The following is a 57,671-nucleotide window of genomic DNA, read 5'->3' as shown; positions in this document are numbered from 1 at the left end:
CCGCGGTGCTGGGGGCGACCATGCTCCTGGCCCTGAGCTGGGCGCTCGGCGAGGCGACCGGGCTGCCCCACCCGAACCTGACCTGGATGGCCGCCACCCACGGCCTCGGCAACGCCCTCGGCTTCGCACTGTGCTCGGTGCTGGCCTGGCGGCGCCTTGGGCGCACCGCCGTACCCGGACCAATCGGAGGACCCCTCGCATGACCCGACCGACACGCGGTCCCGGCACCGCCGACAGCCCCTCCTTCAGCTATCCGGAGGTCGGCGCCACCCGTGCCCGACCGCTCCCCCGCGGCTACCACCACCTGCACCACGAGACCCGGATCGGCCAGGGCCGGGAGACCTTCGCCGCGGCCGGCGCGGCCGTCACCACCTGGCGCATGCACCGCGCGTCGGGCGCCAGGGTGCGCGCCGGGTCGGTACGCGCGGAGACCGGCGCCGGCGTCGAGATCGCCGTCGGCCTCGGCGCGCTGTGCCTCCGGGCGCCGTGCGAGGTGGTGTGGGCGGTGTACGAGGAGCGGCGCACCGGCTTCGCCTACGGCACCCGACTTGGGCACCCGGAGAGCGGTGAGGAGGCGTTCGTCGTGGACCGGCGGGAGGACGGTTCGGTGTGGTTCACGGTCACGGCCTTCAGCAGGCCCGCCCGCTGGTACACCCGGATCGCGGGGCCCGTCGTCCCCGTACTGCAGCGCTGGTACGCCCGGCGACTCGGCCGGACGCTGCGAAAGATCGCCGCGGGGTGATCCTCGGCCGATACTGGAACCGATGGAGTGGTTCTGGTTCTCCTCGTCCGACCACTGGCTGAGCCGACTGGTCTTCCAGCGGGCGCTCGCCGGGATCTACCTGGTCGCGTTCCTGACCGCCGCGCTCCAGTTCCGGGCGCTCATCGGCGAGCGCGGCATGCTGCCCGTCCCCGCCCACCTGCGGCGCGTGTCGCCGCGCGCGGCCCCGAGCCTGTTCCACTGGCACTACTCGGACCGGTTCTTCGCGCTGTGCGCCTGGACGGGTGCGGCCCTGGCCGTCGCGCTGATCGCGGGGGTGGGGGACGCGGTCCCGCTGGCCGTGTCCATGCTGATGTGGGCGGTCCTGTGGGCGCTGTATCTGTCGATCGTCAACGTCGGGCAGACCTGGTACGGGTTCGGCTGGGAATCGCTGCTCCTGGAGACCGGGTTCCTCGCCGTCTTCCTCGGCAACGAGCGGACCGCGCCGCCCGTCCTGATCCTCTTCCTGCTGCGCTGGCTGCTGTTCCGCGTGGAGTTCGGCGCGGGGCTGATCAAGCTGCGGGGTGACGCGTGCTGGCGCGATCTGACCTGCCTGTACTACCACCATGAGACGCAGCCGATGCCGAACCCGCTGAGCTGGTTCTTCCACCATCTGCCCCGACCGCTGCACCGGGTGGAGGCCGCGGCGAACCATGTGACGCAACTGGTCATCCCGGTCCTCCTCTTCACCCCCCAGCCGGTGGCGAGCGTCGCGGCCTGCCTCATCGTCCTGACGCAGCTGTGGCTGGTGCTGTCCGGCAACTTCGCCTGGCTGAACTGGATCACGATCGTGCTGGCCCTGTCGGCCGTGGACGGCTCACTCGTCGCCGACGCCCCCGACCTGCCCCCGCCTCCGCTCTGGTACGGGGTCCTCGTCATCGCCGTCACCGTGCTGGTCCTGGTACTGAGCCGGCGCCCCGCTCTCAACCTGCTCTCGCGCCACCAGGCGATGAACCGGTCCTTCGACCCGCTCCACCTGGTCAACACCTACGGGGCCTTCGGGACGGTCGGCAGGATCCGGCACGAGATCGTCATCGAGGGCACGGACGAGGTGGTACTCCACCCGGGCACGGTGTGGCGGGAGTACGAGTTCAAGGGGAAACCGGGTGACGTGCGGCGGCTGCCGCGCCAGTTCGCCCCGTACCACCTGCGCCTGGACTGGATGATGTGGTTCGCCGCGCTCTCCCCCGCGTACGCCCACCCGTGGTTCGGGCCGCTGGTCGAACGGCTGCTCGACGGGGACCGGGACACGCTGCGGCTGCTGCGGCACAACCCGTTCCCGGACGCCCCGCCCCGGCGGATCCGCGCCCGCGTCTACCGCTACCGGTTCACCACCTGGCGCGAGCTGCGGGCCACGGGCGCCTGGTGGCACCGGACCTACGTCCGGGAGTTCCTGCCGCCGACCCGGCTCGACACCGTCGACTGACCCGTACGAGTCGACCGACCCGTGCGAGGAGGGACGCGGACACGCGCGCGCCCTCCGGCGGGTGGACGGAGGGCACGGGCGAAGCGAGTGAATCAGTCGGATCCGGCCTCGTGAGTCGGCGCGTGCCGGGGTCAGTCGATGCCGGGGAGGATGTGCGGCTCGGCGAGGTCGTCCTCGTATCCGGCGAGCCGGATCGGGGCCGAACGGGCCCACACTTCGAGGCTGCCGAGCCTGTCGGATGGTCCGGACCCTTCGCCATCATCAGCCGGACGCTGTTCCCGCTTCGTCAATTCTGGTGTCACCGCGCACTCCTTCGTGTCGCGAACCTATGAGGACATGAGCTGCCGTTCGGTCGCGGTGGCGCCGGTACTGGGGCGGGACCGCGGCCTTGGTACAGGCCTTGTCCCGGGTGGGCCTGAGGGGGTTTCGTGGATCCCTGTCGGCCGACCGTTCGCTCCAGGTTAACCAAATGAGCGCGTCCGCGCTCGATGGAACGCGTCACACTGGCAGTTTCCGGACACTCCGTGGGCATCCGGTCACCTCATGGTGCACCCTGCGGGGAGGCGGTGGGTAACCGTGCGATTACCCCCTGGTTACCACTTGGCGGGGGCGTAGTCCTTCAGGAAGCAGCCGTAGAGGTCCTCGCCCTGTTCGCCGCGGACGATCGGGTCGTAGACCCGGGCCGCGCCGTCGATCAGGTCGAGCGGGGCGTGGAAACCGGCCTCGGCGAGCCGCATCTTGTCGGGGTGCGGGCGCTCGTCGGTGATCCAGCCGGTGTCGACCGCGGTCATCAGGATGCGGTCGGACTCGAACATCTCCTGGGCGCTGGTGCGCGTGAGCATGTTGAGGGCGGCCTTGGCCATGTTGGTGTGCGGGTGCCCCGCGCCCTTGTAGCCCCGGCTGAACACGCCCTCCATCGCGGAGACGTTCACCACATAGGTGCGCCGGGCCGCGGAGGACGCCATCGACGACCGCAGCCGGCTGATCAGGATGAAGGGCGCGGTGGAGTTGCACAGCTGCACTTCGAGCAGCTCGACCGGGTCCACGTCGGACACGGTCTGGACCCAGCTGTTGGTGTCGTGCAGGTCGGGGACCAGGCCGCCGGCGTCGATCGCGGTGCCGGCGGCGATACGCTCCAGCGACGCCGAGCCGGTGACGAGCGCCAGGCCGGTGACCTCCTCGGCGGTCAGGCCGCCGTTGCGGGACGACGGCAGGGCGGCCATCGTCTCCACGGCGCCGCTGCCGAAGGTGCCGATGACCTCGGCGGTCGGCAGCTCGCCCGCGGGCAGCGGGGCGGACTCCGCGGCCACGAGTTCGCGGTACGCCCGCGGGGAGCGGCGCACGGTCTGCGCCGCGTTGTTGATCAGGATGTCCAGCGGGCCCTCGGCCGCGACGGAGTCGGCGAGCGCCACGACCTGCGCCGGGTCGCGCAGATCGATGCCGACGATCTTCAGCCGGTGGATCCACTCGTCGCTGTCCGGCATCGCCTTGAAGCGGCGGATCGCGTCCTTGGGGAAACGGGTGGTGACGGTGGTGTGGGCGCCGTCGCGCAGCAGCCGCAGCGCGATGTACATGCCGATCTTGGCCCGGCCGCCGGTGAGCAGCGCGCGCCGGCCGGTCAGGTCCGTGCGGGCGTCGCGCCGGGCGCGGTTCTCGGCGGCGCAGTCGCGGCACAGCTGGTGGTAGAAGGCGTCCACCTCGACGTACCGGGTCTTGCAGATGTAGCAGGACCGGGGGCGCTGCAGTACGCCCGCGATCTCACCGGCGGCGGAGGACGACGGCAGCAGGCCCTGCGTCTCGTCGTCGATGCGCTCGGCGGAGCCGGTCGCGGTGGCCTCGGTGACCGCCCTGTCGTGGGCGGTCTTGGCGGCCCTGCGCTCCTGACGGCGGCGCTGTTTCACGGTCCGGTAGAGGCCGGCCGTGGCGCGGCGGACGGTGATCGCGTCCGGGTGGTCGACGTCCAGCTTGTCGAGCTCCTCGAGGACGCTCAGGCAGACGGCCAGGCGCTCGGGGTCGATGCCCGGCCCGTACGCCTGGTTCTCTTCTGTCACCGTCATGGCCGCTGCCGTTCCTCGATCACTCGTTTGCCACGTTTCAAAAGCCGAACTTTACGTCAGAGCGGTGCCGTGCCGCCAAACGAGTCCGTCCCCAGGGTGGGGCCGCGGCCGTCCGCACCCGTCCCGGGACGTACGCCCGTACTCCATCGGCAGTACGAACGATCGCGTGCTCAGGGACGACGACGGGAACGATCACGGGCGGCATGGTGGGGACATGAGCTCCCTCGCCGTGTCCGTGCTGCTGTCCCTGGTCTCCGCGGTCGCCTACGCGGCCGGGGCGATCGCGCAGGAGCGCGTCGCCGCATCCGGCCCCGGGCGCCCGTACGCGCCGCCGCGCCGTGCCGCCTGGTGGCCGGCCGTGCTGCTGAACGGAGCGGGCGCGCTGCTGCACGTCGCGGCGCTGGCGTACGGCCCGCTGAGCCTGGTGCAACCGCTGGGTGCCCTGACGATCGTGTTTGCCCTGCCGCTGGCCGGGCTCTTCGCCGGGCGGCGGACGACGGAGGCCGCGTGGCGGGGCGCGATCATGGCGACGGCGGGGGTCGCGGGGCTGCTCGCGCTGACGGGGGAAGCGGGGTCGCGGTCGGTGGATGGCGGGGCGCGGCCCGCGCTGGCGGGGGTGAGCGCCGCGGTGGTGGTGGCGCTGTTCGTGGCGGCCCGGGGCGTGCGGCGGGCGGTGGCGCGCAGTGTGGTCCTGGCCGGTGGCGCGGGTGTGGCGTTCGGCATCGGGTCGGTGTTCACCAAGACGGTCGCCGTGGACTTCGTGGCGGGCGATCCGCTGGTCCAGTGGCCGGGCCTGCTGACGATCGCCGCCTTCGCGGCGGCGGGGCTGCTGTTGTCGCAGGCCTCGTACCGGGGCGCCGGTCTCGCTGCGCCCCTGGCGACGGTCACCGTGGTGAACCCGGTGGTGGCCGCCGCCGTGGGGCTGACCCTGTTCGGCGAGGAGTTCCGGTACGGCGTGCTGGGCACCGTGCTCGCGCTGGGGTGCGGGGTGGTGGCGGCGGGCGGCCTGATCCTGCTCACGGCGGTGCCGTCGGATGCGGCGCGCGCGCAGCCGGTGGATTCAGAGCCGTACGCCGCCCGACCGCAGATACGCGAGGGGGTCGATGTCGGAGCCGTACCCCGGCCCCGTGCGCACCTCGAAGTGGAGGTGCGGTCCCGTGCTGTTGCCGGTGGATCCTGAACGGGCGATCCGCTGGCCGCTGTTGACCCTCTGGCCCTCCTTCACGGTGAGCGCGGAGAGGTGGGCGTACTGGCTGTACCGGCCGTCGTCGTGCCGGATGACGATCTGGTAGCCGTACGCGCCGGCCCAGCCGGCGGAGACCACCCGCCCGTGTGCCACCGCCTTGACGGAGGTGCCGGTGGGGACCGGGAAGTCGACACCGGTGTGGTAGCCGCTGGACCAGGCGGAGCCGGCCCTGCCGTACGCGGTGCCGGTTCCGGCGTCGACGGGCGCACTGAAGCCCACGCGCTCCGGGGGCCGGACAGGGGCCGGCCTGGCGGCGGATCGTGCGGCGGGCTTGGGTGTGGTGACGGGCTTGGTGACGGGCTTGGGCTTGGTGGCGGCCGGTTCGGCCGCGGGCTTCGCGGCGGGTGCGGCAGGGGCCTTCGCGGCGGGTGCGGGGGGTCTGACGGACGGTCTGGCGGAGGGTCCAGCCGACGGCTTGGCCGCAGTCGTACGCAGCGTCAGCTTCTGCCCCGGCATGATGAGGTCGGGGTCGCCGCCGATGACCTCGCGGTTGGCGTCGTAGAGCCGCTGCCAACCGCCCCTGACCCTCTGCTCCTCGGCGATGCCGGAGAGGGAGTCGCCCCGCGACACCGTGTAACTCTCGCGCTGCGTGGGCACGGTGGTGGGCGTCGCCGGCGGTGTGGCCTTCCGGCTTCCGCCCGGTGCGATGGCGGGCGCGGCACCGCCCCGGGTGAGCCCGGCCTTCACCGAGCAGCTGGGCCAGGCGCGCGGGCCCTGCCCCTTGAGGACCTTCTCGGCGACGGCGATCTGTTCGTCCCTGGTGGCGAGGTCGGCGCGCGGCGCGTAGCGCGTGCCGCCGTACGCCTCCCAGGTGGACTGGGTGAACTGCAACCCGCCGAAAAAGCCGTTGCCGGTGTTGATCCGCCAGTTGTTGGTGGACTCGCAGGCCGCGACCTTCTCCCACACGTCCACGGACGCCGCGTGTGCCGCGCCGGCCCCGATGAGCGGGAGCGCCATCCCGGCACCGCCCGCCGTGACGGTGAGCGACGCCCGGTTGATGCGGCTCGGCTGATACCGGCGGTGTCGTCCGCGTACGGCCATGGGACCCATCCCCCCTTGCACAGTGCAACAGGCGCCCAAGCTAGAGGGAGCGACCGGCGGTGACAAGGGGGCACGCGTGGCACGACGGGGCGCTCAAAGACACATTCGGGCAAGGGGGTTGGACGAATCGGGGAATCTCCGGTGACCGGTGGGGCTTGATGATCGGTGAACGCCCCCCTCCTGTGGCGCGTATGCATACGGGTCGCGGGGCGGCACCTCGCTGTCGGCTACGGAACCCAGGAGTACAGGCATGAGTGGCACTGCGCAGATCGGCGTCACGGGGCTCGCGGTCATGGGCCGCAACCTCGCCCGCAATTTCGCCCGCAACGGCTTCACCGTGGCGGTGCACAACCGGACGTTCGCCCGGACCGAGGCGCTGGTCGAGGAGTTCGGCGGCGAGGGGACGTTCGTGGCGGCGAAGAGCGCCGAGGAGTTCGTCGCGGCGCTGGAGCGCCCGCGCCGACTGGTCATCATGGTCAAGGCCGGTGAGCCGACGGACGCGGTGATCGAGGAATTCGCTCCGCTGCTGGAACCGGGGGACGTCATCATCGACGGCGGCAACGCGCACGTCGCGGACACCCGGCGGCGCGAGAAGGAACTGCGGGAGCGCGGCCTGCACTTCGTGGGCGTCGGCATCTCGGGCGGCGAGGAGGGCGCCCTGCACGGGCCGAGCATCATGCCCGGCGGGTCGGCGGAGTCGTACGCGTCGCTCGGCCCGCTGCTGGAGAAGATCGCCGCGAAGGCGCCGGACGGCACGCCGTGCGTCACCCATGTAGGCCCCGACGGCGCGGGCCACTTCGTGAAGATGGTGCACAACGGCATCGAGTACGCCGACATGCAACTGATCGCCGAGGCGTACCACCTGCTGCGCGACGTCGCGGGCTACTCCCCCGCGAAGATCGCCGAGACGTTCCGTACCTGGAACGAGGGGCGCCTCGACTCGTATCTGATCGAGATCACGGCGGAGGTGCTCGCGCACACGGACGCCGCGACCGGACAGCCCTTCGTCGACGTCGTCGCCGACCGGGCCGAGCAGAAGGGCACCGGCCGCTGGACCGTACAGATCGCGCTTGATCTCGGAGTGCCGGTCTCGGGCATCGCCGAGGCGGTGTTCGCGCGTTCGCTCTCCGGGCACGCGGAGCTGCGCGAGGTGTCCCGCGGCCTGCCGGGACCGGCGGCGGCGCCCCTGGACGGAGCGGAGGCGGCGCGCTTCGCCGACCGGGTGGAGCAGGCGCTCTACGCGTCGAAGATCGTCTCGTACACGCAGGGGTTCCACCAGATCCGGGCGGGCAGCGAGGCGTACGGGTGGGACGTCGACCTGGGCGCGGTCGCCTCGCTGTGGCGGGCCGGTTGCATCATCCGGGCGGCGTTCCTGGACCGGATCCGCGAGGCGTACGACGCGCAGCCCGGGCTGGTGAGCCTGCTGGCGGACAAGGGGTTCGCGGAGGAGATCGGCGCGGCCCAGGACGACTGGCGGGCGGTCGTGGCGACCGCCGTGCGCCAGGGCGTGCCCACGCCGGGCTTCTCGGCGGCGCTCGCGCACTACGACGCGCTGCGTGCGCCCCGGCTGCCCGCCGCCCTCACGCAGGGGCAGCGGGACTTCTTCGGGGCGCACACCTACCGGCGGACGGACCGGGAGGGCTCGTTCCACACTCTCTGGGGCGGGGACCGCTCGGAGGTCGCCGGCTGAGCCGGCCGCCCGGCTCGGCTCAGCCCGGTGAGCGCGGTCGCTCGGGCCGGGGGCTCAGCTCACCGGGCGGGGTCAGCTCATCGGGCCGGGTTCCGGTTCCGGCCCGGGTACGGGGTCGGGGCCGGGGGGCTTGGGCACCGGGTCGGGGACGGGGCCCGGGGGCGGGCCGGGCGGCGGCGGCCCCGGATGCGGGGGCGCGGGCGGTACGGGGTCGGGGACGGGACCGGGCTCGGGGCCCGGAGGGCCGGGCTGCGGTACGGGCGTCGGCGGTACCGGGTCCGGGGGGCCCGGGGTCGGCGGGCCGGGCGGCGGGGTCGGCGCGGGCGGTACGGGGTCGGGGGTCGGCGGGCTCGTCATGGCACTCCCCTCGGTGGATCGGTGGGCCTCTCCAGGCTCTCGCGCTGCGCCTTCCCTCGCGCGGCGGGATCACTCATCGGGGTGTGGCGGCGCCGGAAGTCGCGGCGGCGACGGCCGCCGCGAGGCCGGGGCGGGGGCTGGAGAGCACCGGGATCGCGGTGCGCGCGCGGGCGGCGGCGTCCGCCATGGACGCCTGGGCCAGCACGATCACATCGGCGTCCCGCACGCCGTCGACGGCGGCGACCACGGCCGCGAGGTAGCCGTCCCGGTCGCCCGTCTCGAACAGCGCCCAGGCTCCGTCCACGAGCAGGCTGCGGATGTACGGCGCGCGGCCGTGCGCCGCACCGCGGATGAGGTCGACCGTGGGCTCCACGGTGCCTTCGAGCGCGGCGACCACGACGACGCGGCGCTCGCGGGCGGCAGCGGCGGCCATCGGCCGGTCCACGCGCAGCACGGGCACGCCGGCCGGTACCCGCTCGGCGACGGCGCCGATGGTGGAGCAGGTGCACAGCACGGCGCCCGCCCCGTCGGCGACGGCCCGGGCGACCGCCGTCCCGACCGCGTCGGCCACGGACTCGGGGCCCGCCGTCCTGGCGCGCTCCAGCAGGGACGCGTCGACGGTGTGGCGCAACTCGAACCCCGGGTGGTGCGCGTCGCGCAGCGCGTCGAACACCGGAACGTGGACGGGTGAGGTGTGGAGCAGCGCCAGCGCGGGTGTCACGCGCGCGCCGCGGGAACGGCGTGCGGGCTGCGCGCGGTGTCGCTGCCGGGCACCGGCGCGGACGCGTCGGATCCCAGCTCCACGACGCGGTTCGCGGCGTCGACGTGGACGACGCGCGGGACGAGGGAGCGCGCCTCGGCGTCGTCGACCTGGGCGTAGCTGATGAGAATGACCAGGTCACCGGGGTGCACGAGGTGAGCCGCCGCGCCGTTGATGCCGATGACGCCGGAGCCGCGCTCGCCCTCGATGACGTACGTCTCCAGCCGGGCGCCGTTGTCGATGTCGACGATGTGCACGAGCTCGCCGGGCAGCAGGTCGGCCGCCTCCATGAGGTCGGCGTCGACGGTGACCGATCCCACATAGTGCAGGTCGGCCTGCGTCACGGTGGCCCGGTGGATCTTGGACTTGAACATGGTACGCAGCATCGAGGCACTCCTGGACATAGGCTCCCTGCCTGCGTTTTTGCAGGTCAAGTGCTGTTTCCCTACCCTACAACGAGTCGCGTGTTCGGTCAGCTTTCACCAGGTTTTTGAGGACTGATGCTGACCAATTGCTGACTTTTCTGACGCATCGTCAGGTGATTACAGGGGGCTTCGTCCGCCCTGCCGAGCTCCACCATGACGACTGCACAAGCCTACGCAGCACCCTCCGAACGGCGTCCGTGATCACCGTCACTCTGGCGGTGTGGGCGGCGGTCAGGAGCGAGCGCGGCGACCAGAAGGCTGCGCACCGCCATGGGTCAGCTGGCCCATGGCCCCTCTATTCCGCCGCCTCAGAGGGAGTGGCCCGCAGTTCAACAAGGAATCTGAGGTGCCGAAGCGGCGCGGCAACATAGCAGCGGACCGCCGGTTACCCAAACCGGCGATTCCCATGACCATGGCGAGAGCTCGTCCGGTGACTCTTGGCGGTGGCACAGGACGGGCGTCAAGGACGTTTGGAATTCGGCCAGAGCAGAGCACGAGCCGATGCCGCGATCATGCTCAGGCCAGCCTTAAGGAGCCATTTTGCCCGTGGAACCGCAGCCGCACCCAGACGAGACCCGCCCCGATAACAACTCGTCGAGCAGGCGCCGGAGCATCGAGCCCGTCCTTATGGACACCACTTCCGAGGTCGCCGCGATGCTCAACATGTCTACGAGCTGGGTCTATAGGGAGGCATCAAAACTGGGCTTGAAGGGCTACAAGCTCGGCCGGGGCAGGAACGCCAAGGTCCTGTACAAAAGGGCTGAGATCTTCAAATGGCTAGAGCAGCAGAAGATCCACTAAAGGCCGAGCCCGGCCCCCGTCTGAGAGCCCTGCATCACCATCGCGAGCGGCGCGGGAGCTTAAGTTGGCGGTTAACCCCGACTCATCTCGCGCTGGGGTTAAACGTCAAGGTCACAGTAGGTACGAGAAGCGCAGTGCCCCGCCCTCCTCGCGGTAGCGGCCCCGGCCGCGCTTGCCGTAGGGGTTGGGGAGCATGTGGATGGCCACCTTGTGAGGGGTGAGGGCGTGGGTGACCACTAGGAGGCGCCAGCGGTCGTTGCCCGAGTGCTGGCGGGCCGCGCGGACCTCGCTCTCCCCCAGCTCGAAGCGGCCGCCTTCGCCCCCGGTCGCCTTCACCTCATACAGGTAGGGCCGGCTGCCGGAGCCGACCCGGAAGTCGAAGCCGAGGCCGTCGTCGCCGGACGTGCCGGGGAAGGCTTTGCGGCGGTTGCTCGACACCCAGCCGCTCTCGTCCATGCGGTCCGGGTAGCGCGCACACAGGAACTGGTACGCGTACCACTCGCCCACGTACCCGATGGCCTCTCGCTGGGCCGTGGTCAGCCCGCTGTCCGTGCCGCCCCCGTACCGCCACCCGCGAGTGCGACCGGTGGCCTGGGTGCGCCCGGTCTGGGGACGGGGGTCCGTGAAGCGGAGCGCCCCGGCGGCGGTGATGCCCGGCGCCGAACCGCTCTGCAGGACCCGGTCGAGTTCGCGGGTGAGGGCGGTGTAGTCGCCCGAGTACACGTCGAAGTCGCGGCCGCCGACGGAGATCGACCGCCGTTTGCGCTCCCGTTCGCGGCGCTCGTGTTCTGCCGCGTTGCGCACCCGGTCCAGGTCGGCCTCGGACAGCCCGTGCCGGCCGGGATCCGTCGCCACCGCCATCCCGTCGGGCCACTGGCCGAGGGCCGCCAGCCAGCCGACGATATCGGTGGGCGACAAGGGTCGGAAGTCCAGCGCGCCCGCGGCCTCCAGCCGCGCGGTGACCTCCTCGGCGGGCTCGGCTCCGGTCAGGGCCGCGGGCAACGGGTGTCCGGCCGCCCTGACCAGGACCGCGAGGTCGGCGGCCAGGCCGGTGATCGTACGGAGGTTCGCGCCGCGTACCTGGTCGGGGGCGGGCAGGCGTTCGCCCGACCCGGGCAACGGCACCGGGCGGCCCAGGCGCAGCGCCAGCTGCTCCTCCACGTGCGTCTCCAGGCTCCCCGCGTCGGCCGTGTCCACGGTGTACGCCCATCCCTCCGGCGCGGTGATCCAGTCCAGGGCCCGGACCGAGGGCCAGTCGGGCATCGGACGGCGCGCGTCGAAGTCCTCCAGCACCGCCCAGCGCAGCCGGTTCAACAGGTCCTTCTTGCGCAGGTCCAGGTAGGTGCGGAGCGCCTCCTCGTGCTCGTCGGCGTGGCTGACCGGTTCCAGGGGCGGGCCCATCGCGCGCAGGGTGTCGTTCAGCTCGGCGAATCCGATGCCCAGGTCGCGCCGCAGTTCGTCCGTACCGCGGGCCGCGCGGGCCCTGGCGATGAACTCCGACACGGGGACCGGGAACTCGGCGGCGTGCTCCTCGAGGTGGGCCTGGAATTCCCGGGTGTCGCCCGGCGGCGGCAGCAACAGCGAGTTCGCCGCCTCCGAGCCGAGCAGGTGGAAGAGGAAGGGCCGGCAGCGCTCCAGGACGACGCCGATGGCCCCGTCGATCCGGCGGCTCGTCTCCTCGACCTGGTGGACCGTGACTTCCAGGGCGTCGGCGAGTTCTTCATGGCCCGGGTCGCGCAGGTCGGCGTGGCGGGAGGCGAGCTGGTGGGCGGCGAGGCGCAGTCGGCCACCGAACTCCCGCCGCCCCAGCAGCTCGGCGACGGCCACCACGATGCGAGTGGTCTCGGTCCAGCCCGGCTCGCCTATCGGGGCGAGGACGAGCGGATATTTCGGATCGGGCAGCGGCAGCACTCCGGCGAGGCGGCCCGGCAATGTCACGGGCCGACCGTCGAGCTCGATGTCCCAGGAGCGGTAGCGGTACAGACGTACGCTCCGGACCAGGGACGTCAGCTCGCTCAGCTCCGCCTCGCTCGCCCTGGGGCCGCGCGCCAGGTGGTCGGAGAGGACGCCCACGGCCAGCGTGAGCCAGGGCAGCTGCTGGACCAGTGGCTCTCCCATGGCCGCGGGGTCCACCCGTGCCCCGTCCACGGTCACTGTGAACATCAGGTCGTCGGTGTGCCGGACGGTGGCGGTGTGGTCGTCCGCCAGCAGCTCGGCGGCCGCCGCCGAGACACCCGGAAGGGTCAGCAGGGGGCGCCCCGTCTCCCGTACCAGCAGGGCTGTCAGACCGTCGCGTTCACCACTGACGTAGAGCACGGTCTCGGCATCGCTATCGCCATCGCTCTCCCCGCCGTCCAGGTCGGACAGCGGCACGCCGATCAGCCGGTCCCCGGACTCGGCGAGCAGACTGGCGCCCTCGGGCAGCGAGGGATGAGGCTGCCGCACGAGGTGCCTCCAGGCGCGTTCGTTGGCGCGCTGCGCGGCGGGCCGGTCCTCGGCCCCCAACGCGCCCTCCGCCGCGAGCCGTCCCAGCGCGGCGATGGCGCGGTCGCTGTCCCGGGGGTCGTCCCAGGTCGGCAGCCCCATCTCCCGCAGGCGGTCGCCCGCCTTCCCGCGTTCCAGGAGGTGGCGCAGCCGATGGTCGACGGTCGGTGCGTACGAGGGCTCCTCCTCGAGCCCGGGCGGGCAGTGCCAGGCGTCGGCCGGCCGGACGAACCGGACGGCCCGGTCGCGGCCCCGCACCGGGAGCCACGGCTGCTCCCGGACGAAGGCGTCGAGCGGGGTCGGCACCCGTTCCGTGTCCGGGGAACTCTGGCTGCCGGCACTGGTCCAGACGCTGGTGAACCTCGTGTCGTTCCAGTCGGCTAGGCCGTGCAGGACGAGTCGTGCATACGCCAGCCGGGCCTCTTGGCCGAGGCGTCCGACGATGTCCTGGCCGGGGAGCCGCCAGGCGGGGGTTCCCCGGTACGGCGTCCGAGGGTAGTAGGCACGGGACCAGTTGCGGATGTACGGCTCCCACTGCTCCTGCACCTCGGCCGGCACCTTCGCCATGCGGACCAGGTGCCGAGCGGTGAGCTCCCGGCCCTGGTCCACCCAGCTCACGGCGTCGGGGGACCTGACCGGGACCAGCCCGTCGGCCACCCCGGCCTCCCTCAGGAACGCCCGCCACTCCTCAGCCGTGGTCGCGCCCCCCTTGGCGAACTCCTCGGGCGCGGCGATGAGGCGTCCGGCGATCGCCTTGAGGCTCTTCGACACGTCCTGCCCGGCGGCGACCACCGCCACCAGGTCCTCACCGACGGATCCGCGGCCCCAGCCCCGGCCGAAGACGGCGCTGCTCGCCCTGATCATCCGCCCGTCCGCCGACGGTACGTACAGTCCGAGCGAGGAGACCTCCGTGCCGTCCAGCGAACGCCGAGGCTGCCACAGTCGGAAGACGAACCGCAGGGTCCGGAGCCGCAGTCGGAGATCGGTGCTCGTGCTGAGTTGCTGCCGTGCGTGCTCCAGCAGGCCCTTCGTGTCGTACGGCCGGACGAGCCCTTCCTCTTCAAGGAAGACACGGGCGGACCGCCCGCGCGTACGCTCGCCGCGGTCCTGCCAGACCAGCCCCGGGTGCAGGCAGAACAACCGCCTGCCGAGCAGGGAGGGGACGGTCGGGCCCTCGGCGCGGTTCGCCTCCGTGCGCACCGGCTGGAAGAACGCCTCCCGACGGGCACCCTGACCGGTCGGCTTGCCCTGTGCACGTGTACGCGTGGCCGCACCCACCCTGTCGGGGGGACGGTTGGTGTGCCGCAGTGTGCAGTCCTCCGCGAGCAGCAGCTGCCTGCCCTGCAGGACGTGCCCGTCGTCCTCGAAGAGGGCGGCCAGGTCCTCGTACAGCGCGCTCCACTGCTCGGGGAACTCACCGGACCGGAGGGGTGGAAGGGACCCGACGATCCGCTCCACGTGGTCGGCGAGGAGCTCAGGGGTCGGCTCCCACGGGCACGCGAGGGCGCGGCACAGGGTGGCCAGCCGTTTCAGTCGGTCGCCGCCGATCCCGGGGTCCGCCACCACGATCCCGGCCTCGTGCGCGCGGTGTGCCGTGAGGACCGTCAGGTCGAGGTCAGGCCACAGGGCCGCGCCCTGGGGCGGCGCCCAGCCCGCCTCTGGCGGGGCGCCGTCCGCGGCAAGGACGGGCACGAGCGGTACGTCGGCCAGTTCGTTCCCATGCACGCGCAGTGCCGCCGCGCGGAACCGCCCCACCGAGTCCCTCTTGTTCTCCCAGCTCACCAGGTCCACGGCCAGCTGCCGCATCGACGGTTCGGGCGACGCACGCAATGCCGCGGCGGCCGCCAGACAGGTCTCGGCGACCGCGTCGAGCAGCAGCACGTTGAGGGGGTTGTCGGAGGGGATCCCGGTGCGGTCGAACTTGGTGAAGAACGGGGCGTTCGCGTGCCCAGGGAAGGGCGCGGCCTGGTCCTCGCCCATCGGCAGGAAGGTGTAGATCTGCCCGTGCAGCGGTCGGCGCGGGGCGGGCAGCGGGAGCGCGACCTCGACGACGGCGGACCGCTTCCACTCCTGCCACGTGTCGTCGAGGAGCCCGGAACCCACGGCCTCGGCGAGCGTGCTGTTCAGCCGTTCCTTCTCGACGGTGCTTCGGGCCACGAGGAAGGTGCCGGACGGCCCCAGGTCCACGGTCGCGCAGGAGACGGGGAGCCCGTGCCCGGCGTCGTCCTGCGCCACAGCGAAGCGCTCCTCGGAGCGGGTCAGCTCGTGCCGCTCGTGCGTCTCTCGGAGGTCGTCAGACTCCTTCGCTTCGCCTGTCTCGCCACCGGCGGCCCGCCGTTCCAGCGTCAGGTCGGCAAGCCGGTCGAGGAACAGCATGACGGGTACTTTCGCCCCCGCGAGTTCGCGCATCCGCAACCGGACCTCGGCCCGGGCGGCCTCGCTCAGCAAGGGCAGCCGGACGACGGTGACGTACCCCTGGGCGGCGAGCTGCCGACAGGTCGCGGGCACGTCGTCCAGCGGCAGGGGTGCCTGCAGCGGCGGATACATGGCGGCCACCTCGTGGGCGTTGTCCTCGCCGGCGAGGAACTCCTCGACGTCGGCCCTCTGCGCGAAGCGGAAGCAGTACCCGTCCAGTTCCGCGCCGGGCGGCCTGTCGGGGTCCGCGCTGTAGATCTCCGGCGCGTCGCTGATCAACAGGATGCTGCGGAACCCGACGCCCTTGTTCCCGATGCCCTCGCCGACCTCCTTCGAGCTCTGCGCGAGCTCGCAGATCTGCTTGACGTTGTGCCAGGTGAAGGGCGTGCCGCCGTTGGCGACGTACAACGTCCCCCACTCGCCCTCCGCCTCGTCCAGAAGGACGTGGACCCGTCCGTCGCCGCGGTCCCTCGGATGCGCGTCGTAGCCGTTCTGCAGCAACTCGAAGAGCGAGCGGCCGGCGTACTCCCGCGCGCTCGTGTACGACACGGCGTTCACCTGCCGTGCCATGCGCAGGACTTGCTCCGACCGGGCCCCCTCCAGCACCGACTGGCCGTACTCCCGCAGCTGCTCGGCCCGGGCGTTCCTCGCCATGGTTCTCCCCTCACCTCAGCGTGATGAGGACGGTATCCCGCCGCACTGACATCGGGGGCGCGAGGACCACCGTGTGGAGGGCGGCTCGGAGCTGAGCTTGACGTGTTGGTCCGCCGTCGAACGGGGCTCTAACTTGTTCAGGGTTTCCCCTGTCCACGGTGTGTCCGTGAGGCCGGGGCCTGATCCTGAGAGGAGATCGGCGCGGCGCGTGGAGGCCGGATCATGGAACGGGTCGAGCACGGGATTCAACGAGACGTGTTCGTGTTCCGCCACACCTTCGGCCAGCGCCTGGGCAAACATCAGAGGCCCGCCGCCCGGTATGACGTCGGACGAGTCCGATAACCGACCCGCACACCACAAGGTCGTCACCAAGCCCTGGCGCACTGGATAAACGTCAAGCTGCAACGTTGTCCCGTAACTGCTGGTCGTCACTGGGGCGCGTCGCGCCGGTCCCGGATGTACCAGTCGAGCCGTGTGCCGTCGTTGCTGTGCGGCTGTTTGCCGGGTTGAATCCTGCCCGCTGCGCGACTGCACCGGATGCAGGGTTCTCCCGATCGACCCGGATCACCGCCTCCTCCCTGTCCTCAGTGGTCGCGTATGGGACGCCAGGAGGACCGCGCGACTTACCAGGCCGTGCGAATCGCGGGTAAATCGTTCCCCGCGAGCGCCCTGTCGGCACACACATGGATACCGAAGGCGCTGAGTGCACCGGCAGTACCCCCACTGTTCCTCAGACCACCAAGTCGCCATCGCCCGCCGCCTCGTCCTAGGCCCCAAGGCCATAGCGGCTGAACGGCGCAGTCAGCTGACCAAGCGCGCGCCCATCTATTGCTGATCCGCGGTGAGCAAACGGCTTCACCAGGTGCAGCCGCGCCGCCCCTCGCAGCCGGAGGCACCGAGTGATGAGTGCCTCCCGGTACGACCTTGCGCGACAGCAGCCCTTTGCGCCCGCTCAGGCGGCCACGTCACGTCGGGCTACCAGTCTCGATTCCGGAGGATGCCCCGAGTCAGCGTTCGGCGGCGTCCCTCCAGTAGTCCTTCAGCATCTCGCTGGGCCACGAGGGCTGGGAGACCGTGCCGCGCGGCAGGAACTCTTCGAAGACCGCCACCAGGTCCACCACCAGGGTGCCATCGTCGGCATCGAGGTCGGTGACGTGCAGGTCCCGTCCGTCGACGCGGAGCAGTCTGGGGAACGAGGTCGCGAGCCGGGCCGGACGTCGGTGGTTGTGGTGCACGAAGGTTCCCGTGGCCGGCCACTCCGGGTTGTCCCGCGGGCTGCGCGCGTGGAGAGCGACGTCCTCGGGGGAACCGAAGTTGAAGAACCAGGTGACCTGGAGATGGGAGAACTCCTCGATCCCCTGCAGCGTCTCCTCCGGGTACCCCGGGCGCAGCCGAATGATCGACTCCACACCGCCCTTGAAGTCGTCGAGCCGCCCCTTGTGGCCTCCGACCACCTCGGCGATCACCGGCACCTCGATGGACTTCGTGGACACGGGTTCCCCCTTCTCCGCTCGCGGCACGGCAAGGCGGTCAACCACAGCATGCCCGCCTTCACCACCATGGCACCGTCAGGCTACTCGTTCGAGTACGGCCTTGGCGCGCTCGTCGATCTCCGCCGCCACGCTGATTCCCCGATTGCGGAAGGGGGACAGCACTCGGCGCATGTTCACGGCTGCCTCGCGTGTTCTGCCCGACTGCACGCCTTCCATCGCGTCCAGGGCCTGTGCCCACGTGTGGCACGCGGCCTCCACGTTCCCCTGACGTGCCTGCACAGGCCCATGTAGCCCAACGTCACCGCGTGGGTCCGGCTGAAGGTGTCGGCCTTCCTGGTCAACACGCTGTTGTTGAACTCTCTAAGCGCTCCGTCGAGATCGCCAAGCGTCCACAGGGTGCGGGCGGTCTCATGGGCCAGGGAAGCCCGTTGGAAGAACCACACCCGACTCGGATCCTCGTCGCCGACGTCCGCCGCAGCAAGGTCGTCCTCGGCCCGGAGAAGCGCTGCAATCGCGGCCCGCTTTTGCCCGTCGGCGGCCAGGCTGCGTGCCTGCACCACTCCGAGCAGCGCCCTCTCGCGGGGGGTCGCCAGGGTGTACCGCTTGCGTGCCACGGAGGCCGTGGCGAGTTCGACGGCAAACCGTGGGTGGCCGAGGTCCGTTGCCTGGTGAGCCATCGCCCGCAGGATGTGGCCGGCAAGCGGAGCGTCGTCCGCTTCCGCCGCGAGCTTCAGGGCCAGCGTGAAGTAGCGCCGCGCGGACTCGTGGTGGGAGGCGTCGAAGCTCATCCAGCCGGCGACGTACACCGCCTCGGCGGCAGCGGCGAGAAGGGCACGACGAGTGTCGTCACTGGTGAACACTCCACCGATGTACCTGGCGACGTCATCGACGAGGTACTGGTACAGGGCCGTACGGCCGTCCATGCCGCCGTGGCGCTGGTCTCTTCGAGAGAAGAACTCCGTCATCTCACGGACGGCACTGACTTCTGCGACCCCGATTCTGCGGCTCGTCGCCGGGGGGCGGGACTTCGCCCGCTGAGGTGCCTCGTCCCACCACTGCTGTCCGGGCAGGGTCAAGCCGCCCACCGAGTAGGCGGCGCCGGCCAACAGTCGGCGGCGTTCGAGGTCCACGTCGCTTCTCCCAAGGTCTACCAGCGCAGTCAGCGTATCGACGTTCCACTCCGAAGCCGTCACTTCACCCGTGTCCGGCACGGAGAGCCCGATCTCAGCAGGAGTGATGGGGCGTTGGAGCCGCCGGGACAACGTCTCGCACAAGATAAGGGGCGCTCTGCCCGAGGGCTGTGTTCCCGCCACCCACATGGCGATGTGCGAGCGGCTGGTGCCCAGCAGTTCTTGCGCTCCTACCTCGGCCGCGACCCTCACGAAGGCAGCCGCCACCTTTGGCTGCGACCAGCCTGTTTCCGCGATCGCGTCGGCCAGCTTCACGTTCCGCTCGCGCGCCATCGTCTACCTCGGTTCACCAAAACGATCTTTGACGGGTTTGACGGCCCCGGCAGCCCTCCGGAGATACCGCCGCGATGTGATCCGCGGTTCGCTCGTGGTCAACGAAACCACCAACTGCCCTTGTCCGGGAGGAAACCGGTGAAGAACAGCCACACGACTGGCGCCGATGCCCGGACCGCTTGGGGCGACGGGCGCGCACCCGCCCCGACGTCCGAATGACGGCACTTCGACCATCCCCCGCCGATGGCCCTGCTCGTGCACGACCTCCGCCGCTTCGACCGCTCCGACAAATCCGCCGATCGAGTCCTCCGCGGGCTCAAGCACCAGTTGTGAGAAGGCGAACATGGACCGAATCGAAAGCCTGGGCAACGTAATCAGCGCTCCTGAACACCAGAAGAGCCTGACGCTCGCCGCCGATGACAGGGCTCCGGGCAGGGCACGATCCTTCACCCGCCAGGCGCTGACGGCGTGGGGGGTGGAAGACGTTCTGGACCAGGCCGAGCTGATCGTCAGCGAGCTCACCACCAACGCCGAGCGGCATGGCTGAACTCCCGACGCCGACCGAGTCCTTCTGCCCAGAACGGACGGCGAACCCGTCGATGAGATCACGCTGACGCTCGCCCTTCAGGTCGGCGTTGTGGGGATCGAGGTCGAAGACAACTCCCCGGAGCCCCCGGTGCCTCAGATTGCCTCGCTCTACGCCACCAGCGGGCGGGGCCTGCACCTCGTGTCTGCGACGGCTGACGCCTGGACTGCCTGCCCCACGGAAGACGGACGCGGCAAGAGGGTGATCGCCCTCGTGAGGCGCCCCGAGTCGCCCATCACCTCCTGATCAATTCCCCTTGGAGACCCGTGATGCCATCCCGGTTTACGCCCTCGCCCATGCCGCTCTCCGGCGGAACGAGGCTGGGCTTCGACACCGAAGCCGTACGTGTGCTGCTGCTCGACCTGGACGGCGTGCTCATCGACACCCGCCCAGTCATGGAAAGCGCGTGGCGCCAGGTCCGTGAAGACCACTGCCTGGACGTGCCATTCGAGGAGTACAAGCGCCACCTGGGTCGGCCCTTCGCCGACATCATGGAGCAGCTCGGGCTCGCTGACGCCGAGCCGATCCACCAGACCTACTCGAAGGCATCGACGGACGCCTCTCACCTCGCCCGACAGTTCGACGGCGTCGCGGAGGTCCTGCACGCCTTCGCCGCTGCCGATTGGCGGATGGGGATCGTCACGTCCAAGCCGTTGGACCGAGCCACTCCTCTGCTGGCCCAGCTCGGCGTCCCGTTCGCCACGGTGCGCACTCCGAACGGGGTGGGGCGGGGCAAACCCGCACCGGACCCGATCATGCTCGCCCTGATCGACCTCGGCGCCGACCCGGCCGACGCGCTGTACGTCGGGGACATGGCAGTCGACCAGGAGGCGGCCCGCCGCGCCGGCGTCTCGTACGTGCACGCGGGCTGGGGCTACGGCACCCCGAGCTCCCCGGCCCCCTTCGTCGCCGAATCGCCGAAGGACCTGCTGCGGCTCGTGGACACCGGCCCGCTCCCCGAAGGGAGCCTGGTATGACGCCGCCAGCACGGAGCCTGGACGGCGGAGTCGGTCGCATGGCCTGCGCTGCACAGCCGCGACATCGTCGTTATGGGTGAACGGGATCTCCCTCTCGCGAAGGCGTGGGTGCGCCACCCTGCCGCCGAGGTCCACGTTCTGGGCCAGCCCCGCTTCGACGCGCTCGCCGCCCTCAGCCACGGCCGCTTCCAGCCCGGCCTGCACGACATGCCCGCACCCGATCGCCAGGCCATCGCCAGGACCTGGCTCGACTCCTCCAACAGGTGATCCCATGCCCCCGTCCCTCGACCACATCCGCGCCACCGCAGAGGCGTACCTCGACCGCTACCCGGACGAGCGGACGTCCTGACCGCGCTCTTGGCCGCTTTCGACGGCGAGGACGATCCGACCAGCCGCAAGACGTTCCCCACGCACGTCACGTGCAGCGCCATCGTCATCGACGCCGGCGACCGGGTGCTGCACATCCACCACAACGTGACGGGCAAGGCCCTCGCGCCCGGCGGCCACAACGAGCCGGGCGACCAGGACCTGCCCGGTGCCGCTCTACGTGAACTATTCGAGGAGACCGGTATCCCTCGTGACGCCGTCGTCCCCCTCCCGGGCTTGAGACCGTGCCGTTGGACATCGACGTGCACGACATCGCCGCGAACGCCGCGAAGGGCGAGCCGGCCCACCAGCACGTGGACTTCCGCTGGGCCTTCGTCCTCCGGACCCAACACACCGTGACACTCCAGGCCGAAGAGGTCGGCGGTTACGAGTGGCGCTCCTTCGAGGATGCCGCATCGCCGACCGTCCGCGCCAAGCTGGCCCTCCTCCCCCGCCCCACCCGTTCCTGACACCCACCAACGGGAGTACGCCGTGGCTGCCACCACCGCCGCACCGCCGAGCACCGCGCCCCGACGCCACATAGCCGTCATCCCGTGTCGCTGGGGAGCCTCCCGCTTTCCGGGGAAGCCCCTGGCACAGCTCGGGGACAAGCCGCTGCTGTGGCACGTCCACCAGCGCTGCCTGGAAGCGAAGCGCCTCGATGGCGTGGTAGTCGCCACCGACGACGAACGCATCGAGGCGGCGTGCCAGGAACTGGGCATCGAGTGGGTGCGCACCGGGGACACCTCACCGGCACCGATCGCGTCGCAGAGTGCGCGGAGCGCCTGCCCGCCGGTGCGTACATCAACGTCCAAGGCGACGAGCCGTTCATCTCGCCCGTCGCGATCGAGGCCGTTTCGGAAGCCCTGGAACACCTGGTGCCGGGAACGCTCGCGGTGAACGCGTATACGGAGCTGGACGACGTCGGTGCCGTCCTGAACCACAACGTCGTCAAGGTCGTCGTGGACGCCGAGAGCAATGCCCTGTTGTTCTCCCGGCAGCCGATCCCCTACCCGCGCGGGGACCGCCCGAAGTACCTGCGGCAGCTCGGACTCTACGGCTTCACCGGAACGGCCCTCAGCCTGTTCCGGCACCTCCCGCAGGGGCCGCTGGAGCGCACCGAAGGCGTGGAGATGCTGCGCTTCGTCGAACACGGCCACGGTGTACGGATGCTCCGCGTCATAGACGACGGTCTCGCGGTCGACACACCGGAGGACCTCGCGAGGGCCAGCATGCTCCTACACTCCCAGCCGGTCCGATGACTGGCCAGTCGCCGCTGCTCCTTGTGCCCGCAGGAAGACGTTGCCGGTCCGTCACGGCAGCCCTGGGCGCGGGGCCCCGAAAACCCAAGCGTCACGCGCGTACCCAACATCGGCGTGTCGGCCACCGGTCGATCGGTGGGCCTCCGGGCCGAACAAGGATCCGTGGGCCCTACATGCGACGTCGAGCGCTCCATCTCGGGGTTCCGGCAACGGCTCAAACACGCGTGTTCGATATCGGGGTCCACCTCGTTGACCTCGATGTCGTCGTACAAGGCCCACAGATCAGGGATGGAGGACCGCAGTTGAGCACAGCAGGCACACGCGAGTTCAACCAGGACGGCAAAGCTTCTCCTCCGCTGCCAGCGAGGATCCAGTGCACGCGGCAGTACTCCGCTAACTCCCTCGCTCCGGCCTCCCTCCGCAAGCGCTGCGCCCAGGTGCCGAAGGTGCCGCACCGCATCATCGGGATGTCCTGGCGTATCGACAGCCCGGATACGAGGTGGGTGGCATGAGCGAGCCGACCGATGCGGCATCCAACAACGTTCCCGGACCGCGGTCCGCCCCGCTACCCCTGCCGCCGACGGCTGTGTCCGCCGGCCCGGAGGACGGCGACATGACCGATGCGATGGAAGAGGCGTACTGGTCCGTCCACGACGGCGCCGCCGCCAGCGCCACGGTGCGCCAGGTTCTGGCACGCCTGCCCAGGATCACCACCCTCATCGGGCGGCTCGCCTGGCAGGCGGACCGCGCGTCCACCGTCACGGCCGTCGTCTGCCAGCTGGCCTCGGCCGCGATGGCCGCCTTCGGGCTGATCGCCTCGGTCGGAGTCCTCCAGCACCTGTTCGCCCAGGGCCCCACGCCCGATCGCGTACGCGCGGCCATCCCGCAGATCCTCCTCGTCGCGGGTTTCCTCGCCGCCCGTGCCCTGCTGGAGGCCGCCGTCTCGCTGGCCCAGGCACGCGTCACGCCCAGGATCCGCACCGCGCTGGAGTGCGAGTTCCTGAGCCTCACCGCGCACGTACGGCTCGAGGCCGTCGAGGACGCCGACTGGCACGACGAGGTGCACCGCGCCAACGACCGCGGCCTCTTCTACGCCCGGATGATCGTCGGGCAGGTCGTCTCCCTGGCCTCCGCGGCCCTCGGCCTCATCGGCACCGCCGGCGTCCTGAGCATCCTCCACCCGGCCCTGCTCCCGCTGTTGCTGCTGTCCGTCCTGCCGGTGGGGGCTGCCGCCGTGCACAGCGCGCGGGCCCGCTTCCACTCCTTCAAGCGCTGGAACGCGCTGCAACGCCGCGTCCGGGTCTTCTCCTGGCTGCTGCTCGACGTGGACGCGGCCGCGGAGCTGCGCTCCGACACCGCCCAGGACGCCCTGCTGGACGAGCACCGCCGCCTGACCGTCAAGATCGCCGAAGAGGACACCCGCCTGGGTGTGAACGCCGCCCTGATCAACCTCGCCGGCCGCGCGGTCGGCGGAGTCGGCACCGGCATCACCTACGCCGCGCTCGCCGCCATGCTGATCGCCGGGTGGCTCCCCCTCGCCGCAGGGGCCGGCGCCGTCCTGGCCATCCAGTCCGGACGGTCCTCCCTCACCCAGCTCATCGAGATCGCCCACCTCGTCTACGAGCACGCCCTGTGGGTCGACGACCTCCTCGCCGTCCAGGAGAGCAGCCGCCGCCTCCTGCCCCGCGCGGCCGGCGCACGGGCACCGGAGAAGGTGCGGGAAATCGCCGTCCAGGACGTCCACTTCACCTACCCCGGCAAGGACACCCCGGCGCTCGACGGCGTCTCCTTCACCCTCCGCGCCGGGGAGACGGTGGCGTTCGTCGGCCTCAACGGATCGGGGAAGTCGACCTGCGCCAAGGTGCTGGCCGGTCTGTACGAGCCGCAGAAGGGCAGCGTGAGCTGGGACGGCATCGATGTACGGGAGATGGACGCCAAGTCGGTGCACCGGCAGGTCGCCTGTGTGCTGCAGGACCCGGTGCGGTTCCCCTTCAGCGCGCTGTCGAACATCACCGCCGGAACCGGCACCCTCACCGAGGCCGAGCCCCAGCGGGCCATGGCCGCCGCGCGGGCCGCGGGGGCCGACGGGGTCATCGCCACGCTTCCCGCCCAGTGGAGGACGCTGCTGTCCAAGCGGTTCAAGGGCGGGCAACAGCTTTCCGGCGGTCAGTGGGCGAAGATCGCCGTCGCCCGGGGCCTGTACAAGGCGGCGCCGCTGCTGCTCCTGGACGAGCCGACGGCGAGCATGGACCCGCCGTCCGAGCACGCCGTGTACGAGGCCGTGCTGCGCGGCCGGCTGCGTACCGACCAGATCACGGTGCTGATCTCCCACCGGCTCGCCAGCGTCGTCGACTGCGACCGCATCCTCGTCTTCGACAGCGGCCGCATCGTCGAATCGGGGTCCCACGACGAGCTCATGAGGAGGGGCGGCGACTACGCCGCCATGTTCACCTTGCAGGCCAGCGGCTACCAGGCCGGCGCCGCCACGGCCGAGGAGGCGGGCCGGTGAACCCCTCCGCCACCACTTCCCCGCTCACCGGGCCCGGTGGCCCCTCGTCCACGTCGTTGTGGCGGCACCGCGACTTCCGGCGGTACCTGACCGGCCAGACCGCCGGCGTGGCGGGCAGCTCGATCAGCTCGATGGCGATCCCGGTGCTCGCCGTACTCGAGCTCGACGCGACTCCCGGCCAGGTGGCCTGGCTGGCGTTCTGGGGGCAACTGCCGCCCGCACTGCTCGCTCTGCACGCCGGTGCGCTCGCCGACCGGCACTCCAAGCGACGGCAGATGATCACCGGTGACCTGGTCAGCGCTACAGCGCTGGCGACGGTCCCGGCGGCCGCGGCCCTCGACGCACTGACCCTGGCGCAGCTCATGGTCGTCGCCGCGGTTCAGGGTGCCGCGGGCGTGGTGCACGACGCGGCGGCGATCAGCCTGCTGCCGACCCTGGTCGACCGGTCCCTGATCCAGCGGAGCAACAGCCGCATCGGGAGCCTGTTCGCGATCGCCGCGACCGGCGGCAGCAACCTCGGCGCCGCACTGACCGCGCTGCTCGGCCCGGCCCGCGCCCTGCTCGGAGACGTCGGCTCCTACCTCCTCAGCGCCTGGTGCACCGCCCGCATCCAGGCCCGCGAGACCACCCCGACGCGGACCGGGCGGCGCCGACTGCGGACGGAGATCGCCGAGGGCCTGCGATACGTGCGCGACGACCACCGGCTGAGGGTGCTCACCTGGGTCAACGCCACCACCTCGCTGGCACTGGCCGCGCTCAACACCCTGTGGGCGCTGTACCTGCTGCGGGTCCTGGGGATGAGCGCGACCGCCTTCGGCGTGGTCCTGGGGATCGGCGCCCTCGGCGCGGCCGCCGGGGCGCTGTCCGCGCCCGCCGTCGCGCGGCGGTTCGGACCCGGTCCGATGATGCTCGGCGCGCTCGCGCTCACCCCGCTCACCCAAGTCCCGCTGCTGCTGGCCTCCCCACGGCTCGGCTGGGAGATCGTGATCGGCGGCGCGCTGTTCCTCCAACTGGCCTGCGCGGGGGCGGCGGGCACCACCCAGCGGTCGATTCGCCAGATCATCACCGAGGAGAGCATGCAGGCCCGGATGCAGGCCGTGAGCACCTGGCTGACCTCCGGCGCCCGGCCGTTGGGCGCGCTGCTCGCCGGCGGGCTCGGCACGTGGGCCGGAGTACGCCCCGCGCTGGTCGCCGGAGCCTGCCTGCTCGTCGTACCGCTTGTGGTCCTGGCCCGTTCGCCGCTGCGCGCCCTGCGACAGATGCCTGCCCCTCCGCCGGCACCGGAGGGCACGGGCCACACCACGGGTCAACCTCCTGCCGCAGCCGGGCCGACTGTGCCCGCGCCGGGGTCCGCCCCCGCCTCGGCGGGCTCGATGGACGGAGGTATGCCGTGACGCAGTCCATCACCGGCGGTACGGAAGCGGGGCCGACCGCCACCGCGCTCCCCGAACCGTGCACAGCAACACCTTCCCCCGCCGCGCCGGATCCACAGGTCCCGGCCGCACGGGCGGAGATGGTCGCCCGCCTGGAAGAGGCCGGTGACCTTCACCCCGGACCCGTGCGCGATGCGCTCCTTGCCATGCCGCGCGAGACGTTGATGCCGCAGGCGTACGTACGGCGCAGCGTCCCCGACGAGCCGCCGCGCTGGGAGCTGCTGGACTGGGCGCGGCCCGGCGACCGGGAGGAGTTGCTGGGTCTTCTCTACAGCGGGGACAGCGTGTCCATCCAGCACGATGGCGAGCCGATCCTCGGCCGGGCCGCTGACGCCCGGTCCGGGGGCGCCATGACGGCGATGTCGAGCACAATGGGCATGACCGCCGACCTGTTGCAGCGCCTGGGACTGCTGCGCGGGCAGCGGGTGCTGGACGTCGGCAGCGGCGCCGGCGTGACCGCCGCCGTGGCCTGTTTCGTTTGCGGCGACGACGGCGTCGTCACCCTCGATATCGACCGGCACGTGAGCGAGGCCGCCCGAGCGCGTCTGATGGCCTTGGGGTACCGGCCTGCTGTGGTGACCGGGGATGGTCTGGCCGGCTGGCCCGAGTTGGGCCCGTACGACCGGATCTTCGTGTCCTTCGCCATGCCCCGGATTCCGCCGGCCCTGGTTGCCCAACTCGCGCCAGGCGGGCGTGCGCTGCTGACGCTGGGCACCTCCTCGCCGTCCTGGCCGGGCCTGGTCGTGATCACCAGGACCCCGACCGGCGTTGTAGAGGCGGAACTGGTCGCGGTGGAGTTCGGGCACCGCGGCGGCGCCAGTTTCGACCGGCTGTTCCTGTCCGCCGCCTTCCGCAAGAAGATCGCCCTCTCCAAGGGCGGCCGGACCATGCGCAGCCGGCTGGAGCCCCCGGCGGACACCGACCGAGGCATGTGGCTGGCCCTCGACCACCTCCACCCCGGGCTCGTCCGCGACCGCAGCACGGAAGACCTGACGATCGGCGCACCCCGGTGCGGCTCCTGGATGCGTGCACGCCGCGTCGGTCATCGCCGTTGGGAAGTCACCACCGTCGGGTCGCGCGACGTCTGGGCGGAGTTTCATGACGTCGCCGACCGCTGGCGCGCGGCCGGCTCACCGCACACCTACCGCCTGCAGATCGACGCCGACGGCGCCCAGCGGGTGACCAGCCGCTGCGGCGACCTGTCCTGGACGCTGACCGACGTCTCGCACACCGATACGGGGACGGCAGGCGAGCCTGACCCGCACTCCGAGAAAGGCGACAGCCATGCGCGTTGATCCCGCAACGGCTACCAGCACCGCCATCATCCTCACCAACAGCCACGGGCAGTACCTGCTGCACCTGCGGGACGCGAACAAGCCGATCTGCGATCCGGGCACGTGGTCACTGATCGGAGGAGGGCCCGAAGGTCAGGAGACGCCGGACGAAGCGATCGTCCGCGAGCTGCGCGAGGAGGCCGACCTCGTCATCCCCGACCTGAAACTCTTCACCACGGTGAGCGCCGCGGGCCCCCACGTCACCGAGGGTCGGATCCAGGTCTACGAGGGCCGGTGGGACGGCGACGCCGACCGGCTGCCGGTCACCGAAGGCATCATGTTCCGCTGGTTCGACGTGGACACCATGGCCCACCTCTCCATGTGCCCCTGGGCGTACGAGGCGATCCTCGCCCACCACGCTGGGAACGCCTCCTGCGCGATCGCGCCGGTACCCGCACAGCGCCCCAGGGCATCACAAGGCGGTGCGGGTGCCGTAAAGAACGTGATCGGTGCCCACCTCTACCTGGAGCGCGACGGACGCACCCTGTTGGGGTTGCGCCATCCCGACGCCGCGTTCGCCGCCGAGCACTGGCACGCGCTCGCCGGACACGTCGAGCGGGAATCGGTGCGGTCCTGCCTGGTCAGGGAGGCAGTTGAGGAGGCCGGTCTCGTCATCAGACCGGAGGACTTGGACCTGGTGCACACCGTCCACCTTCTCGACCACGCCGATGCCGAGCCGCGCATCCAGCTCTTCTTCCGGGCGACGGCGTGGTGCGGAGAGCCGGAGGTACGCGAGCCGGACCGGTGCGTTCGCTGGGAATGGTGGCCGCTCGACGGCCTGCCGGAGCCGATGGTGCCCTACACCCGCGCGGCCATCGACGCTATCCGCTCCGGCTGCTCCTACTCCGAGATGGGATGGGCGTGAACAACGAACCACTGCCAGTGCCTGACCACCGCGACGAACCGTCCGCCGGCCCGGAGCCCTCGGGCGAGGCGCTGTTCGGGACGGCGGCGGGCGAGTACGCCCGCTACCGGCCGGGCGTGCCGGCCGGAGCCGTACGCCTCCTCGCCGCAACCTTGCACGGGGGGCCGGCGCCCGTCCTGCTGGACCTGGGGACCGGCACCGGCCAGGTCCCCCGCGCGCTGCTGCCTGTCGTCCCGCGCATGGCGCACGTCGACCTGGTCGACGTCAATCACCAGATGCTCGCGCAGGCGATGGCCGAGCTCGAACCGCTCCGCGGAGCGTGCACGGTCTCCGCGTACGCCGGCGAGGCGCACACCTTCGCCCCCCGAATTCTGGGCCAACGCCCTGATCTGGTCACCTGCTGCCGGGCGTTTCTCTACGTCGACGAACGCCGAACCATCAAAGACATCGCGGCTTTGGCCGCGTGCAGCTGGCGCGCCGCGCAAACTGCCCTCGCTCATGCCGAGATCCCCGCCCGGCGTATCGGAGCAGGCGCCCACTCCTTCCTGACACGCCAGTGGCTCGCCGAGCAGTACACCGGCCGCCAGCGCACCCTTGACGACATCGCCGAGGAAGCAGGCGTCAGCGCGACAACCGTACTTCGCCGAGCCACCGACTGGGGCATCCCCCGGCGACCGCGCGGTACCCTCGGACGACCGCATCCGTAGAAGGCACAGCACGGACGACGCTGCGCACCCCAGATCCCAGGCCGCCCCTCCAGCACCGAACCGCCGACACCCAGAACCCCGCTGCGTCGAGCTCGGTCGGGCCAGCAGAAAGCCGCTGACGTCTTCGAGTGGTGGCTCCTCCAGCGTGCTGGGGCGGCGACTGAGTTTGACCAACAGTCGGCTCACTCCAGACCGACGTAGGTCTGCCCCGTGAAAGGTTGATCAGCCCGATGTCGGGCTACATCTGGGCCAGCCTCCTGGGCAATCCCCAGTGCTGAGACTGCCCCGGGAGTGGCAGCGCACTTGTAGATGGCAAGCCCGCCACCGTTGTAATGCGGAATGATCGCTGGAACGTAGCAGGTTGCCCCGGGAAGCAGCAGCGTCCTTGCGTACACCAGCCTTGCGCTGCACGGCCGACAAAATTCTGATTGCGCAGGGTCGGAGCCGTACATCCTGGGGAAGGAACACCTACAGGCACCGACCGCAGGTCCACACCAGGACATCGCATGGAAGTTGCGCAGGTAGAAGTCGGCGGGGAAATTGCCCATGTCGAGGACCCTGGGCCGGTCCTGGAAGGCGGCGCTTCCGGTTGCGGGAGCGTTCGGTGACGATGACCGGCGCGGTGCCGACCTTGCGGCTCATCGGGATGTCGGTACCGACCTGGTCCTCGACCACAATCCCGCCGTACCTTACCCAGCCGATGCCTATCACCACCTTCCGGATCAGCGGGCTCCGAAGGGGTAAAAAGTCACATACGCATGGCCGCTACTGCTGGCCGTAATTTCGAGCCGCCAGGAATTTTTCACTGGATACGGGCTATAGGCGGCCGTTGAATTGGCCGAGTCGGTGATCAACGACCAGCCGCCAGATTCCGTGGGCCGGCGAAGAGTGAATTGAGTCCCTACAAGACGGACGATGAGCAGGCCGTCGCAGGGGAAGTCGTATCGCCATGGGTTGCCTGGGGAAATGTTCCCCGTGGCATCGGTAAGAGGGTCACCGAACAGTTTCAGCCCTCCCCGGGACAGGTCCGCGTGGCCGTTGGTGGTGAGGGTTCCGTTGAGGACGGTATTTCCGTTGACGGTGAGGTTGCCGATGTCGAGGTCGGGTTTGAGGACGGTGACCTGGGCGGAGAGGATGCGGACGACGGGGTTGGTGGGGTCGCCGGTGGTGGCGCGGAGGTAGAAGGTGGTGTCGGATTTGATGCCTTCGAGGGGGAGGCTGGTGCGGTTGGTGACGTCGCGGTTGACGTCACCGTAGAGGAGTTCGTAGGTGGCGTTGGCGGAGCGTTCCCAGGTGAGGTGGACGTCGCCGCCGTTGGGGATGATGGAGGGTTCGCACAGGAAGTTGCGGAGGTAGAAGTCGGCGGGGAACTTGCCGAGGTTGAAGATGGTGAGCCGGTTCTGGAACGCGCTGCTTCCGGTGCGGGAGCGTTCGGTGACGGTGACCGGGGCGGTGCCGACCTTGCGGCTCATCGGGATGTCGGACAGCTGGAGGGTGAACCCGGTGTCCGGGCCGATCGGCGTGTGGCTGGCGGCGGGCTCGAAGACGAACTCCTTGGCGGCGGCGTCCAGCCGGACGGTCCAGCCGGTGAGGCTGATGCGGGGGCTGATCTTCGCGAGGTCGACGGCGAGGTCGGGTGCCATCGTCCCGGCCGGGACCTTTACCTTGATCCACTCGACGTCAGCCGACGTGCCGCACTGCCGAGCCACCGAGATCACCACCTCCCCGACCTCCTCGGGGACCTGCGGATTCTCGGGTGAGGCCTTCAAGGGGCTCGGGGTGGTGGTGACGGTGTACGACAACAGCGGGTCATCCGCCGCGGCGGCGGTGTCCACGGTCTGGGTCTGCACGACCACACTCATTTAGTGCTCCTTCGGGATCCAGGCCGGCGCCGCCCCCTGGATGGGGCGACGCAGGGTGGCGGGGTGGCGTCAGTTGCCGGTGCGGCTGTGGGCGACGGCGTTGTCGAGGGAGAGGAAGCCGGAGCGGATCTCGGGTTCGGCCAGGGGGAGGTCGTACTGGTCCTGGCTGAGGATCGGCAGGTTCTCCCAGTCGCCGCCGCGGGCCTCGGTCCAGGTCCAGGTGCCAAGGACGCCGGCCGGGGTCGGCATGAGGACGGTTTCTTCCACCTGTCCGTCGCCGCTGAGGGGGGTGGTGGCGGCGAGAAGCGGGCCGGTGCGGAAGTTGACCGTCATCCGGGTGATCGCCTGGTCGGTGAACTCCTGGGGGATGAAGACTCGCTTGGTGGCGAGGATGTCGGTGGTGGCGTGCACGGCTGCGCGGGGGTCCAGGAGCACGGTGGCGACGGCGGTGTTGTGGGTGCCGAAGTCGAGTTCGAGGCTGGGGGTGTCGCCGATGGGCCGGAGGTAGTCTCCGGCGCCGGCTGCGGGGTTGATGACGGTCTCGAAGTGGTCGTAGTCGTCGTCCAGGACGTAACCGACGAGGCCGTCGTCGCTCTGTTGGGCTTCGCCGAGGCGGATCGCCCAGGGGTAGGCGGGAAGCTTGGAGGGGGACGGCTTGAACAGGTTCTGCCAGCTGACGTCGGTGCGCAGGGGTCCGCGCAGGTCGAGGGTGAGGCGGGTGCGGACCAGGGCGAGGGGGCGGCCGAGGAGGAAGCCGAGGCCGGGGTCGGCGGGCCCGTCGGGGTCGATGGTCTGCAGGGCGCGATCGACGGTGGCGCGGAAGGCGTCGAAGGTCTGCTCGCCGCGGGTCCGGACCGCGTTCAGGAGGCGGTAGGCGCGCGGGGCCAGTGCTTCCAGTTGTTCGAACCGCTCGATGTCGGAGCCGGGCAGGGCCGACCAGGTCACTTCCCGCCGTCCCTCCCGGTTGAGGGTGGTTCGGAGCTCGCCGAGCGCCGCGCCTTGGGGTGCGTGGACGACGAGGGACTTGTCGAGGCGGTTGTGCAGCAGCCAGGCGCAGACGGGGTTGGCGCCGGGGGTGAGGTCGGTGTCGTCGTCGGTGGTGGCGGCGAGGAAGTCGAAGCGCAGGCGGGCCGGCTGGAGGAGGCGGGGGCCGAGTTCGACCAGGCGGTCGCTGTCGTAGTCGCTGACGGGGTGCGCGGGGCGCATGGTGTCGGGCATTTCGGGGTGGAAGTGCAGCGGGTTGGTGATGAGGTTGACGGAGCGGCCGAAGCGGTCGACGACGGCGAGGTCGAGGAAGGCGAGCTGGCCGGCGCGCAGGTCCTGGAAGGTGGAGACGGGGTCGGGGTCCCAGTCTTCGGCCTTGAGGGGGCCGGGGTTGGGCGGGGGGTAGTCGCCGTTGCCGATGAGCTGGGTGAGGTCGCCGGTGGGCTGGAGGCCGGCGGAGGGTTGGCGCTGGGCGATGGCGGCGCCGAAGCCGTCGAGACTCTGGGAGAGGTAGTTCGCTTTACGGGCCTGGGAGCGGACCTGGCGCAGGGCGTCGGCGGGCAGTTGGTCGCGCACGCGGGCGTAGGTCTGCAGGGTGCCGTCGATGATGTGGCCGGCGGAGGGGGCGAGGGTCTGGCGGCCGGAGACGACCAGGGGGGTGCCGGGTTCTGCGGTGCCGTTGTACTGGTATCGGGAGCCGTCGATGAAGTCCCAGTGCGCGGTGTCGCCGTCGCGCAGCGGCAGGGGGAAGTACTCGGCCTTCCACAGCAGATACAGCGGCTGCCAGGGCATCACCCAAGGTGCGGTGCCGTACTCGGGCAGAGTTCCGGTGACGTCCCGGATCTGGCCGCTCTTCAGGGCCCGGTCGAGGATGAGGAACTCGGCGAGCAGGGCGGGGAAGCAGGCCGGCTGCTGACCGGTGAGGTTGATCTGGGCGGCGGTGGCTGCGACGTCGGCGGTGGTGATGCCGGAGGCGGATGTGACGGTGCGCTCCGGGGTGCGGCAGGGCAGGGCGGTGTCGCGGGTGAGGGGGGCGTGCAGGTTGGCGCCCTCCAGGGTGAGGACCGGGTCGGCGCTGTACTCGTAGTCCTGGGCGGGCACGCGGATGAGCCGACGGGCCGCGCAGGCACCGAAGGCGGGGCGCAGGGTGTCGATGCTCTCGGCGAGTTCGGCCTCGCTCTTGCCCCAGGGCAGCTCGGCGCGCTGCTCGGCCAGACGGCGGGCGAGGGTCATGACGTGTCCCGCTGCCCCGTCGGGGTTGGCGGGGTCGAGTTCGGTCTCGATGCGGGCGTTGAAGTCGTCGGACCGGCGCTCCAGGCGAGTGAGCCACCACAGGTGGTAGAGGCGTTCACGGGCCGCGTCGAGGTTGGCTTCGGTGGCGTCGTGCTCGGCCTGGCGCCGGTTGAGGTCGGCGACGGTCTCCGCCTCCGCCGCCCTGGTCGCGCGGGAAACGGTGCGGCCGGTCTCCTCGCCGCGTTCGCCGATGAACCACCGGTAGCCGCCGGCGACGGGGCCGAAGGCAGTGTCGTGGGCGCGGCGGTCGGTGAGGATGTCCGCCTCGGGCCGGTCGCGTTCCTCCAGGGCGTCGATGCCGCCGAGGAGGAAGGCCCGGAACAGGTCGACCTCCTCTGCCGAGAGGGCGCCCTGGCCGTCGGCCTGGCCGCCGAGTTCGGCGACGGCCTCGGCGATGCTGTTGGACACGATCGCGGTGACATCACCGGGCGTCGGGCAGGCGGAGTCGGGGACGGAGCCGTTGAGGTTCCAGTCCAGGCCCAGGACGGTTCCGGAGTAGACGGAGGTGCGGATGCCGCTGCCGGAGGCGACGGGCGGCCTCCACTGCAGGCGCTCCAGCAGGGCTGCGAGGTCGTCGGTGCCCGCGAGGATGTCACTGGCCGCATCCGCATACCAGCCGGCCACGAAGTAGCTGAGCCGCTCGTTCTCGGGCAGTTCCCCCCCAGGCACGTCGAGGAGGGTGTCGTGCATCGAGAAGACATTGGTGTTGTAGGGCTGAAAGACGGAGAACGTCAGCAGACCGGGGCCGATCGCGGTGAGGAACGGCGCACGGCCATTGGCCGGCTCGCGCCAGGGGCCGGTGAGCTCGTGGCACCTGCCCATCTTCGTGGCCGACGGCTCTTCGCTGTCGGGCTCCTGGAAGGAAACACTGCCGTTCATGGGGTCGAGGTAGTCGCTCTCGACGATCCACGCCTTGAGCGTGCGGGTGCTGTCGGTGTGGCGCACGACGAGCCACCGGTTCGGGACCAGGGGGAAGTCGCCGACCCCTTCCTCCTCGTCGTGGCGGCCCCGTGTAAGGGCGGCGGGCAGCTCCCACTGCAGGTACACCCCGAGACGTTCCTCGCGTCCGGTCCACTGCTCGGGGCTGGAGAACGGTGCCGGCTCCGGGGGAACGCCTTCGCCGATGTTCGTGAAGTTGGTGATCCACCGGTGGAAGACGTGCGGGGTGCCGGTGTCGCGGGTGGCCCGGTTGACGGCCAGGGCCGCGACCTCGACCGGCACAATGAGGGTGTTGTCCACGGACATGGCCCGGGATCCTTTCGTCAGCGCGAGTGCTTGGCGGGGCTCAGGGCCGGGAGAACGTCTGCGCCTGCGGTGCGTTGATCATCTGCAGGGCGAACTGGGCAGAGGAGACCCGCTGGCCTCCTCCAAGCCCGTGGGCACTGGACAGGGCGGGCAGCAGTGCGTCGCCGGGGCCGTCGAGGTTGAGGACGTCGCGCCCGCCGGGGCGCAGGAAGCGGGCGAAGCCGGCCGGCTGGGGAAACTCGCCCATGGGGTGGCCGATCCGGTCGCCGGTGATCTCGCGCAGCTCGATGGTGCCGACGTCGCCGATGCCGAAACACAGGCCGCGCGGCGGCTCGGCGAGCTCGAAGCGGTCGATCACCTCCGGAAAGAGGATGAGCCGGGTCTCGGTGCCGAACACCGCGTCGCGCACCGGTTCGACGACGTCCTGTCCGGTGTAGGCGGTGACGATGGTGTTCGGCCAGTTCGGGACCAGGCTGGAGTTGATCAGCACCGCGCACTTCGGCACCGGCCCACCGCCGATGGCAAGAGCGTTGAGGTCCGCGTCCAGGGCATGTCCGACGCCGACGCTCAGCGCGCCGTCCACCGCCGCGCGTACCCAGGCGGCATCGACGTAGGCGAAGCGAATGCTCTCGGCGGGCAGTGCGCGGCTGTCGGGGACCAGGTGGGACAGATCCAGCAGCTCCAGACGGCGCAGCGCGTTCAGCCAACCGGTGACCTTGTCGAACTCGACGGCGGCGGCCTGGGTGAGAAGACCTGCGACACCGGGCTGGGTAAGGACGGCACGGACGTCGCCGGGGCTGCGGCGGGTGCGGGCGGCTGTGCGGCGGCGGCCCGAGCGCAGCTGTGAGCCCGCCTGGTCGAGGGCCTGGACGAGGCGGGCGCTGCCGCCGCGTCCATACCCGTCATCGCTGTCGCCGGCGGTGAGGAGACGGTCGAACGCCTCGTAGGCCAGGGGCGCGGTGACCTGGCGGGCGGTGAGCGCGGTGGCCGCCCGGGAGGCCAGGTCGGGGTGGGAGGCGAGACGGCGGGCGGCTGTGCGGGCGGCGGAGCGGAACTCCAGCAGGGCGGTGCGGAACTCGGCGTCGGCCAGGGCCAGGGTGCGTCCGATGGTGAAGGCTGCGGCGTAGGCGGTGTCAAAAACGCCGTACTGCTGGAGGTAGATCAGTGCCTCGCCGGCCGAGTCCAGGCGGCCTTCGGGTCCGGCGGAGGGGTCGGGAAGCTCCTGTGCGGGTTGGGCGGTAAGGGGGCCTTGGTAGAAGGCAAGGGTGCGCTCGCCGCTCTCCAGGCGCTGGGGCAGGGCGACGGCGCCGCCCGCCATGCGGTCCAGGGCCTCCTTCTGCGGGCCCGCCGGATTGGCCGGCCCGGAGGCCGGTACGCGCAGGCGCAGTTCATCGGCAGGGCGCGGCGTTTTGCCGTCGGTGGTGGCCAGGTGCTGGGCGAGGTCGCCGAAGCCGATGCCGGAATCGGGTTCGGTGGTGAAGGACCACGAGGCCAGGGAGACCAGGCGCACCCCCTCGGCCGGTGCGGGAGCGGTCAGGTAGCGGTCGTGGCCTTCGAGGGAGACCAGGTGGGCGACGTGCCGCCCGCCGGTGGCGGCGGGGAAGCGGTTGGCGACCAGGACGGCGTTGAGTTCGCCCTCGTCGGGCTCCGGGTCGGCGCCGAAGACGGTGGCGTCGGGGCGGCCGCCTTCACGCAGGTGCGCGAGATAGCCCATCTCGACAGGCAGCGGCTTGACCGCGTCGAACAGCTCTGCGGGGACGCGGATGGTGGCGCACTGCTCGTCGTACTCGTCCGGGCGCATGCTCTGCGGGTCGATGCCAGGCACCACACCGTCGCCCAGGTCACCGTCCAGCAGCTCGCGAACAGTGCCGGCCTTGACCAGGCCCACCGCGTCCGGGTCCTCGTCGGGAAGTTCGCCCTCACGGAACAGCAGCAGCGCCATCCACGGGACGGCGCCCGGCTGGCCCTCTGCGAGCAGGCGAGCCCAGGGGAGGCCGGGGGCATCAAGGTTGATGTGGGCGAGGGTCTGGCTGTAGGTGCCAACCGCGTCGGGGACGGGGAAGCGGGCGTTGATGCCGGTCGGGTCGAAGCTGAAGCGCGGCTGCACGACGTCGAAAGGCTGGGGTGCGGCGTCGACGGTCCGGTCGGCTCCGTCGACGTCCTTGAGGATCTGCCGGTTGCCGATGATGTAGCGGCCGGCGTACAGGGAGGGGATGCGGTGGTCGAAGAACCGGGTGCGGTGCTCGGCCGCCGGTGCGCTGGTGCGCGGCTGGGGAGCGGGTTCGGAGGTGGTGGTCACGGGGCGTGCCTTTCGACAGGACGCGGCGGGCGGGAAGTCACGGGTGCCGCGAATGGGCGCGCGGCGGCGCGGGCCGCCCCGCTCGACGGGTATGGGCAGCCCTGGCAGGGGTCGGGTCAGCCGGCGGCCACCAGCATGGGCTCGGCGGTGAAGGCGGTGCTTGCGGCATGCGCGTAGCCGCTCAGGTCGCTGTCGAGGACGCCGAGGTCCGCACCAAGATCGGCCAGTGCCTGGGCCAGGGCGGTGCGGTTGGCGCGGGTGGCGGTGGTGTCGATGCCGTCCTGGATCGCGGCGATGACGCCGCCGGGCCGCGTCGGCACCGGCCCCGTGGCCTGTTCGCCGTCGGACAGCGGCTGGTTGCCGTCGGGGTTGATCGGGTCGAAGGAGATGGCCTTCTCGTCGAGGAACCCGGTGGAGGTGCCGTGGTCGACCGGTGGGGACGTCAGCCGCATCCCGAGGATCCGGTCGGGGATGATCCCGTCGTTCGGTGCGTCCGGCTGCTGGCCCCACAAGCCGTTGGGCACATTCCCGCGCAGCACCGCGCGGCCCCAGAGCGTCAGCTTGTATGTGCTGGCGCCGTTGTAAGTGACCCAAATGCGCAGCTCACTGCCCTTGCCGCGCACGTGCATGGGCAGGATGTCCACCGGAGCGTCACTGGCGACCTCGGTAGTGTCACCGCCCTGGTTCAACAAGACCTTGCTGACAGGGGCCTGGGTGTCGGCGGTGAAGGTGAAACCACCATTGCTGACCAGCCACGGTTTGACGTCGCCGCGGGTCGGCGGAGCGCCTTCGCCGGTGTACCCGGCGATCGGGGTGGTGCGGACCATGTTCTCGGGCGGCGGGAGCATGCCCTGAAAGCCGCCCCAGTCCAGTGCCGGGGGCTGATTGCGGCGGCCGGCGCCGAACGGAATGGTGAAGGAGATGAACCACAGGTGGACGGTGGCCTCGCCGCCGACCGCCGGTCCCCAGACGCGCACGCTGACGCCGACCTCGACCGAGATCCTGATCTTGACGAACCAGACCTTGATGGTCGCGGAGACCCCGACCCGCACCCCCATCCCGACGTCGAAGTAGAAGGGGTTCCACTCCAGCAGCGCGTCCACCCGGGCGGTGAGCCAGGCGCGCAGCATGCCGGACTGGAAGACGACGTCCAGGGAACCGCCGGCCATCAAGGACTTGGGCGTGAACGCGGCATAGGCGTTGCCGGTGATATTGACGGTCGACCCGACACCCCAGGTCAAACCAGCCGGCTGCTGCTTGGGGTAGCGGGCGGGCAGTTCCCGTCCCTTGGGGATCGCGCCGAGCATGAGCGCGAAGTCGCCCGCCTGGGCGTGGTTGCCGAACCAGAACTTCATGCCGACGCCGCCGCGCAGCTTGCAGTTCGGGTCGATGAGGAACGTCTTGTCGGTGAACGCCGCGCCGATGCTCAGCTCCCCGGCCGCCGGGCGCAGGGTCGCCTCGATGCCGATCTCCACCCGGGCGATCTTCTTGTCGCTCTTGGTGGGCAACTGCATCCCGGCCGCACCCAGCAGGCTGATCGTCAGATCCGAGCCGGTCTGCACCAGAGCCATGGCGCGGCCGCTGAAGGTCTCGAAGCAGTCGAAGGCCAGGCCCGCCGCGAACCACAGGTCGCCCTGCTGGGGGCGCACCCACGGATTTGCGCCGCCGATCAGCTCGCCGAGGACCTTGAGCGGGTCGACCTCCTCGTCGTCGGCGCCGATCTCGCCCGGGTTGTCGAGCGCGACCAGGAACGGGAAGTCGTCCAGCGCGTCGGCGGCCGGCACCCGCACGCGGCTGTTCCAGCCGAACCCGGCGGAGATGCCGCGTACCTGGAACAGCGGCGGCCCGAAGCCCACCTGGCTGCCCAGCGAGCCGTAGGCGAACAGCGACGGATCGGCGCCCGAGCCGTCGGGGATGACGTAGGCGCCCATAGCGGAGCCATTGAACGCACCGGTGTCCACCAGCAACACCCCGCCGACCACCGTCCTGTACGGCGGGGCGGCCGGCAGCGCGGTCAACGCGCCGGCGATGCGCAGCGGCGGGTTGTAGTAGTCGACGCTCAAGCCGTTCTCACCGCCCGGCGTGCCGATCGGCGACCATCCGCGCACCGCCGGGGAGTCCAGGACACGCACACCCTTGCGGCGGCCCGGCCCAGGACGGGGGACGACGATGCCATGCTCGGTGACCAGAGCCCGAGGGCTGCGATCGCGGGCGGCGCCGTCCCGCTGCTTCACGGCAGGCAGGGCACGGCCCAGGCCGTCCAGGCGCTCGGGATCGGTCGGCGGCGCAGGGCTGCGCCTGGTCAACCGCAGCGCCCGGCCGTCCGTCAGCGCCCAGGCGCCGGCGGGCAGAGACGTACCGCCCGGAGCTCCGTCGACCAGAACCAGACTGCGGCCCCCACCGAGATCGACCGCGGCCACCGTTCCAGTAACCCACTCGCCCTCGACGGTGAACGCGACATCCACCGGCGCCGAGGACGCGGTGATCGTGGCCTGCCCCCCGACCGACAGAGTCCGCGAACCGCACACCGCGCCGTCAATCCGCACGGTGCCGCCCGGAAAGACGAGCGCTGCGGCATCGGGGTCGGTAAACACGGACACCGGGATCTCGACCGCACCGCCCGCCGCCTGGTCGAGAAGCTTTCGTACGTCTTCGACGCGTGCTGTCACAGCGATCCAGCCCTCTACTCGCGGCACAAGGGGAAGGCGAAAGCACGCCCTGATCCCCGTGTCGGGTCAGGCGTGTCCGCTGCAAGGAGCCTAACCAGGCAAGGACTCAAAGCATTCGCGTAACTACATAAAGTGAAGAGGTTGACCTAAAGGCGATGCCCGCCTCACGGATGGAAGGCACAGCGTGGACAGCATCGCCCTGCATGCAGAAGCGTTCCATCCGGCTCCGCCAAGCCCTGCGTGAGCAGTCAACTTGGCCGCGAGCCGACCTACCGCCAGCCTCGCGGCACGCGACCCGAACCAGCCAGCATGAAGGACCACACACCGGGCTGCGGCCACAGCGATGGCTTAGCGGACGGGCCCGGGGGCGTTGGGTGGGGGTATGGCAGGGGCCCGGGACCAAGCAGCGCGGCGATGCCCAGCAACTCGGCTACCAGATTCGACCACTACCGACGGTGACTAGTGATCACAACCATGGGGCAGCTTTGCTCACGCCCGTCCGAGACGGTGCCCCTGGAGGAACAGGTTGGCTCCCTTGCGCGCCGGATCAGCTTGCCGAGGCCGTCGAGGTCCGCGCGCATCCGGCCGGACAGGCGCAGCAGGATGGCGGGCCTGCCGGCGACCCCGACGTAGAGCGGCGAGTCGTACCGGTCCCGGAGCAGCTCGACGTAGGAAAAGATCCGGGTGTCCGACCAGTGCTCGTCCGTGGGACGGCGCCGACGTGCGTCCTGCGCAATGTGCTCCGTCTTGCTCGGCTCGCTGACGACGGGCATCCGCGCCTGCGGCTCGGAGTTGGTGGCGCTCACGGACCGCTTCCTGCCGAACCATGCCGTGCCCCGCACGCTACCGCGCGGGTACCGGGCCCACCGGACTCGGTCGGCCGCCGGGCATGCGCGGTGCAACCGATCCGGGACGTCGGCCGGCGCGACGCGACATCTCTCGACGGCGGAACTCGTCGAGGCTGCAACGTCCTCAACTCCGCCTGCATCTCGGCGCCGTGGCGCGGCAGTGACCGCGTCCTTCCCGAGCGCGCCCGCTGCCGGCGCCCGGGCCGGGGCAGAGCACCCGGCCCGGGTGTTGACGGCCACCGACGCCGGTGGGCGTCACACGGTTCTCACGCGGTCCCGGGGGGCGTGGTGCCGGGGGTCTGGCCGCGTGCCTCACCGGCCACCTGCTGGCCGGAGTCGCGGGCCTGCTGGCCCACCTGCGTGGCCTGTTCGCGCGCTTGTTCCTGGGTCGTGCGCGCTGCCTCCGCGGCGGTTTCCTTGACCTGCCCGGCTGCCTGCTGCGCCGCCTGGGTGGCGTCCTCCTTCAGCCGCTGAGCGGATTCCGCGGCGGCCTGCTTGACCGGTTCGATCGCGTCCCCGGCCTGCTCGGCCAGTTGGGCGGCCGCCCGCTGCTCGGCCTGGGAGGTCGGCAGGAGTGAGGCGGCCAGCAGCCCGGCGCCGAAGGCGATCAGGCCGGCCGCGAGCGGGTTGCCCTGCGTCTGCCGTATGGCCTGCTCGGGCGCCTTCCTCACCGCCTCGCCCGCCTGTCCGGCCGCGTCGCGCACGGTGTCCGCCGCTTGGCCGGCGCCTTCCTGCACGGATTGGGCGGCCTGCTGCGTACGCCCCTGAGCCTTGCTCGTGGTGTGCGAGGCCGTGCCCATCACCCGCTCCCTGGCTCCGGACAGCGCACCGCGGACGCGTTGGGTGCGTCGGCGCGCCATCCGGCGAGGGCTGGTGCGGTCGGCCAGCCGGTCGACGTCATAGGAGAGGCGATCCCGTGTCGCTTCGATCTCGCTCCTCACCTGGTCGGGTGACGTGCCCATTGCGCATCCTCCTTCAGTGTCTCCACGGTCTGTTCCGGCTTGGGGGACACCTCCCGCATGCGGGAGCGCCCCTTCATGAAGAGGACGGCGCCGATCACGGCCCACAGGGCGGTGATGATCAGCGCTGCCCAGCCGGTGTCCATCACGTTGGCCAGGCCGAACATGGCCGCCAGCGAAGCGAAGAGGGCCACCATGTAGCCGGCGAACCCGGCGCCCCCGTACATCCCCGCTGCCTTGCCCGCCTTGGTGGCCTCCACGCGGACCTCGGCCTTGGCCAGCTCCACCTCCTGCCGGAACAACTGCTGCACATCCGAGGTCACCGCGGACAGCAGTTCGCCCACCGAGCGGTCCCCCGTGCCCGGCGTCGGCGACTGCGGCGAGATCGACGTCATCTCACACCTCCGGGTAGCCCTGCAGCTCCGGCCGCACCGGCCCCGGTGCCAGGAAGGGCTCATCGCGGACCGGTGCGGCGGGCCGGGCGGGCCGGGCCTCCTCGGTTGCCTGCTCGGGGGTGTTCCGCGCCTGCTTGCCGCCGGCCTTGGCCAGGCGGCCCACTACGAGTCCGGCCAGCACGGCTCCGCCCAGGAACGCTCCCGGCCGGCGGCGCGCGAAGTCCTGCACGTTCCCCACGAGGCCATCCACCCCGTGCTTCTCAAGGTAGTCGGCCGCGCGGTTGCCGCCGTCGGCCGCCTGGGTCGCGAGGCTGCGGACCGGGGAGTCACCCGGTGCGTTCTCGGCCATTCCGCCGAGATCATCCGCCCACTGCCGCAACGTGCCGGCCACGCGTTCGGCCTGTCCCCGGGCCTCGCCGCGCACACGCTCCCGCAGGTCGCGCACCACCGTGCCCGCCTGCTGTCGCGCCTGCCCGGCCACCTCCTTGGCCTGCTCGGCGGCGACTCCGGCCACCTCACCGGCGGCCTGACCGGCCTGACCGGCCGTGGCCGCCACTTCCTTCTTGGCAGCCTGTCCCGTCTGCTGCACACGTTCGGCATCGCTCATAAGCCATTCCTCCTGCGCTCTCGCGGCACCGCGCCCCGCCGGTCGATTCCCGGCCGATGAGGCGGGGTCAGCGCCTCCGCGGTCATGCTGGAGGGCGGGTACCAACCCACGTCCACGCGAAACAGGAACCGGCCGACGGGCTGGGCGGACGCCGTCGCCGTGCGGGGGCGACGGGTCAGCGACCGCGGGCCGGCAGGCCGGTGGGGCGGCTGATTCCCAGCCGTACGGGGCCGACGCCCGGGGAGTAGTGCATGACGGGGTCGCCCACGGGGGCCGTGAGGCCGGCATGGGTGGTCAGGGTCTCCCGGACATCGAGGATCGTGCCGTGTGCGAGGGGCCACGGCTCGTGTTCGACGGGTGTCTCCCAGATCGAGCCGGCTTGTCGGGTGAAGGATCTCCACCGCGAGGTCAGCCAGACGTCCGCCTCGGCCGCTTCGACGGGTGCGCCGATGCGCACGCTCAGGCGGTAGGACGGGCCGCCGCCGCGCCGGTCGCCCGCGTAGTGGATGAGGGGGCCGTCGCGGCTGATCCTCAGATCTCCCAGGTGGTACGGCGCGCCGATCGCGCGGGCGGCGAGCATGAGGGGGTCGGTGACGTCGATGGACAGGAACCAGATGCCGTCCCTGCCGTTCGGCAGACGCACGTAGGTGCGCAGATTCGTTTCGAGGAAGTTCTGACCCGGTACGGGAACCAGGCCGAACACCTTCGTGGACCCCATCCGGAACGGCGTGAAGCCCACCCAGGCGGCGCCCCGGAGCACATCCACCGTGAGGCCGTCCGGGAGCAGTGCCTGAACCTCGTCAGGCGGGTAGGGCCAGTGCACGAACGACTGGCTCAACCACCGCGCGGTCAGCATCGGAACCCTGACCGGCTGCTCCGACGAAAGCGATGCCACACCCAGTACGTGCCCCCTCCCGGGCGCGGCATTCCCCGGACGGCGCTGTCCGCTGCGCCGGCCGGCGCTGCTTCGCCCCGCCGTGCCCGCACCGGAATGCCGCGCCGCCTGTGGCGAGTCACCCGGACGCCGCCCCGGTGACGTCGGACCCCGGTGACACCGGACGTGGTCGCCGTCGGCGGTGTGCCGCCGTGCGTACGGCTTCGGGTCTTCGGGGGGTGAGTCCGTCGGCGCGCGCCCGTCAACGGGCCGCGTCAGGTACGGCCGGCCGCCCCCGGCGGCCCCACCTGACGCCCCCAGCCCGGACGAGTCGTCGACCGCCTATGCGTGGCCGGCGGCGCCGACGTCGTCGGGCTCGCCGCCGTTCTGGGGCACCTGGTCCATGACGCGCTTGCCGATCACGGCAGCCGCGGCGAGCGCGCTGCCGGCGAAGGCAGCCGCCAGGGTCCAGGGCTGATCGAAGCGGTGACCGGTGACCTGGTCGAGGGAGTACCGCCCCGCGCCCGCCAGGCCGAGGGCGGCGGCGGTGAAGCCGAGGAAGGCCGGGTACTCGAAGCCGCCCGACTGGTTGAAGAACCCGGCCGGGACGTGCACGGCGACCGCCCCCGCCATCGCTCCGGCGGCGGCCGCCCCGGCCGCGGGTGTGGCCAGCCCGAGCGCGAGCAGCACTCCGCCGCCCGCCTCGCCGAGACCGGCGGCGACGGCGCTCCGCCTGCCGGGGCGGAAGCCCATGGCCTCCATGGCCTGCGTCGTCCCGGTGAGGCCCCCGCCGCCGAACCAGCCGAACAGCTTCTGGGCGCCGTGCGCGGCGAGTACCGAACCGGTGCCGACTCTCAGGAGGAGCAGGCCGAGGTCACGGCGGGCTGTGCGGTCCATGGAGATCTCCCGGGGGCGTGCGGCGGAGGCGTACTCATCCACTGTGGGTCGCCCGCCCCCCGCAGTGAGCCCGTTGCTGAGCCGTACGGGTCACCGCGCCGAACCGGTGCGCTACATTTTGCGTCTCCTTGACCGCGATCACTCAGATCTCCTTCCGATACGGAGCCGGCAACCCATGAGCGACATCGTCAACGGACTCGGCCGGGCCACCGCCTACGGCGCCCTCGGCGTGGTCCTGCTGATCCTCGGCATCGTCCTGGTCGACGTACTGACGCCCGGAAAGCTCGGCCGGCAGATCTGGGAGCAGCGCAATCGCAACGCCGCCGTGCTGCTGAGCTCGGCCCTGCTCGGTATCGGCGGCATCGTCTTCACGTCCATCTGGACGACGTACGACGACTTCGGCAAGGGCCTGGTGTCCACGGCGGCCTTCGGCGTGCTGGGGCTGGTGATGATGGCGGTGGCGTTCCTCGTGGTGGACCTGATCACGCCGGGCCGCCTCGGGGCGACGCTGGTCGAGCCGGAGCCGCACCCGGCGGTGTGGGTGACGGCGTCCTGCAACATCGCGGTGTCCGCCATCATCTCGGCGTCCATCGCCTAGCCGGGGCCTGTCCTTTGGGTCAGGCCGGATCAGGGAGCGGGGTCCGGTGCCGTGGATCGCGAGGCGGAGGAGGAAGCCACTGCGGTGGGGGCACGTCCCGTGCCCGAAGGGCTACGGGGGATAGGGGCGACCGACGACAACGCCGCGAGGCGCGGTGCCGGGGCACGCGAGCCCGGCAAGAACCGAAAGACGGGACCTCCGTCGCGTCAAGGGTCACTCGGCGGCGGGGACCGGCTCCACCTCCAGGAAGCGGCGTTTGCGCGGGCCGCGGTAGAGCAGCGCCTCCCAGCCGAGCCGCTCCAGCACCCGGGCGCACTCGGTCAGGGCTGCCTCCTCGCGCTGGGCGGCTCCGCCGCCGGGCGGGCCGAGCCACTCGACCCGTACCGTCCCCGGCCGCTCGCCCGGCGCGACGCGGTAGCCGGTCGTGACGCGGCGGCCCTCCGCGTCGACCGCCGAAGGTGTGACACCGGCCGCCTCCAGGGCCAGCGCCACCGCCCGGACGGGCCGGCTCAGCTCCCACGCGGCGGGGACGGCCCGGGGGTCGCCGCCCGCCGTGTTGGTCAGCCGCCGGATCTGCAGCATGCCCTCGAACGCGACCCGCACCTCGGCCGCGCGGCGCTCGCCCGCCGCCGCGTCCGCCGGCGGGCCGTCCCCGGTGGCGGCCTCGAACGCCTCACCGGTCATCGCAGCCTCCTGATGTCGCCCCGGACCCGGTAGAAGCCACCCGAGGCGGCGTGCAGCGCGTCGACGACGTACCGCGCTCCCGGTTCCCGTATCGCCCTGGGGAACTGCACGTTCCACGACGGGTCGTACCCCTCCGACACGACGTGGACCCGCACCCGGCCGCCGCTCTCCACGCACTCCACCACCACAGCGCCGGCGGGCGCGGCCGTCACCGTGGTCACCGCGGCCACCGCGGTGGCCGGCGCGTACGTGGGCAGGGCGGCGGCGAGCTTCACGTCACGCGCGACCGGCACCGTGCCCTGCTGGGCGGCGGTGATGGCCGCCTCGCTCGCGTCCACGCACACCAGGGAGCCGTCCGTGGTGACCAGGTACAGCCGCTCGTCGCGGTACTGCATCGACAGCGCCGAACCGCCCCCCGTGCCGAGCTTCCACAGCCGCGTACCGTCGCGGTCGAAGCAGTACACCGACGAGGAGGAGTCCCCGGCGAACACGAACCGGCCGCCGGGCGAGGTGGCGCAGGAGTAGACCGCGCTGTCGCAGCCGTACGTCGCCTCCACGGCGCCGTTCGCCTTCGAGAGCCGCTGGACCACCCGGTGCGCCGTGCCGGCGTACACCGCGTCGTCCTCCTGCCAGCCGAAGAGCACCCCGCCGTTGGTGGGCGTGTGCCACAACTCCTTACCGCCGTCCGGGGCATGCGCCGTCACGCCCGCCGTGTGCCCGTGGTAGACGGCCCGGTCGTCGGCGCGCACCATCCAGGCGTGCTCGCCGCGGCCACCGCGCGCCCACTGGTGCTCGTCCTCGTGGTCGATGACGGTGAGCCGGCCGGCGCGGTCCGCGACGTTCAGCACGCCCTCGTGGATGTCGAGCCAGAAGATGTCCACGTCGGCCGCGATGTCGTACGCCGCGAACGGCAGCTTGGACGACAGGTCGTACACCCGGCCGTCGTCACAGCCGGCGTAGATCCAGAAGTCGTCGGCGACCAGGCACTTGACGCCGTCCGGCAGCCGGTAGTGGGCGAGGACCTCGCCGCCGTGCGCGACGGTGTAGACGTCGCCCGCCTGGTTGCCCACCCAGCAGCGCTCGTCGTCGACGTGGATGCCGAACGCCGAGGAGCCCGTACGGAACCGCCACAGCACCGGCGCCACGGCCCGCGCGGTGGACGGCGCCGAGGTCACCTGACGGCGCGTGACCGCCCGGGGGGCCCGCTGCCCCTGCACGGCGGGCGCGTACCCCTTGCGCACCTTCTCGCCTATCTTCCTGGCCGCGGCTGCCTTCGCCTTCTCGGCCGTGGGAAAGGTCGACGTCTGCGTCTGCCCGGCGGCGCCGATCCGCCCGTACCGCACGGACACGACCTGCCCCTCGACCGTCACCTCGTAGAACTTGTGCGCGCCGCCGCCGTCCTGCGACAACTCCAGATACGTCCTCGACATGGCAGACCTCTCCCCAGGTCAGGCCCTACGGCGGTTCCGCGGGTCCCACTGCTCGAACAGTAGGGGGAGCCACTGACAATCACTCGGGACGCCCGTCGCCGCTCCCGGTCGGAGCAGTCCGGCGGGCGCGGCGACCACCAGCGCGGCGACGATGGAGCGGAGGCGCGACGCCCCGGAACCCGGAGGACCGGAGCCCGGAGCACCGGAGGCCGGAGCACTGGAACCAGCGGCGACGGGCGGGGACGAGCGGGGAGGAGCCCGAGGAGGATCATGCGTGTCACGAGGAGGCGCCGATCCCGTACCGCCGTCTCATTGGCGCTGCTCGCCCTCCTCTCCGCGACCTCCCTGTGGCTCCATCCCGCCGGTGCGCCGCTGCACGGCGCGAGCCCTCCGCCGGCGCGCAAGGTATCCGGGGACGGCCGCCATCAGGGGCCGCGGCCCGTCATCGTGTTGCGGAGCGCGTGGCGGGCCGAGACCGTGGACACGGCACCGGGAGCGCGTTTCGCGCCGGCCGTGCGGGCCGCCGTCATCCATCACACCAGCACGCCGAACGGCTACGACTGCGCGAGTGTGCCCGGCACGCTGCGCGACCTGTACGCCGGGCACGCGTACGGGCGGCAGTGGGACGACATCGGGTACAACTTCCTCGTCGACGCCTGCGGCACCATCTACGAGGGCCGGGCCGGTGGCGTGGACCGGCCGGTCGTGGGCGCGCACACCAAGGGGTTCAACGAGGGTACGGTCGGCATCGCGGCGATCGGCACCTTCGACAGCGGTCAGCCGGTGCCGGAACCGATGCTCGACGCGATCGCCCGGCTGGTCGCGTGGAAACTGGGCCCCCGCGGGCCCGATCCGCGCGGCAGCGTCGCCCTCGTGTCCACCAACGACGAGGCCCGTTTCCCGAAGGGCTCGACGGCTCTGCTCCCGGTCGTCGGCGGCCACGCGGACGGCTACCCCACGCGCTGTCCGGGCGCCGCGCTGTACGCGAAGCTCCCCGACATCGGCGCCCGAGCCGCCCGTATCCAACACCGCTGAGTGCGACCTGCGGCACGGGCCGTAGGTTCTTGTCAGCGCGGTCGTCCGGCGGTCTCCCCCGACGGCGGGACCGTACGGAACGGGAGACGGGGCAGGGCCATGCACAGGGACAGCGAGCACATACCGGAGCTTGTGGCGGCGGCGCGAGCCGGCGACGCGGAGGCGCGCGAGCGGCTCGCCGCCGACCATCTGCCGCTCGTCTACAACATCGTGGGCCGTGCCCTGGACGGGCACGCGGACGTGGACGACGTCGTGCAGGACACGATGTTCCAGGCGCTGGACAACCTGGGAGGGCTGCGCGAGCCGTCCCGGTTCCGGTCGTGGCTGGTCGCCATCGCGATGAACCGGATACGGCGGCGGTGGACCGACCGTCAACAGGCTCCCGTGGCGCCCCTGGAGCGCGTCGCGGACGCCGCCGACCCGGGCGGTGACTTCGTCGACCTGACGATCCTGCGGCTGGGCCTGTCGGGGCAGCGCCGGGAGGTCGCCGAGGCCACCCGGTGGCTCGACGAGGCCGATCGCGGTCTGCTGGCACTGTGGTGGCAGGAGGCCGCGGGCGAGCTGACCCGCGCCGAGCTGGCGGAGGCGCTCGGGCTCACGCCGCAGCACGCCGCCGTACGGATCCAGCGCATGAAGGCCCAGTTGGAGGTGGGCCGGGTGGTGGTACGCGCCCTCGCCTCCGGGCGGCGGTGCGGCGGCCTGGCGGCTCTCACCGCCCCGTGGGACGGCCGCCCGGAGGCCGTGTGGCGCAAGCGGATCGCCCGGCACGCCCGGAGCTGCGCTGTCTGTCGCGGGCACGGGACGGACCTGGTGCCGCCGGAGCGGTTGCTGGCGGGCCTGGCCCTCGTCGTGCCGCTGTACGGCCTGAACGCGGTGGGGTACGGGGAGTTCGGCATCGCAGCGGCGGCGTCGACGGCGGCGGAGGCGGGGCCGGTGCCGGTGCCGGGCGGCGCGGGCTCGACGGGACCGGAATCGGGGTCGGGGTCGGTGGGGCCGGCTTCAGGGGGTTCTTCCGGCGCGGCGACCGGCGCGGGGGCACGGCGGGCGGTGGTGGCCGTCGCGGGCACCGTCGCAGTCGGGGTGCTGCTGGCGTTGCTGTGGCCCACGCCGGTGTCCCCGTCCCCATCTCCGGGTGCGGGTGTGCCGATCACCGCCCCGCCGCCTGTCACGGAAACGGTCCCGGGAACGGACCCGGTGGCGTCCCCCACGCCCTCCCCCTCCCCCACCCTCACGGAACCGTCCGCGAAGCCGGCCCCGGCGCGCCGCCCGTCCACCACCACGCGCGCGCCCGCCCCCGCGTCCACTCCGGAGCAGCGCGTCACGGAGCTGGTCAACGCCCGCCGCGCGGAGGCGGGTTGCGCGCCGTTGCGCGTCGACCCCCGGCTCAGTTCCGCCGCACGGCGGCACGCACAGGACATGGCGGCGCGCGGGTACTTCGACCACCGCAGCCCCGAGGGGCAGCAGGCCGACGCGCGGATGTCGGCCGCCGGTTACGACTGGAGCGCGTGGGCCGAGAATCTGCACCGGGGCCCGAGGGATCCGGCCGCGGTCGTCGAGGGCTGGATGGACGGCTCCCTCCACCAGGAGAACATGCTGGCGTGCCAGTACCGGGACACCGGCGTGGCCGCCGTCCCGGGCCCGGACGGCCGGATGGTGTGGGTACAGAATCTGGCCCGCCCGTCCTGAGCCCGACATCAGCCGACCACACCGAGGTTCTGCGCCCACCCCAACTCTCTTCAGTGGCTGCCGCGCGGCAGCCGCGCGACAACAGTGGACACGTGCATGACTATGGGTCGTGGTCGGCGGTGAGGCTGTGCGCACGGCCTGAACGCCCCGCGGCCACCCCTCGTAGTACGGGTCAAGCATGCAGACCGTACGAAAGGGGGCGATCATCCGTGATATCTCGCCTGCGACGGACCGCGGGGTCGGCGCGCCGGTTCCGCGTCGATTACCCGCGCCGGGGCCGCCAGGGGCTGCGGCGGTTCATCCCGTCGTGGCGCCTGGTTCTCGGCCTGGCCCTGCTGGGGTGCGGCGCGCTCACCGCGCTGCTCGGCTACGTCTACTCCTCGGTGCACATCGCCGACGTGAACGACACCGCGCGCACCGAGGCCAATGTCTACTACTGGGCCGACGGCACACAGATGGTGAGCGTCGGCGCCATCAACCGGCAGAACGTGCCCCTGTCCGACATCCCGCCGTCGCTCCAGAACGCCGTGATCGCCGCCGAGAACGCCACCTTCTACAGCGACCCCGGCTTCTCGGCCCGCGGGCTCGCGCGCGCCGTGGTGAACATGGCGCGCGGCGGTGAGGTCCAGGGCGGTTCCACCATCACGCAGCAGTACGTGAAGAACACGTACCTGTCGCAGGACCGGACCGTGGACCGCAAGCTGCGGGAGCTGTGCCTGGCGGTCAAACTCTCCAGGAACCTGTCGAAGGAGGAGATTCTCCAGGGGTACCTCAACACCAGTTGGTTCGGCCGCAACGCCTACGGGGTGCAGGCGGCGGCGGTCGCCTACTACGGCACGGACGCCAAGGAGCTCGACCCCGCGCGCAGCGCCCTGCTGGCGGCGCTGCTCAAGAGCGGGGAGCTGTACGACCCGTCCGTGAGCGAGGCGAACCACCGCCGGGCGGAGGCGCGCTGGCGGTACGTGCTGGACCGTCAGGTGGAGCTGGGCCTGATGTCGAAGGAGGAGCGGGCGAGGTACACCGTCTTCCCGGAACCGCGCCCGCAGTCGGTGTCCACGAGCCTGTCGGGGCAGACGGGCTACCTGGTGGACGTGGCCAACAAGTACGTCCAGAAGCGGACCGGGCTCACCACGGAGGACCTGGGCCGTGGCGGCTACCGCATCCGTACCACCTTCGACCGGGCGCTGGTGGAGCAGTTGAAGCGCACGGTGGAGGACGTCACGGCCCGCTCGCTCGACCCGGCGCGCCGGATCGCCGACCGGGACGTGCAGGTCGGTGCCGCGTCGATCCGGCCCGGTGACGGGGCGGTGCTGGCGCTGTACGGCGGGTCCGACGCCACCGAGCACTTCGCCAACAACGCCGACACATCGGGGGTGCCGGCCGGGTCGGCGTTCCGTCCGTTCGTGCTGGCCGCGGCGCTGGAAGAGGGGTCGCGCACACCGGATCCGGAGACGGTGCGCGACGTGGCGGTCGGTGCCGGGCTGCTGCCGCAGAGCATGGCCCCGCTGGAGGACGCCTTCCTCACCGGCACCTCCACCCCGAGCGCGGTACGGATGGCCGACGCGTACGCCACCTTCGCCGCGGGCGGCAGGCAGACCGACCCGTACTCGGTCACCGCCGTCACCCACCAGGGCAGGCCGCTGGAGGGGCTGGAGCGGCCGTCGGCCCGGCAGGCCGTCGACGGGGAGGTGGCCGACGAGGTTCTGGAGGTGATGCGGGACGTCGCCGTGGACGCCTTGGACCTGGACGCCCTGCGTGCCCTCGGCTCGGTCGCCGCGGGCCGCACGGACGACGAGGACCGGCTGCCCGCCGCCTGGTTCGTCGGCAGCACGGAGGACCTGTCGACCGCGGTGACCATCTTCCGCAGCGAGCCGGGCAAGGACAGTCTGCTGCCGCTGACCGGAGTGGGCGGCTCGGGGCCGCAGCGGGGCGGCGACGACGTGCCGCTGCGGGTGTGGTCCTCGTACATGACCACGATCCAGTAGGCGCGGGGGCGGGGAGTGCGGCGAAGAGGCCGGTGTCCGGGAAGGACGCCGGCCTCGCTGAGCTGCGGGGCTGCGCGGTTCGGTTCCGCTGAGGCTGCGCGGTTCGGTTCCGTCGAGTCGGGCGGAGACCAGCGCGTCGTCCGAGCAGGAGCGGTGGGCCTCGCCGTATGCCCGCCGCGGGTGATCAGCCGTGCCCTCGCGGGGCGGACGCTCTGGCGGACATCGACGGTGGGGAACCGGTTCTTCGGTGACCGCCGCCGGCACGTGCGCGGCTACCACGCCCGACGCCTGGGGGCCGAGCGTGATCGCCGGTCATCCGGTGCGGCGGGCGGGCTGGGCCGGCGGCTGTACGGCGGGGGGCGAGAGCGAGGCGACCTGGGCCGCCGCGTCGGCCAGTCGCCCCACCTGGGGGCGGGCGCGGTCCGCGGCCGGCACCCCGGCGATGGCCGTCGCCTCGGGTGGCGGGGGCGCCGCCCGGTGACGCTCGTCGGGCCCGTTCGCGACCGAGGACCAGGTGCGCAGCCGGTGACTGGCGGCCTCGTCGAGGGTCACCGGACCCCCACGCTGCTCGGCCAGCCGGCTCGCCTCCCGGCCGAGTGCGGCCACGTCGTCCCAGCCGAGGCTGAGCACCACCGAGAGCTCGGCGCCGCCGCCGGGGAGCCCTTGCATCATCGGTTCACTGCGATCGGTCATGACGCTCCTGTCGTGGAGGCAGCAGGTAGCCGGTAGTACGCAGTCAGGGGGCGTCATGTTCACGCCGCCCCGTGAAGCGAATCGGCCCCCGGGTTACCGGCGGTCGCTGTCCGGCGGGCCCGCGCCGGCCCTCCCGCCACCGTCCGCGGCGAGCCCGGAGGTGTGCCATCGTGGCGGTCATGGGGTCGGCGAGGGACTTGGACATGGCGGTGTTCGTCGGGCTTCAGGCGTCCGGGAAGTCCACCTTCCACGCCCGGTGCCTGTCCGGCCGGTACGCGCTGGTCAGCAAGGATCTGTTTCCGCGGGGTGCCCGGCGCAGGCAGGAGCGTCAGATGCGGCTCGTGGCGGAGGCGCTGACCGCCGGCAACCCGGTGGTGGTCGACAACACCAACCCCTCGCCCGAGGATTGGGCGCCGCTGGTGGAGCTGGGCCACGCCCTTGGTGCGACGGTGACGGCGTACTGGTTCCCCCCGGACGTCGAGGGCTCTCTGCGGCGCAACGCCGCCCGCGAGGGGCGGGACCGGGTGCCGGACGTCGGGATCTTCGCCACGGCCGGGCGGCTGCGCGAGCCGTCTCTCGCGGACGGGTTCGACGCGGTGCTGGAGGTGCGTTTCGACGGCCACGGCGGCTTCGCCGTGCGTACCCTCGCCCGCGCGCCCCGCCCGTCCGGTCCCGGTTGACACGCCACGCGGGCGAACCGGCACCGGCCCGGCGGATCAATTCCGAACCGGGGCGTGGCGGGCTCACGGCCCCCTTGAGGGGCGGCTGGGAGCCTGCGCCGCCCCCGGTGGAGGCGACGGCCACCAGGCCGGCCCTCTCGTGCGCTCATTCGGTGCGGCGCCTGTAGGCCAGCAGCCGCACCCGGAGAACGATCGTGAACAGCACGACCGCGACGGCGCAGTACAGCACACCGTGGGCGGTTCCCCGGACGGCACCGATGACGCTCCAGACGACCCAGGCGCCGAGGAGCACGCACAGCGCGGTCCAGGCGATGTCCGCCATGCGGTTGTACAGCTGAGCGTGCTGGACCGTGCCCGGCTCCAGCTCCGACATCGTCTCTTGGTCGCGTTCCATGACACCTCCCGTCCCGGGGCCGTCCATCCCGGGCGGCCCCCATCCCTGGTGTCCCTCGTGCCCCGGCCGGCGGAGCTCACGCCGCCGTCGTCCGACGGCAGCCATCGCGGCCACCCGCCGGACCCGGTCGCGCCGCGCACGGCGCCGCCCGCGCCCGGGGGGGAAGGCGCCGCGCACGGCGGGTTGTGTCCGCGACGCTCAGTCGGGGCTGGTCCGGAAGCGGCGTCGGTACTCGGTCGGTGTCGTGTCGAGTCTGCGGCGAAAGGCCCTGACAAGGGTGTCGACGGTGCCGAATCCGCAGGTGGTCGCGATGCGTTCGAGGGTGGCGTCGGTGGACTCCAGCTGGTTGCGGGCCCTCTCGACGCGGACCGATTCGATGTAGGCGTGCGGTGTCGTGCCCAGCTCGTTCTTGAAGATCCGGGTGAGCTGCCGGTCACTGACGTGGGCCTGTTCGGCGAGGTGCGCGACGGTGAGCGGTGCGGCGGTGTTGCGCAGGATGTAGTGGCGGAGTTCTTCGATGCGCCGGGTCGTGGAGACCTGCTCCAGAGGGACGCTGAACTGACTCTGCCCACTTGGCCGTTTCAGGTACATCACCAGTTGCCGGGCGACGCGCAGTGCGACGGCTTCGCCGAGGTCGTCGGCGATGAGCGCGAGTGACAGGTCCAGACAGGCGCTGATCCCCGCGCCGGTCCACACGTTTCCCTCGCGGATGAAGATCGGATCGGAGTCGACCTCGACCGCGGGATGGTCGGCGGCAAGCTGCTGAGCGGTGGACCAGTGCGTGGTGGCACGCTTGCCGTCGAGGAGTCCGGAGGCGGCGAGGATGTGCGCTCCGACGCAGACGGAGGTGATCCTCCGGGTCCGCTGGGCGAGTTGTTTCACCCGCTCCACCACGGCTGGATCGACGAGCGCGTGCACGCGGCGGTGGCCGTCGACCTCGACCGAGCCCGGCACGACGAGTGTGTCGATGCTCCTCGTCGTCAGCTCTTCGAAGGTGACGTCGGGCAGGACACGGACCCCGGCGGCGGTGACGATGGGGTCCATGGTCTCGGCGGCGAGGGCCACGTCGTAACCCGCCGCGTCCTCTGTCTCGCGCCGTGCGAGGGAGAACACCTCCGGTGGCCCCGTGACGTCGAGCAGATCGACGCCTTCGAAGAGAACGATGACGATCAGTCGTTCGATGGTGTTCACGAGCCCCCCTGGCCGACGACGGTGATGTCATTTTCTGCATGCTAGATGACATTGCCGACGCGCGTGCCGGGCCATAACGTCATGGGTGCAGGTCACCGCACCGATGCACTCCTCCCTCAACTCCCCTCCCCCAGGTGGTACTCCATGCCCAGAACGACGCTGCGTCAGCTCAACGGCTTCGATGACACGCCCGCGAAGCTCGCCGACTCGACCCTGGTCCTGATCGATTATCAGAACACCTACACGACCGGCGTCATGGAGCTGGACGGCTGGCAGCCCGCCCTCGACGCCGCCGCCCGGTTGCTGGAACGCGCCCGCCGGGAGGGCGCCAAGGTCATCCATGTCGTCAACGACGGCGGCGAAGGCACACCGTACGACGTCCGCGCCGAGATCGGCCGGATCCATCCGGACGTAGCGCCGGCCGACGGCGAGCCCGTGGTCGTCAAGGAGGCCCCCAACGCCTTCCACGGTACCGACCTGGGCCGGCTCGTCGACGAGTCGGGCAGGAGCGATCTCGTCATCGCCGGGTTCATGACCCACATGTGCGTGGCGTTCACCGCCCAGGGAGCCTTCCTGCGAGGCAACCGGCCCACTGTCGTGGCCGATGCCAGCGCCACCCGCTCGCTCCCGGTCGCGGGTACGGAGCTGGACGCCCGCCAGGTGCACCTCAGCGCCCTCGCCACCATCGCCGACCTGTACGGGGTCGTCGTTCCGTCCCAGGAGGACCTCCACTGATGAAGCCGCTGCGTTCAGCCGTCGCGCTCTGCACCGCCGCCGTTCTCGCGGCCACCGTCGCCGCGTGCGGCGGAAGTTCCGAGGCAGCCTCCGCCACGGACGAGCCGTCGGCTTCCGTCGCTCAGGGGAACGTCGCCAAGGACACGACGACGTTGAGGGAACTCAACGGCTTCGACGAGACTCCGGCCAAACTGTCCGACGCGACGCTCATCCTCGTCGACTACCAGAACACCTACACCGACGGCGTGATGGAACTCGACGGGTGGCAGCCCGCGGTGACCAACGCGGAAGCCCTGCTGAAGCGGGCCCGTAAGGCCGGCACCCCGGTCATTCACATCGTCGACAAGGGTTACGACCTGAAGTCGAAGGCCGGTCAGATCATCCCCGCGCTCAAGCCCGTCAAGGGGGAGCCGGTCGTCGAGAAGAGCGTTCCGAACGCCTTCCACGGCACCGATCTCGCCGAGAAGGTCAAGAAGGCGGGGAAGAAGAATGTGATCGTCGCCGGATTCATGACCAACATGTGTGTCCTGTTCACCACGCAGGGCGCCTTCCTCAACGGGTACAAGCCGACCGTGGTCGCCGACGCCTCGGCCACCCGGCCGCTGCCGCTGAAGGGCAACCCGAACGGCATCCCCTCGAAGCAGCTCCACGAAGCCGCTCTCGCCACGGTCCAGGACCTCTACGGAGTCGTGGTGCCGTCGCAGGATTCCCTGACCTGAGAGTCGGTGTCCGGCAGGCGGCGCGGCCGAGCAGCCTCGGCCGCCCAACGGCCGGGCAGCGGTTGGCGGGTGGCGGGTCGCTCCCCGCGCCACGCGCCACGCGCCACCGCGCTGTCTGCCCGCTCCTGCCGATCCGGCTCCGATCCGGGTCCGGCTCCGGTCCGGCTGGAGCATGGCGGGCCTGCCGGCGACCGGAGCGTCGGCAGGCCGGTCCGCTTCTCCCCACGCTTGTCCCCACTTGGAACTTCCCCACCCTGAACTTCCCCCACCCTGAACTTCCCCCCACGTCTGTCCCCCCCCACCCTGAACTCCCCCCACATCTTTCCCCCCACCCCACAGAACACCGACATTCACCACGGAAAGACGGGGCATGGCAACTCGTAGAGGATTTCTGGGTACCGTTTCGGCAGCAGGGGCAGCCGCGCTCCTCGTGCAGACACAAGGGGCCACCAGCGCGTCGGCCGCACCGGCCGCGACCGACGAGAAGGCGGCACGGAACGCGATACGCAACGTCAACACCGGGATGCGCGCCAACTACGCGTCTCTCAAGTCCGAGCTGATCAAGCACCTCACCCCGGTCATCGTCGTCCAGAACAACGCCGTCGGCGGACGCTTCACCCTGATCAACAACGGGGTCCAGGTCGAGACGGTCGACCCGGTTCCGGAGTACTTCGAACTGGCCAAGTCCATCGCCCACATTCCTCTGGGCATCTACTCGGTGATCGCCGCCCACCTCAGCGACCAGGTGCCGAACATCCCCAACGCGGAGCGCATCGACCCGCACGACCTGGACATGGTCGCGTTCAAGACCCCGGGTGACAAGGGCTGGATCACTCCGCTGAACAGCTACCGGACCACACTGAATTCGGCACTCACGATGCTGCCCACCGCGAATCTCCCGCTCGACCTGGAAGCCGCCTGCAGCAAGATCCTCACGGAAGCCGTCACGTTCATCGACACCATCGTCAAGGCAGGGTCGTTCGACATGGTGGCGTTCAACCGGTTCGCCGCGACCGTCTACCCGTCCATCCGCGTCAACATGACCTTCGCCGCCACCGCGCAGATCACCGGCATAGAGGGGTTGATGAAGCGGTGGCGCACGCTGATCGGTGAGCAGGCGTGGAGCGACCTGTACGTCACGGTGCTGTCGATCTGGACGACGTCCGAACTGAACCAGGCGTCCATCATCATCCGCCGCACCATGAACCAGGCGAAGGTGAACACCCACCTGATCGACCTGCCCACCGTGCAGACCCTCTCGGACCCGATCGCCGTGGCCCTGGACAACCTGGCGCGCATCGTCCAGGACAACGTCGCCGCCGAGATGGTCTTCAACACCGACCTCCAGGTCGCTGACGCCCTCAAGGGCAAGGAGGACCTGCTGTCGGACGAGATCCTCCAGCAGATCGGTGGAACGGCGCCCACCGCCAAGACCGCCGCCTTCAGCGCGGCGGCAGCCGGGACCTGCCCGATCACCGGGCACACCGCGGCGGTGTGATCAACGGGCGCCTCCTGTCCCCGGGCCCTCGGGCCAGGGGGCGCCTCGGTCGGCCCACGGGACGTCCCACGGAGGTTCAGCCGACGCGCTGACCTGGTTCGCCGGCGCAGGAGTCGCAGGGCCGCAGGAGTCGCAGGACAAGGACACCCGTCCCCAACCGGTCGCCGACTGGTCGCCAGGAATGATCAAAGGCCGGTTTCGGATGTCTCCGAAACCGGCCCTGACCTGCGACTCTTTCGAGTCGGGACGACAGGATTTGAACCTGCGACCCCTTGACCCCCAGTCAAGTGCGCTACCAAG

At 71.4% G+C, this 57,671-nt stretch carries 47 protein-coding genes and 2 pseudogenes (1 of these 49 running past the window's edge); 26 read left to right on the top strand and 23 right to left on the bottom strand.

The genetic code is table 11. The annotated features are described in order from the left end of the window. The 3 genes in view from ABZZ38_RS17710 to ABZZ38_RS17700 are tightly spaced (at most 22 nt apart) and all read left to right on the top strand, a layout consistent with a single transcriptional unit that may run on beyond the window. Positions 1-203: the end of a YndJ family protein gene (locus ABZZ38_RS17710; protein WP_356740559.1), read on the top strand. 643 nt of this gene lie to the left of the window's left edge; the window shows 203 of its 846 coding nt (coding positions 644-846); its start codon lies beyond the left edge, outside the window; the stop codon is at positions 201-203. Next, complete coding sequence (locus ABZZ38_RS17705) at positions 200-742, top strand: DUF1990 domain-containing protein (protein ID WP_356740557.1); 543 nt, start codon at positions 200-202, stop codon at positions 740-742. Before ABZZ38_RS17710 ends, ABZZ38_RS17705 begins: the two co-directional genes overlap by 4 nt. 22 nt (positions 743-764) lie before the next feature. Next, on the top strand, positions 765-2,186 hold the full coding sequence (locus ABZZ38_RS17700; RefSeq protein ID WP_356740555.1) for a lipase maturation factor family protein: 1,422 nt from the start codon (positions 765-767) through the stop codon (positions 2,184-2,186). A 131-nt stretch (positions 2,187-2,317) separates the two neighbouring features. Here ABZZ38_RS17700 and ABZZ38_RS17695 read toward each other — a convergent pair whose 3' ends face one another. Beyond that, entirely contained in the window at positions 2,318-2,488 is a 171-nt protein-coding gene (locus tag ABZZ38_RS17695; RefSeq protein WP_356740554.1) for a hypothetical protein, read from the bottom strand. A gap of 291 nt (positions 2,489-2,779) precedes the next feature. Beyond that, complete coding sequence (locus ABZZ38_RS17690) at positions 2,780-4,243, bottom strand: SDR family NAD(P)-dependent oxidoreductase (protein ID WP_356740552.1); 1,464 nt, start codon at positions 4,241-4,243, stop codon at positions 2,780-2,782. 214 nt (positions 4,244-4,457) lie between these two features. Between ABZZ38_RS17690 and ABZZ38_RS17685 the strand changes: the two genes are divergently transcribed. After that, positions 4,458-5,423 carry a DMT family transporter gene (locus ABZZ38_RS17685; protein ID WP_356740550.1) on the top strand — a complete coding sequence of 322 codons (966 nt, stop codon included), beginning with the start codon at positions 4,458-4,460 and terminating at the stop codon, positions 5,421-5,423. Here ABZZ38_RS17685 and ABZZ38_RS17680 read toward each other — a convergent pair. Then, positions 5,304-6,530 carry a transglycosylase family protein gene (locus ABZZ38_RS17680; protein WP_356740548.1) on the bottom strand — a complete coding sequence of 409 codons (1,227 nt, stop codon included), beginning with the start codon at positions 6,528-6,530 and terminating at the stop codon, positions 5,304-5,306. The genes ABZZ38_RS17685 and ABZZ38_RS17680 overlap by 120 nt on opposite strands. Positions 6,531-6,780: 250 nt before the next feature. Here ABZZ38_RS17680 and gndA point away from each other — a divergent pair, with 250 nt between their 5' ends. Then, on the top strand, positions 6,781-8,220 hold the full coding sequence (gene gndA, locus ABZZ38_RS17675) for an NADP-dependent phosphogluconate dehydrogenase (protein WP_356740546.1): 1,440 nt from the start codon (positions 6,781-6,783) through the stop codon (positions 8,218-8,220). Positions 8,221-8,650: 430 nt separating this feature from the next. Here gndA and ABZZ38_RS17670 read toward each other — a convergent pair whose 3' ends face one another. Continuing rightward, complete coding sequence (locus ABZZ38_RS17670; protein ID WP_356740544.1) at positions 8,651-9,298, bottom strand: arylsulfatase; 648 nt, start codon at positions 9,296-9,298, stop codon at positions 8,651-8,653. Continuing rightward, positions 9,295-9,723, bottom strand: coding sequence for an aspartate 1-decarboxylase (gene panD, locus ABZZ38_RS17665; protein WP_356740542.1), 429 nt, complete (start codon positions 9,721-9,723; stop codon positions 9,295-9,297). Before panD ends, ABZZ38_RS17670 begins: the two co-directional genes overlap by 4 nt. A 585-nt stretch (positions 9,724-10,308) precedes the next feature. On the opposite strand from panD, the gene ABZZ38_RS17660 reads away from it, so the two are divergent. Continuing rightward, positions 10,309-10,563, top strand: a complete 255-nt coding sequence (locus ABZZ38_RS17660) for a helix-turn-helix domain-containing protein (RefSeq protein ID WP_356740540.1) — start codon at positions 10,309-10,311, stop codon at positions 10,561-10,563. A gap of 111 nt (positions 10,564-10,674) precedes the next feature. On the opposite strand, the gene ABZZ38_RS17655 is transcribed toward ABZZ38_RS17660, so the two are convergent. From ABZZ38_RS17655 to ABZZ38_RS17645, 3 genes are all read right to left on the bottom strand, one after another. Beyond that, positions 10,675-16,116: a DUF3883 domain-containing protein gene (locus ABZZ38_RS17655; protein ID WP_356740538.1), complete on the bottom strand. Its 5,442-nt coding sequence runs from the start codon at positions 16,114-16,116 to the stop codon at positions 10,675-10,677. Between the two features lie 1,007 nt (positions 16,117-17,123). Continuing rightward, complete coding sequence (locus ABZZ38_RS17650) at positions 17,124-17,609, bottom strand: TrmO family methyltransferase (protein WP_356740536.1); 486 nt, start codon at positions 17,607-17,609, stop codon at positions 17,124-17,126. Positions 17,610-17,782: 173 nt separating this feature from the next. Continuing rightward, positions 17,783-19,072 carry a Tat pathway signal protein gene (locus ABZZ38_RS17645; RefSeq protein WP_356740534.1) on the bottom strand — a complete coding sequence of 430 codons (1,290 nt, stop codon included), beginning with the start codon at positions 19,070-19,072 and terminating at the stop codon, positions 17,783-17,785. Between the two features lie 343 nt (positions 19,073-19,415). On the opposite strand from ABZZ38_RS17645, the gene ABZZ38_RS17640 reads away from it, so the two are divergent. The 12 genes and pseudogenes from ABZZ38_RS17640 to ABZZ38_RS17585 all read left to right on the top strand — a co-directional run bounded on the left by ABZZ38_RS17640 (position 19,416) and on the right by ABZZ38_RS17585 (position 29,111). Beyond that, on the top strand, positions 19,416-19,619 hold the full coding sequence (locus ABZZ38_RS17640; RefSeq protein ID WP_356740532.1) for a hypothetical protein: 204 nt from the start codon (positions 19,416-19,418) through the stop codon (positions 19,617-19,619). Between the two features lie 335 nt (positions 19,620-19,954). Beyond that, positions 19,955-20,635 carry an HAD family hydrolase gene (locus tag ABZZ38_RS17635; protein ID WP_356740530.1) on the top strand — a complete coding sequence of 227 codons (681 nt, stop codon included), beginning with the start codon at positions 19,955-19,957 and terminating at the stop codon, positions 20,633-20,635. A 72-nt stretch (positions 20,636-20,707) separates the two neighbouring features. Then, positions 20,708-20,902, top strand: coding sequence for a hypothetical protein (locus ABZZ38_RS17630; protein ID WP_356740528.1), 195 nt, complete (start codon positions 20,708-20,710; stop codon positions 20,900-20,902). 186 nt (positions 20,903-21,088) lie between these two features. Beyond that, positions 21,089-21,175, top strand: a pseudogene (locus ABZZ38_RS17625) (NUDIX hydrolase); the annotation flags it as partial. A 71-nt stretch (positions 21,176-21,246) separates the two neighbouring features. Continuing rightward, positions 21,247-21,471, top strand: coding sequence for a hypothetical protein (locus tag ABZZ38_RS17620; RefSeq protein WP_356740659.1), 225 nt, complete (start codon positions 21,247-21,249; stop codon positions 21,469-21,471). Beyond that, positions 21,410-21,709, top strand: a pseudogene (locus tag ABZZ38_RS17615) (hypothetical protein); the annotation flags it as partial. The gene ABZZ38_RS17620 and the pseudogene ABZZ38_RS17615, both read left to right, overlap by 62 nt. Positions 21,710-21,726: 17 nt before the next feature. Further along, positions 21,727-22,263, top strand: coding sequence for a 3-deoxy-manno-octulosonate cytidylyltransferase (locus ABZZ38_RS17610; RefSeq protein WP_356740526.1), 537 nt, complete (start codon positions 21,727-21,729; stop codon positions 22,261-22,263). A gap of 613 nt (positions 22,264-22,876) precedes the next feature. Then, positions 22,877-24,772 (top strand): ABC transporter ATP-binding protein, encoded by a 1,896-nt coding sequence (locus ABZZ38_RS17605; protein ID WP_356740523.1) that lies wholly within the window; start codon positions 22,877-22,879, stop codon positions 24,770-24,772. Continuing rightward, positions 24,769-26,166 (top strand): MFS transporter, encoded by a 1,398-nt coding sequence (locus tag ABZZ38_RS17600; RefSeq protein WP_356740521.1) that lies wholly within the window; start codon positions 24,769-24,771, stop codon positions 26,164-26,166. Before ABZZ38_RS17605 ends, ABZZ38_RS17600 begins: the two co-directional genes overlap by 4 nt. After that, a complete protein-coding gene (locus ABZZ38_RS17595; protein ID WP_356740519.1) occupies positions 26,163-27,500 on the top strand; it encodes a protein-L-isoaspartate O-methyltransferase in 1,338 nt (445 codons plus the stop codon). Before ABZZ38_RS17600 ends, ABZZ38_RS17595 begins: the two co-directional genes overlap by 4 nt. Further along, positions 27,490-28,404: an NUDIX domain-containing protein gene (locus tag ABZZ38_RS17590; protein ID WP_356740517.1), complete on the top strand. Its 915-nt coding sequence runs from the start codon at positions 27,490-27,492 to the stop codon at positions 28,402-28,404. The genes ABZZ38_RS17595 and ABZZ38_RS17590 overlap by 11 nt, the downstream gene beginning before the upstream one ends. Next, complete coding sequence (locus ABZZ38_RS17585; protein WP_356740515.1) at positions 28,395-29,111, top strand: methyltransferase domain-containing protein; 717 nt, start codon at positions 28,395-28,397, stop codon at positions 29,109-29,111. The genes ABZZ38_RS17590 and ABZZ38_RS17585 overlap by 10 nt, the downstream gene beginning before the upstream one ends. A 722-nt stretch (positions 29,112-29,833) precedes the next feature. On the opposite strand, the gene ABZZ38_RS17580 is transcribed toward ABZZ38_RS17585, so the two are convergent. The 10 genes from ABZZ38_RS17580 to ABZZ38_RS17535 form a co-directional block, all read right to left on the bottom strand. After that, positions 29,834-30,973, bottom strand: coding sequence for a hypothetical protein (locus ABZZ38_RS17580; protein ID WP_356740513.1), 1,140 nt, complete (start codon positions 30,971-30,973; stop codon positions 29,834-29,836). 69 nt (positions 30,974-31,042) lie between these two features. Next, a complete protein-coding gene (locus tag ABZZ38_RS17575; protein ID WP_356740511.1) occupies positions 31,043-34,495 on the bottom strand; it encodes a hypothetical protein in 3,453 nt (1,150 codons plus the stop codon). 40 nt (positions 34,496-34,535) lie between these two features. Next, complete coding sequence (locus ABZZ38_RS17570; protein WP_356740509.1) at positions 34,536-36,794, bottom strand: hypothetical protein; 2,259 nt, start codon at positions 36,792-36,794, stop codon at positions 34,536-34,538. A 116-nt stretch (positions 36,795-36,910) separates the two neighbouring features. Beyond that, positions 36,911-39,463: a DUF6603 domain-containing protein gene (locus tag ABZZ38_RS17565; protein ID WP_356740507.1), complete on the bottom strand. Its 2,553-nt coding sequence runs from the start codon at positions 39,461-39,463 to the stop codon at positions 36,911-36,913. A 446-nt stretch (positions 39,464-39,909) separates the two neighbouring features. Then, a complete protein-coding gene (locus tag ABZZ38_RS17560) occupies positions 39,910-40,269 on the bottom strand; it encodes a hypothetical protein (protein WP_356740505.1) in 360 nt (119 codons plus the stop codon). Between the two features lie 308 nt (positions 40,270-40,577). Beyond that, positions 40,578-41,273, bottom strand: a complete 696-nt coding sequence (locus ABZZ38_RS17555) for a DUF3618 domain-containing protein (RefSeq protein WP_356740503.1) — start codon at positions 41,271-41,273, stop codon at positions 40,578-40,580. Continuing rightward, on the bottom strand, positions 41,249-41,665 hold the full coding sequence (locus tag ABZZ38_RS17550) for a phage holin family protein (protein WP_356740501.1): 417 nt from the start codon (positions 41,663-41,665) through the stop codon (positions 41,249-41,251). Before ABZZ38_RS17550 ends, ABZZ38_RS17555 begins: the two co-directional genes overlap by 25 nt. Position 41,666: 1 nt before the next feature. Then, a complete protein-coding gene (locus ABZZ38_RS17545; protein ID WP_356740499.1) occupies positions 41,667-42,272 on the bottom strand; it encodes a hypothetical protein in 606 nt (201 codons plus the stop codon). Between the two features lie 175 nt (positions 42,273-42,447). Next, positions 42,448-43,128 carry a DUF2071 domain-containing protein gene (locus ABZZ38_RS17540; RefSeq protein ID WP_356740497.1) on the bottom strand — a complete coding sequence of 227 codons (681 nt, stop codon included), beginning with the start codon at positions 43,126-43,128 and terminating at the stop codon, positions 42,448-42,450. Positions 43,129-43,488: 360 nt separating this feature from the next. After that, on the bottom strand, positions 43,489-44,043 hold the full coding sequence (locus ABZZ38_RS17535) for a DoxX family membrane protein (protein WP_356740495.1): 555 nt from the start codon (positions 44,041-44,043) through the stop codon (positions 43,489-43,491). Positions 44,044-44,218: 175 nt separating this feature from the next. Between ABZZ38_RS17535 and ABZZ38_RS17530 the strand changes: the two genes are divergently transcribed. Beyond that, positions 44,219-44,641 (top strand): DUF350 domain-containing protein, encoded by a 423-nt coding sequence (locus ABZZ38_RS17530; protein ID WP_356740493.1) that lies wholly within the window; start codon positions 44,219-44,221, stop codon positions 44,639-44,641. A gap of 213 nt (positions 44,642-44,854) precedes the next feature. Here the strand turns inward: ABZZ38_RS17530 and ABZZ38_RS17525 are convergent, their stop codons facing one another. Beyond that, positions 44,855-45,325, bottom strand: a complete 471-nt coding sequence (locus tag ABZZ38_RS17525) for a hypothetical protein (RefSeq protein ID WP_356740491.1) — start codon at positions 45,323-45,325, stop codon at positions 44,855-44,857. Beyond that, positions 45,322-46,755, bottom strand: coding sequence for a WGR domain-containing protein (locus tag ABZZ38_RS17520; protein WP_356740489.1), 1,434 nt, complete (start codon positions 46,753-46,755; stop codon positions 45,322-45,324). The genes ABZZ38_RS17525 and ABZZ38_RS17520 overlap by 4 nt, the downstream gene beginning before the upstream one ends. A gap of 270 nt (positions 46,756-47,025) precedes the next feature. On the opposite strand from ABZZ38_RS17520, the gene ABZZ38_RS17515 reads away from it, so the two are divergent. The 3 genes from ABZZ38_RS17515 (at position 47,026) to ABZZ38_RS17505 (ending at position 51,461) form a co-directional block, all read left to right on the top strand. Continuing rightward, a complete protein-coding gene (locus tag ABZZ38_RS17515) occupies positions 47,026-47,790 on the top strand; it encodes a peptidoglycan recognition protein (protein WP_356740487.1) in 765 nt (254 codons plus the stop codon). A 99-nt stretch (positions 47,791-47,889) separates the two neighbouring features. Then, a complete protein-coding gene (locus ABZZ38_RS17510; protein WP_356740485.1) occupies positions 47,890-49,476 on the top strand; it encodes a sigma-70 family RNA polymerase sigma factor in 1,587 nt (528 codons plus the stop codon). 209 nt (positions 49,477-49,685) lie between these two features. Further along, the gene (locus ABZZ38_RS17505; protein ID WP_356740483.1) at positions 49,686-51,461 is read left to right on the top strand and encodes a transglycosylase domain-containing protein; all 1,776 of its coding nucleotides are present in this window, start codon (positions 49,686-49,688) and stop codon (positions 51,459-51,461) included. A gap of 312 nt (positions 51,462-51,773) precedes the next feature. Here the strand turns inward: ABZZ38_RS17505 and ABZZ38_RS17500 are convergent, their stop codons facing one another. Next, positions 51,774-52,154, bottom strand: a complete 381-nt coding sequence (locus tag ABZZ38_RS17500; RefSeq protein ID WP_356740481.1) for a hypothetical protein — start codon at positions 52,152-52,154, stop codon at positions 51,774-51,776. A gap of 203 nt (positions 52,155-52,357) precedes the next feature. Here ABZZ38_RS17500 and ABZZ38_RS17495 point away from each other — a divergent pair, with 203 nt between their 5' ends. Further along, positions 52,358-52,834, top strand: coding sequence for an ATP-binding protein (locus ABZZ38_RS17495; RefSeq protein ID WP_356740479.1), 477 nt, complete (start codon positions 52,358-52,360; stop codon positions 52,832-52,834). Positions 52,835-52,979: 145 nt separating this feature from the next. On the opposite strand, the gene ABZZ38_RS17490 is transcribed toward ABZZ38_RS17495, so the two are convergent. Both ABZZ38_RS17490 and ABZZ38_RS17485 read right to left on the bottom strand, forming a co-directional pair. Then, positions 52,980-53,228, bottom strand: coding sequence for a hypothetical protein (locus ABZZ38_RS17490; protein WP_356740477.1), 249 nt, complete (start codon positions 53,226-53,228; stop codon positions 52,980-52,982). A gap of 198 nt (positions 53,229-53,426) precedes the next feature. Beyond that, positions 53,427-54,419, bottom strand: a complete 993-nt coding sequence (locus tag ABZZ38_RS17485) for a helix-turn-helix domain-containing protein (RefSeq protein ID WP_356740475.1) — start codon at positions 54,417-54,419, stop codon at positions 53,427-53,429. Between the two features lie 144 nt (positions 54,420-54,563). Here ABZZ38_RS17485 and ABZZ38_RS17480 point away from each other — a divergent pair, with 144 nt between their 5' ends. The 3 genes from ABZZ38_RS17480 (at position 54,564) to ABZZ38_RS17470 (ending at position 57,371) form a co-directional block, all read left to right on the top strand. After that, positions 54,564-55,154, top strand: coding sequence for a cysteine hydrolase family protein (locus tag ABZZ38_RS17480; RefSeq protein ID WP_356740473.1), 591 nt, complete (start codon positions 54,564-54,566; stop codon positions 55,152-55,154). Beyond that, on the top strand, positions 55,154-55,873 hold the full coding sequence (locus ABZZ38_RS17475; protein ID WP_356740471.1) for a cysteine hydrolase family protein: 720 nt from the start codon (positions 55,154-55,156) through the stop codon (positions 55,871-55,873). The genes ABZZ38_RS17480 and ABZZ38_RS17475 overlap by 1 nt, the downstream gene beginning before the upstream one ends. A gap of 430 nt (positions 55,874-56,303) precedes the next feature. Beyond that, complete coding sequence (locus ABZZ38_RS17470; RefSeq protein ID WP_356740469.1) at positions 56,304-57,371, top strand: hypothetical protein; 1,068 nt, start codon at positions 56,304-56,306, stop codon at positions 57,369-57,371. The last annotated feature ends 300 nt before the right edge of the window (positions 57,372-57,671 follow it).

The organism is Streptomyces sp. NPDC006368 (assembly GCF_040612535.1).
Taxonomy (GTDB): domain Bacteria; phylum Actinomycetota; class Actinomycetes; order Streptomycetales; family Streptomycetaceae; genus Streptomyces.
Note: the sequence above shows the minus strand (reverse complement) of the source record. Positions and strands in the feature narration are given on the sequence as shown.

Coding starts and splice junctions, on each gene's coding strand:
- ABZZ38_RS17690 (WP_356740552.1), bottom strand. CDS start 4,243: ATGACGGTGACAGAAGAGAACCAGGCGTACGGGCCGGGCATCGACCCC.
- ABZZ38_RS17500 (WP_356740481.1), bottom strand. CDS start 52,154: ATGACCGATCGCAGTGAACCGATGATGCAAGGGCTCCCCGGCGGCGGC.
- ABZZ38_RS17480 (WP_356740473.1), top strand. CDS start 54,564: ATGCCCAGAACGACGCTGCGTCAGCTCAACGGCTTCGATGACACGCCC.
- ABZZ38_RS17680 (WP_356740548.1), bottom strand. CDS start 6,530: ATGGCCGTACGCGGACGACACCGCCGGTATCAGCCGAGCCGCATCAAC.
- ABZZ38_RS17490 (WP_356740477.1), bottom strand. CDS start 53,228: ATGGAACGCGACCAAGAGACGATGTCGGAGCTGGAGCCGGGCACGGTC.
- ABZZ38_RS17655 (WP_356740538.1), bottom strand. CDS start 16,116: ATGGCGAGGAACGCCCGGGCCGAGCAGCTGCGGGAGTACGGCCAGTCG.
- ABZZ38_RS17580 (WP_356740513.1), bottom strand. CDS start 30,973: ATGAGTGTGGTCGTGCAGACCCAGACCGTGGACACCGCCGCCGCGGCG.
- ABZZ38_RS17475 (WP_356740471.1), top strand. CDS start 55,154: ATGAAGCCGCTGCGTTCAGCCGTCGCGCTCTGCACCGCCGCCGTTCTC.
- ABZZ38_RS17700 (WP_356740555.1), top strand. CDS start 765: ATGGAGTGGTTCTGGTTCTCCTCGTCCGACCACTGGCTGAGCCGACTG.
- ABZZ38_RS17585 (WP_356740515.1), top strand. CDS start 28,395: ATGGGCGTGAACAACGAACCACTGCCAGTGCCTGACCACCGCGACGAA.
- ABZZ38_RS17605 (WP_356740523.1), top strand. CDS start 22,877: ATGACCGATGCGATGGAAGAGGCGTACTGGTCCGTCCACGACGGCGCC.
- panD (WP_356740542.1), bottom strand. CDS start 9,723: ATGCTGCGTACCATGTTCAAGTCCAAGATCCACCGGGCCACCGTGACG.
- ABZZ38_RS17590 (WP_356740517.1), top strand. CDS start 27,490: ATGCGCGTTGATCCCGCAACGGCTACCAGCACCGCCATCATCCTCACC.
- ABZZ38_RS17495 (WP_356740479.1), top strand. CDS start 52,358: ATGGCGGTGTTCGTCGGGCTTCAGGCGTCCGGGAAGTCCACCTTCCAC.
- ABZZ38_RS17575 (WP_356740511.1), bottom strand. CDS start 34,495: ATGTCCGTGGACAACACCCTCATTGTGCCGGTCGAGGTCGCGGCCCTG.
- ABZZ38_RS17545 (WP_356740499.1), bottom strand. CDS start 42,272: ATGAGCGATGCCGAACGTGTGCAGCAGACGGGACAGGCTGCCAAGAAG.
- ABZZ38_RS17685 (WP_356740550.1), top strand. CDS start 4,458: ATGAGCTCCCTCGCCGTGTCCGTGCTGCTGTCCCTGGTCTCCGCGGTC.
- ABZZ38_RS17510 (WP_356740485.1), top strand. CDS start 47,890: ATGCACAGGGACAGCGAGCACATACCGGAGCTTGTGGCGGCGGCGCGA.
- ABZZ38_RS17550 (WP_356740501.1), bottom strand. CDS start 41,665: ATGACGTCGATCTCGCCGCAGTCGCCGACGCCGGGCACGGGGGACCGC.
- ABZZ38_RS17705 (WP_356740557.1), top strand. CDS start 200: ATGACCCGACCGACACGCGGTCCCGGCACCGCCGACAGCCCCTCCTTC.
- ABZZ38_RS17535 (WP_356740495.1), bottom strand. CDS start 44,043: ATGGACCGCACAGCCCGCCGTGACCTCGGCCTGCTCCTCCTGAGAGTC.
- ABZZ38_RS17640 (WP_356740532.1), top strand. CDS start 19,416: ATGGACCGAATCGAAAGCCTGGGCAACGTAATCAGCGCTCCTGAACAC.
- ABZZ38_RS17555 (WP_356740503.1), bottom strand. CDS start 41,273: ATGGGCACGTCACCCGACCAGGTGAGGAGCGAGATCGAAGCGACACGG.
- gndA (WP_356740546.1), top strand. CDS start 6,781: ATGAGTGGCACTGCGCAGATCGGCGTCACGGGGCTCGCGGTCATGGGC.
- ABZZ38_RS17515 (WP_356740487.1), top strand. CDS start 47,026: ATGCGTGTCACGAGGAGGCGCCGATCCCGTACCGCCGTCTCATTGGCG.
- ABZZ38_RS17630 (WP_356740528.1), top strand. CDS start 20,708: ATGGGTGAACGGGATCTCCCTCTCGCGAAGGCGTGGGTGCGCCACCCT.
- ABZZ38_RS17635 (WP_356740530.1), top strand. CDS start 19,955: ATGCCGCTCTCCGGCGGAACGAGGCTGGGCTTCGACACCGAAGCCGTA.
- ABZZ38_RS17530 (WP_356740493.1), top strand. CDS start 44,219: ATGAGCGACATCGTCAACGGACTCGGCCGGGCCACCGCCTACGGCGCC.
- ABZZ38_RS17520 (WP_356740489.1), bottom strand. CDS start 46,755: ATGTCGAGGACGTATCTGGAGTTGTCGCAGGACGGCGGCGGCGCGCAC.
- ABZZ38_RS17645 (WP_356740534.1), bottom strand. CDS start 19,072: ATGGCGCGCGAGCGGAACGTGAAGCTGGCCGACGCGATCGCGGAAACA.
- ABZZ38_RS17525 (WP_356740491.1), bottom strand. CDS start 45,325: ATGACCGGTGAGGCGTTCGAGGCCGCCACCGGGGACGGCCCGCCGGCG.
- ABZZ38_RS17540 (WP_356740497.1), bottom strand. CDS start 43,128: ATGCTGACCGCGCGGTGGTTGAGCCAGTCGTTCGTGCACTGGCCCTAC.